General features: G+C 68.8%; 48 protein-coding genes (1 of these 48 only partly in view). 31 read left to right on the top strand and 17 right to left on the bottom strand.

Annotated features, from left to right (window positions below):
* The 4 genes from V7Z98_RS16245 to mgtA all read left to right on the top strand — a co-directional run.
* A protein-coding gene (locus V7Z98_RS16245) for an efflux RND transporter periplasmic adaptor subunit (protein ID WP_334159111.1) crosses the window boundary here: on the top strand, positions 1-856 show its 3' portion. It extends 263 nt beyond the left edge of the window; 856 of the gene's 1,119 nt are visible here — the last part of the coding sequence; the start codon falls outside the window, past its left edge; the stop codon is at positions 854-856.
* Positions 849-3,962: an efflux RND transporter permease subunit gene (locus tag V7Z98_RS16240; protein ID WP_334159110.1), complete on the top strand. Its 3,114-nt coding sequence runs from the start codon at positions 849-851 to the stop codon at positions 3,960-3,962. Before V7Z98_RS16245 ends, V7Z98_RS16240 begins: the two co-directional genes overlap by 8 nt.
* 12 nt (positions 3,963-3,974) lie before the next feature.
* Complete coding sequence (locus V7Z98_RS16235) at positions 3,975-5,315, top strand: TolC family protein (protein WP_334159109.1); 1,341 nt, start codon at positions 3,975-3,977, stop codon at positions 5,313-5,315.
* Positions 5,316-5,479: 164 nt separating this feature from the next.
* Positions 5,480-8,245: a magnesium-translocating P-type ATPase gene (gene mgtA, locus V7Z98_RS16230; protein ID WP_334159108.1), complete on the top strand. Its 2,766-nt coding sequence runs from the start codon at positions 5,480-5,482 to the stop codon at positions 8,243-8,245.
* Positions 8,246-8,460: 215 nt separating this feature from the next.
* Here mgtA and V7Z98_RS16225 read toward each other — a convergent pair whose 3' ends face one another.
* Genes V7Z98_RS16225 through V7Z98_RS16215 form a run of 3 tightly spaced genes read right to left on the bottom strand, consistent with a single transcriptional unit; the run spans position 8,461 to position 14,059 of the window.
* Complete coding sequence (locus V7Z98_RS16225) at positions 8,461-11,535, bottom strand: efflux RND transporter permease subunit (RefSeq protein WP_334159107.1); 3,075 nt, start codon at positions 11,533-11,535, stop codon at positions 8,461-8,463.
* 22 nt (positions 11,536-11,557) lie between these two features.
* Positions 11,558-12,712 carry an efflux RND transporter periplasmic adaptor subunit gene (locus V7Z98_RS16220; RefSeq protein WP_334159106.1) on the bottom strand — a complete coding sequence of 385 codons (1,155 nt, stop codon included), beginning with the start codon at positions 12,710-12,712 and terminating at the stop codon, positions 11,558-11,560.
* 24 nt (positions 12,713-12,736) lie between these two features.
* Positions 12,737-14,059, bottom strand: a complete 1,323-nt coding sequence (locus V7Z98_RS16215) for a TolC family protein (RefSeq protein WP_334159105.1) — start codon at positions 14,057-14,059, stop codon at positions 12,737-12,739.
* 199 nt (positions 14,060-14,258) lie between these two features.
* On the opposite strand from V7Z98_RS16215, the gene V7Z98_RS16210 reads away from it, so the two are divergent.
* The 9 genes from V7Z98_RS16210 (at position 14,259) to V7Z98_RS16170 (ending at position 23,295) form a co-directional block, all read left to right on the top strand.
* Positions 14,259-14,933 carry a response regulator gene (locus V7Z98_RS16210; protein ID WP_293265617.1) on the top strand — a complete coding sequence of 225 codons (675 nt, stop codon included), beginning with the start codon at positions 14,259-14,261 and terminating at the stop codon, positions 14,931-14,933.
* Positions 14,934-14,937: 4 nt separating this feature from the next.
* A complete protein-coding gene (locus V7Z98_RS16205) occupies positions 14,938-16,335 on the top strand; it encodes a sensor histidine kinase (RefSeq protein ID WP_293265615.1) in 1,398 nt (465 codons plus the stop codon).
* 176 nt (positions 16,336-16,511) lie between these two features.
* Positions 16,512-17,519, top strand: a complete 1,008-nt coding sequence (locus V7Z98_RS16200) for an MBL fold metallo-hydrolase (RefSeq protein ID WP_334159104.1) — start codon at positions 16,512-16,514, stop codon at positions 17,517-17,519.
* A 286-nt stretch (positions 17,520-17,805) separates the two neighbouring features.
* Entirely contained in the window at positions 17,806-18,960 is a 1,155-nt protein-coding gene (locus V7Z98_RS16195; protein ID WP_334159102.1) for an acyl-CoA dehydrogenase family protein, read from the top strand.
* A 9-nt stretch (positions 18,961-18,969) separates the two neighbouring features.
* Complete coding sequence (locus V7Z98_RS16190) at positions 18,970-19,824, top strand: phosphate/phosphite/phosphonate ABC transporter substrate-binding protein (protein WP_334159101.1); 855 nt, start codon at positions 18,970-18,972, stop codon at positions 19,822-19,824.
* Positions 19,802-21,007 (top strand): ferritin-like domain-containing protein, encoded by a 1,206-nt coding sequence (locus V7Z98_RS16185; protein WP_334159099.1) that lies wholly within the window; start codon positions 19,802-19,804, stop codon positions 21,005-21,007. Before V7Z98_RS16190 ends, V7Z98_RS16185 begins: the two co-directional genes overlap by 23 nt.
* Before the next feature lie 243 nt (positions 21,008-21,250).
* Positions 21,251-21,928 carry a hypothetical protein gene (locus tag V7Z98_RS16180; protein WP_334159098.1) on the top strand — a complete coding sequence of 226 codons (678 nt, stop codon included), beginning with the start codon at positions 21,251-21,253 and terminating at the stop codon, positions 21,926-21,928.
* A 50-nt stretch (positions 21,929-21,978) separates the two neighbouring features.
* Positions 21,979-22,983, top strand: a complete 1,005-nt coding sequence (locus V7Z98_RS16175; protein WP_334159097.1) for a helix-turn-helix domain-containing protein — start codon at positions 21,979-21,981, stop codon at positions 22,981-22,983.
* A gap of 9 nt (positions 22,984-22,992) precedes the next feature.
* Complete coding sequence (locus V7Z98_RS16170; protein WP_334159096.1) at positions 22,993-23,295, top strand: putative quinol monooxygenase; 303 nt, start codon at positions 22,993-22,995, stop codon at positions 23,293-23,295.
* A 97-nt stretch (positions 23,296-23,392) separates the two neighbouring features.
* On the opposite strand, the gene V7Z98_RS16165 is transcribed toward V7Z98_RS16170, so the two are convergent.
* A complete protein-coding gene (locus V7Z98_RS16165; protein WP_334159095.1) occupies positions 23,393-24,226 on the bottom strand; it encodes an IclR family transcriptional regulator domain-containing protein in 834 nt (277 codons plus the stop codon).
* Between the two features lie 403 nt (positions 24,227-24,629).
* Here V7Z98_RS16165 and V7Z98_RS16160 point away from each other — a divergent pair, with 403 nt between their 5' ends.
* The 7 genes from V7Z98_RS16160 (at position 24,630) to pcaD (ending at position 30,222) form a co-directional block, all read left to right on the top strand.
* Positions 24,630-25,310 (top strand): 3-oxoacid CoA-transferase subunit A, encoded by a 681-nt coding sequence (locus tag V7Z98_RS16160; RefSeq protein ID WP_334159094.1) that lies wholly within the window; start codon positions 24,630-24,632, stop codon positions 25,308-25,310.
* Between the two features lie 14 nt (positions 25,311-25,324).
* Positions 25,325-25,969, top strand: a complete 645-nt coding sequence (locus V7Z98_RS16155) for a 3-oxoacid CoA-transferase subunit B (protein WP_334159093.1) — start codon at positions 25,325-25,327, stop codon at positions 25,967-25,969.
* Positions 25,970-26,007: 38 nt separating this feature from the next.
* On the top strand, positions 26,008-27,213 hold the full coding sequence (gene pcaF / locus V7Z98_RS16150) for a 3-oxoadipyl-CoA thiolase (RefSeq protein WP_334159092.1): 1,206 nt from the start codon (positions 26,008-26,010) through the stop codon (positions 27,211-27,213).
* 139 nt (positions 27,214-27,352) lie between these two features.
* Positions 27,353-28,696 (top strand): short-chain fatty acid transporter, encoded by a 1,344-nt coding sequence (locus tag V7Z98_RS16145; protein ID WP_054622478.1) that lies wholly within the window; start codon positions 27,353-27,355, stop codon positions 28,694-28,696.
* Between the two features lie 135 nt (positions 28,697-28,831).
* Positions 28,832-29,107, top strand: a complete 276-nt coding sequence (catC, locus tag V7Z98_RS16140; protein ID WP_293265587.1) for a muconolactone Delta-isomerase — start codon at positions 28,832-28,834, stop codon at positions 29,105-29,107.
* A 22-nt stretch (positions 29,108-29,129) separates the two neighbouring features.
* Positions 29,130-29,426 (top strand): YciI family protein, encoded by a 297-nt coding sequence (locus V7Z98_RS16135; RefSeq protein ID WP_334159091.1) that lies wholly within the window; start codon positions 29,130-29,132, stop codon positions 29,424-29,426.
* A 16-nt stretch (positions 29,427-29,442) separates the two neighbouring features.
* The gene (gene pcaD, locus V7Z98_RS16130) at positions 29,443-30,222 is read left to right on the top strand and encodes a 3-oxoadipate enol-lactonase (RefSeq protein WP_334159089.1); all 780 of its coding nucleotides are present in this window, start codon (positions 29,443-29,445) and stop codon (positions 30,220-30,222) included.
* A 131-nt stretch (positions 30,223-30,353) separates the two neighbouring features.
* Here the strand turns inward: pcaD and V7Z98_RS16125 are convergent, their stop codons facing one another.
* Together V7Z98_RS16125 and V7Z98_RS16120 are read right to left on the bottom strand one after the other, a co-directional pair.
* The gene (locus tag V7Z98_RS16125; protein ID WP_334159088.1) at positions 30,354-30,770 is read right to left on the bottom strand and encodes a DoxX family protein; all 417 of its coding nucleotides are present in this window, start codon (positions 30,768-30,770) and stop codon (positions 30,354-30,356) included.
* 131 nt (positions 30,771-30,901) lie between these two features.
* Entirely contained in the window at positions 30,902-31,828 is a 927-nt protein-coding gene (locus V7Z98_RS16120; RefSeq protein WP_334159087.1) for a branched-chain amino acid transaminase, read from the bottom strand.
* Between the two features lie 774 nt (positions 31,829-32,602).
* Here V7Z98_RS16120 and V7Z98_RS16115 point away from each other — a divergent pair.
* Entirely contained in the window at positions 32,603-34,072 is a 1,470-nt protein-coding gene (locus V7Z98_RS16115) for a hypothetical protein (RefSeq protein ID WP_334159086.1), read from the top strand.
* 80 nt (positions 34,073-34,152) lie between these two features.
* The gene (locus V7Z98_RS16110; protein ID WP_293265574.1) at positions 34,153-34,791 is read left to right on the top strand and encodes a c-type cytochrome; all 639 of its coding nucleotides are present in this window, start codon (positions 34,153-34,155) and stop codon (positions 34,789-34,791) included.
* 55 nt (positions 34,792-34,846) lie between these two features.
* Here V7Z98_RS16110 and V7Z98_RS16105 read toward each other — a convergent pair whose 3' ends face one another.
* Positions 34,847-35,275 carry an acyl-CoA thioesterase gene (locus V7Z98_RS16105; protein WP_334159084.1) on the bottom strand — a complete coding sequence of 143 codons (429 nt, stop codon included), beginning with the start codon at positions 35,273-35,275 and terminating at the stop codon, positions 34,847-34,849.
* 546 nt (positions 35,276-35,821) lie between these two features.
* Between V7Z98_RS16105 and V7Z98_RS16100 the strand changes: the two genes are divergently transcribed.
* Positions 35,822-36,559, top strand: a complete 738-nt coding sequence (locus tag V7Z98_RS16100) for a hypothetical protein (protein ID WP_334159083.1) — start codon at positions 35,822-35,824, stop codon at positions 36,557-36,559.
* A gap of 61 nt (positions 36,560-36,620) precedes the next feature.
* On the opposite strand, the gene V7Z98_RS16095 is transcribed toward V7Z98_RS16100, so the two are convergent.
* Positions 36,621-37,520 carry a LysR substrate-binding domain-containing protein gene (locus V7Z98_RS16095; RefSeq protein WP_334159081.1) on the bottom strand — a complete coding sequence of 300 codons (900 nt, stop codon included), beginning with the start codon at positions 37,518-37,520 and terminating at the stop codon, positions 36,621-36,623.
* 153 nt (positions 37,521-37,673) lie between these two features.
* Here V7Z98_RS16095 and V7Z98_RS16090 point away from each other — a divergent pair, with 153 nt between their 5' ends.
* Positions 37,674-38,540, top strand: a complete 867-nt coding sequence (locus V7Z98_RS16090; RefSeq protein ID WP_334159080.1) for an AraC family transcriptional regulator — start codon at positions 37,674-37,676, stop codon at positions 38,538-38,540.
* Positions 38,541-38,747: 207 nt separating this feature from the next.
* Here V7Z98_RS16090 and V7Z98_RS16085 read toward each other — a convergent pair whose 3' ends face one another.
* On the bottom strand, positions 38,748-39,689 hold the full coding sequence (locus tag V7Z98_RS16085; RefSeq protein WP_334159079.1) for a LysR substrate-binding domain-containing protein: 942 nt from the start codon (positions 39,687-39,689) through the stop codon (positions 38,748-38,750).
* Between the two features lie 451 nt (positions 39,690-40,140).
* Between V7Z98_RS16085 and V7Z98_RS16080 the strand changes: the two genes are divergently transcribed.
* Both V7Z98_RS16080 and V7Z98_RS16075 read left to right on the top strand, forming a co-directional pair.
* Complete coding sequence (locus V7Z98_RS16080) at positions 40,141-40,614, top strand: DUF2917 domain-containing protein (RefSeq protein ID WP_334159078.1); 474 nt, start codon at positions 40,141-40,143, stop codon at positions 40,612-40,614.
* On the top strand, positions 40,611-41,636 hold the full coding sequence (locus tag V7Z98_RS16075; protein ID WP_334159077.1) for an alpha/beta hydrolase family protein: 1,026 nt from the start codon (positions 40,611-40,613) through the stop codon (positions 41,634-41,636). The genes V7Z98_RS16080 and V7Z98_RS16075 overlap by 4 nt, the downstream gene beginning before the upstream one ends.
* 118 nt (positions 41,637-41,754) lie before the next feature.
* On the opposite strand, the gene V7Z98_RS16070 is transcribed toward V7Z98_RS16075, so the two are convergent.
* On the bottom strand, positions 41,755-43,047 hold the full coding sequence (locus V7Z98_RS16070; RefSeq protein ID WP_334159076.1) for an O-acetylhomoserine aminocarboxypropyltransferase/cysteine synthase family protein: 1,293 nt from the start codon (positions 43,045-43,047) through the stop codon (positions 41,755-41,757).
* A gap of 39 nt (positions 43,048-43,086) precedes the next feature.
* Positions 43,087-43,563 (bottom strand): CoA-binding protein, encoded by a 477-nt coding sequence (locus tag V7Z98_RS16065; RefSeq protein WP_334159075.1) that lies wholly within the window; start codon positions 43,561-43,563, stop codon positions 43,087-43,089.
* Positions 43,564-43,884: 321 nt separating this feature from the next.
* Between V7Z98_RS16065 and V7Z98_RS16060 the strand changes: the two genes are divergently transcribed.
* Positions 43,885-44,481, top strand: a complete 597-nt coding sequence (locus tag V7Z98_RS16060) for a hypothetical protein (RefSeq protein ID WP_334159074.1) — start codon at positions 43,885-43,887, stop codon at positions 44,479-44,481.
* Between the two features lie 122 nt (positions 44,482-44,603).
* Here V7Z98_RS16060 and V7Z98_RS16055 read toward each other — a convergent pair whose 3' ends face one another.
* Genes V7Z98_RS16055 through V7Z98_RS16040 form a run of 4 tightly spaced genes read right to left on the bottom strand, consistent with a single transcriptional unit; the run spans position 44,604 to position 48,766 of the window.
* On the bottom strand, positions 44,604-45,962 hold the full coding sequence (locus tag V7Z98_RS16055) for an SCO family protein (protein WP_334159072.1): 1,359 nt from the start codon (positions 45,960-45,962) through the stop codon (positions 44,604-44,606).
* Positions 45,963-45,969: 7 nt separating this feature from the next.
* The gene (locus V7Z98_RS16050) at positions 45,970-46,836 is read right to left on the bottom strand and encodes an ABC transporter permease (protein ID WP_334159071.1); all 867 of its coding nucleotides are present in this window, start codon (positions 46,834-46,836) and stop codon (positions 45,970-45,972) included.
* Between the two features lie 56 nt (positions 46,837-46,892).
* Complete coding sequence (locus V7Z98_RS16045) at positions 46,893-47,696, bottom strand: ABC transporter ATP-binding protein (RefSeq protein WP_293265548.1); 804 nt, start codon at positions 47,694-47,696, stop codon at positions 46,893-46,895.
* 23 nt (positions 47,697-47,719) lie between these two features.
* On the bottom strand, positions 47,720-48,766 hold the full coding sequence (locus V7Z98_RS16040) for an ABC transporter substrate-binding protein (RefSeq protein ID WP_334159070.1): 1,047 nt from the start codon (positions 48,764-48,766) through the stop codon (positions 47,720-47,722).
* A gap of 216 nt (positions 48,767-48,982) precedes the next feature.
* Here V7Z98_RS16040 and V7Z98_RS16035 point away from each other — a divergent pair, with 216 nt between their 5' ends.
* Together V7Z98_RS16035 and V7Z98_RS16030 are read left to right on the top strand one after the other, a co-directional pair.
* The gene (locus tag V7Z98_RS16035; RefSeq protein WP_334159069.1) at positions 48,983-49,645 is read left to right on the top strand and encodes an RBBP9/YdeN family alpha/beta hydrolase; all 663 of its coding nucleotides are present in this window, start codon (positions 48,983-48,985) and stop codon (positions 49,643-49,645) included.
* Positions 49,646-50,203: 558 nt separating this feature from the next.
* Positions 50,204-51,400: an amino acid aminotransferase gene (locus V7Z98_RS16030; RefSeq protein WP_334159067.1), complete on the top strand. Its 1,197-nt coding sequence runs from the start codon at positions 50,204-50,206 to the stop codon at positions 51,398-51,400.
* Positions 51,401-51,515: 115 nt separating this feature from the next.
* Here V7Z98_RS16030 and V7Z98_RS16025 read toward each other — a convergent pair whose 3' ends face one another.
* Positions 51,516-52,541 carry an LLM class flavin-dependent oxidoreductase gene (locus V7Z98_RS16025; RefSeq protein ID WP_334159066.1) on the bottom strand — a complete coding sequence of 342 codons (1,026 nt, stop codon included), beginning with the start codon at positions 52,539-52,541 and terminating at the stop codon, positions 51,516-51,518.
* Between the two features lie 252 nt (positions 52,542-52,793).
* Between V7Z98_RS16025 and V7Z98_RS16020 the strand changes: the two genes are divergently transcribed.
* A complete protein-coding gene (locus V7Z98_RS16020) occupies positions 52,794-52,994 on the top strand; it encodes a hypothetical protein (RefSeq protein WP_334159065.1) in 201 nt (66 codons plus the stop codon).
* Between the two features lie 383 nt (positions 52,995-53,377).
* Here V7Z98_RS16020 and V7Z98_RS16015 read toward each other — a convergent pair whose 3' ends face one another.
* The gene (locus tag V7Z98_RS16015) at positions 53,378-55,054 is read right to left on the bottom strand and encodes a cation:proton antiporter (protein ID WP_293265536.1); all 1,677 of its coding nucleotides are present in this window, start codon (positions 55,052-55,054) and stop codon (positions 53,378-53,380) included.
* Positions 55,055-55,470: 416 nt separating this feature from the next.
* On the opposite strand from V7Z98_RS16015, the gene V7Z98_RS16010 reads away from it, so the two are divergent.
* Positions 55,471-56,838, top strand: a complete 1,368-nt coding sequence (locus tag V7Z98_RS16010; RefSeq protein ID WP_334159064.1) for a phenylacetate--CoA ligase family protein — start codon at positions 55,471-55,473, stop codon at positions 56,836-56,838.
* Positions 56,839-57,036: the final 198 nt, after the last annotated feature.

Below are 57,036 nucleotides of genomic sequence, written 5' to 3'. Positions count from 1 at the left end.
CCTGGCCGGCCGCATCACCCGCCTGAACAAGGTGCTGGGCGACGGCGTCAAGGTGGGCGACGTGCTGTTCACCCTGGATTCGTCCGACCTCAGCTCGGCCCGCAACGACGCCAGCAAGGCCCAGCTGGCCCTGATCCAGGCCCGCCGCGACTTTGAGCGCCAGAAGGAACTGTTCGACGCCGACATCATCTCGCGCAAGGACTACGAGACGGCCGAAACCGGCCTGCGCCAGGCCGAGAGCGACGCCCAGGCCACCCACGCCCGCCTGACCCAGCTGGGGGCCGTGGCTTCCTCTCCCGCCGGCCGCGAATACGCCATGCGCTCGCCCATCGCCGGTCGGGTGGTGGAACTGAACGGCGCCCAGGGCGGTTACTGGAACGACACCAACGCCTCGATCATGACCGTGGCCGACCTGTCCACGGTGTGGCTGGTGGCCAACGTCTCCGAGCGCGACCTGGGCGGCGTGTTCGTCGGCCAGCCGGTGGAGATCCGCCTCAACGCCTTCGACGAGCTGACCCTGCGCGGCCGGGTGCGCTACGTGGGCGAGCTGCTCGACCCGGACACCCGCACCGTGAAGGTCCGCGTCGCCATCGACAACCAGGACGGCCGGCTGCGTCCGGGCATGTTCGCCAAGGTCACCCTGTCCGGCGAGAAGCGCCGCGCCACCGTCATTCCGGCCACCGCCCTGGTGCAGAGCGGCCTGTACACCCGAGTGTTCGTGGAAACCGCCCCCTTCGTCTACCGGGCCCGCAACGTCACCGTGGGCGCCACCCTGGGCGACCAGGTGGAAGTGACCGGCGGCCTCAAGGCCGGCGAGCGCATCGTCGTGAAGGAAGGAGTGCTTCTCAATGATTGAGCGCCTCGTTTCCCTCTGCTTCCAGCGCCGCGGCATCCTCTGGCTGGTGTTCGTGCTGGTGGCCCTGTACGGCTGGCACAGCTGGAAGAGCCTGCCGGTGGAAGCCTATCCGGACATCGCCGACGTCACCTCCCAGATCATCACGCAGGTGCCTGGCCTAGCCGCCGAAGAGGTGGAGCAGCAGATCACCATCCCCCTGGAGCGCGCCCTGCTCGGCACTCCCGGGATGCACGTGCTGCGCTCCCGCAGCACCTTCGGCCTGTCGATCATCACCGTGGTGTTCCAGGACGGCGTCGAAGGCTACTGGTCCCGCCAGCGCCTTCAGGAACGCATGCAGGAGGTGGCCCTGCCCTATGGCGCCCAGCCCGGCCTGGACCCCTACACCTCGCCCATCGGCGAGATTTTCCGCTACACCCTGGAATCCCCCACCCGCGATCTGCGCGAGCTGTCCGAGCTTCAATTCTGGACCGTGATCCCGCGGCTCAAGAAGGTGAACGGCATCGTCGACGTCACCAACTTCGGCGGTCTCACCACCCAGTTCATGCTCGAACTCAACCCGGCCCGCCTGGTGCAGTACAACCTGACCCTGGGCCAGGTGAAGGACGCCATCAACGCCAACAACGCCAACGCCGGCGGCAGCCTGATGAACCGGGGCGAACAGGGCTACGTGATCCGTGGCGTGGGCCTGATCCGCTCCCTGGACGACATGGGCAACGTGGTGGTCACCGCCAAGAACGGCACCCCGGTGCTGGTCAAGGACCTGGGCACGGTGCGCTACGGCAACGTGGAGCGGCGCGGCATCCTGGGCAAGGACGACGTGCCCGACACCCTCTCGGGCATCGTCCTGCTGCTCAAGGACACCAACGCCTCCATGGCCCTGGACGGCATCCATGAGGCGGTACGCGACCTCAACGACAACCTGCTGCCCAAGGATGTGAAGCTGGTCCCCTACCTGGACCGCACCACCCTGATCGACGCCACCATGCACACTGTGAGCATGACCCTCACCGAGGGCATGATCCTGGTGACCGTGGTGCTGCTGCTGTTCCTCGGCAGCCCCCGGGCGGCCCTGATCGTGGCGCTGACCATCCCCCTGTCGCTGCTGATCGCCTTCATCTTCATGCACCACTTCAAGATTCCGGCGAACCTGCTGTCCCTGGGGGCCATCGACTTCGGCATCCTGGTGGACGGGGCCGTGGTGCTGGTGGAAAACATCCTGCGCCGGCGCGAGGAGGAGGAAGGCCGGGCGCTCACGCCCCGGGACGCCATCGACGCCACCCTCCAGGTGGCCCGGCCGATCTTCTTCGGCATGCTGGTGATCATCGCCGCCTACCTGCCCCTGTTCGCCTTCCAGCGCATCGAGTACAAGCTGTTCTCGCCCATGGCCTATGCGGTCGGCGCGGCCCTGATCGGCGCCCTGATCACCGCCCTGACGCTGATTCCGGGCCTGGCCTACCTGGCCTTCCGCAAGCCCCGGCGCATCTTCCACAACAAGGCCCTGGAATGGCTGGCCGTCCGCTACAACCACTGGCTCAACCACATGGTCACCCATGCCCGGCTGGCCATCGCCGTGGCCCTGGTGGCCCTGGCGGGCGTGGTGGGGCTGGGGGCGACCATCGGCCGCGACTTCCTGCCTTATCTGGATGAAGGCTCGATCTGGCTCCAGGTGACCCTGCCCCCGGGCATCACCCTGGACAAAGCCAGCGAAATGGCCAGCGAACTGCGCTCCGCCACCCGGGAGTTCCCCGAAGTCTCCTACATCGTCACCCAGCTCGGCCGCAACGACGACGGCACCGACCCGTGGACGCCGTCCCACATCGAGGTCAGCGTCGGGCTCCACCCCTACCGTACCTGGAAGTCGGGCATGACCAAGCAGGAGCTGATCGCCAAGCTCGACGCCCGCTACCGCCAGCTGCCCGGTTTCATGGTGGGCTTCATGCAGCCCATGATCGACGGGGTGCAGGACAAGCTTTCCGGCGCCCACAGCGACCTGGTGGTGAAGATCTTCGGCGACGACTTCAACGAAATGCGGCGCATCGCCGGCGACGTGGTGGCCACCCTGGACAAGGTCCCGGGTTCCGCCGACGTGGCCATCGACCAGGAACCGCCCCTGCCCAACCTGCGCGTGGACCTGGACCGGGCCGCCGCCGCCCGCTACGGCCTCAACGCCGGCGACGTGGCCGACCTGATCTCCACCGGCATCGGCGGCACCCCCATCGGCCAGGTGTTCGTCGGCGAGAAGAGCTACGACCTCGCCATCCGCTTCCCCGAATCCGTGCGCAACAGCCCGGAAGCGGTGGCCGGATTGATGCTCACCAGCCCCACCGGCGCCAAGATCCCCCTCTCCGAGGTGGCCCGGGTCCAGACCAGCAGCGGCGAGAGCACCATCACCCGGGAAAGCGCCCGGCGCCACCTGACGGTCAAGCTCAACACCCGGGGCCGGGACCTGTCCTCCTTCCTGGCGGACGCCCAGAAGGCCATCGAGCGGGACGTGAAGTACGACCACCTGCGCTACCAGATCAGCTGGGGCGGCCAGTTCGAGAACCTGGAACGGGCCGAGGCGCGCCTGGCGGTGATCCTGCCCATGACCCTGGCCATCATGTTCGTGCTGCTCTTCGCCGAGTTCCGCAACATGCGCCAGCCCGCCCTGGTGCTGCTGGTGGTGCCCCTGGCCACCCTGGGGGGCCTGGCCGCCCTGCACCTGCGCGGCATGACCCTGTCGGTGTCCAGCGCCGTGGGCTTCATCGCCCTGTTCGGCGTGGCGGTGCTCAACGGCGTGCTGATGCTGGCCCAGATCAACCGGCTGCGTTCGGAAGAAGGCAAACCCCTGCGCGAGGCCGTGCTCGAAGGCGCCCGCAGCCGGATGCGGCCGGTGCTGATGACCGCCACCGTGGCCGCCCTGGGCCTCACCCCGGCCATGCTCGCCACCGGCCTGGGCAGCGACGTGCAGCGCCCCCTGGCCACCGTGGTGGTGGGCGGCCTGATCACCGCCACCGCCCTGACCCTGCTGCTGCTGCCCGCCCTCTACCGGGTCATCGAAGAATTCGCCGAACGCCGCGCCCAGCGCCTTGCCGCCAAGCAGGCCGCCCCGGACATGGCGCTATAGGAGAACAACAACATGAAGATGCTGTACGACATCGCGGGCGCCGCTCCCCGCCTGGCCGCCCTGGCCCTGCTGGTGCCCCTGGCCTTCGGGCCGGGGGTGGCCGGCGCCCAGACCGCCGCCGCCCGCACCCCCTTCGGCCGCTACCTGGAAGCGGTGGAAACCCATAGCCTGGACCTGGCGGCCCAGCGCGAAACCATCACCAGTGCCCAGGCCGGCGTATCCATCGCCGGCGTGCGTCCGGACCCCCAGCTCACCTACGGCCTGGCCTCCAAGGAGCTGTACACCCCGAACAAGCCCAACACCGCCAACTCCATGACCGCGGGCCTGGCCCTGACCGTGGAAACCGGCGGCAAGCGCGACCGGCGTATCCGCGCCGCCCAGAGCAACGTGCGGCTCACCGAGGCCACGGTGGAAAGCTTCCGCCGCCAGCTGTTCAACGACGCCGCCTCGTCCTTCGCCGAGGCCTGCCGAGCCAACCAGGCCCTGGTCCGCCAGGAGGATTCGCTCCAGGCCCTGTCCGACGTGGTGCGCATGAACGAGCGGCGCAAGAAAGCCGGCGACATCGGCGGGCTGGAACTGGCCCAGTCCCGGGTCGAGCGGGACCGCTTCACCGCCGACGTGACCTCGGCCCGGGCCGCCGCCCAGACGGCCCTGATCAACCTGTCGGTGCCCCTGGGCCGGCGCTACGCCGACCTCTTCCCCGAGGCGTCCCTGGACTGCGAATTCAAGGCCTACACGCCTGCCGGCGACCCGGAAGCCCTGGTGGCCCAAGCCCTCAAGCAGCGCGACGACGTGCTGGTGGCCCAGGCCGCCCTGGAGAACGCCCGGGACCAGGCCCAGCTGGCCCACGCCAACCGCTGGGTGGACCCGACCTTCAACGTCGGCATTTCGCAGACGCCCCGGGTCAATCCCATCTACGGTCCCGAGGGCGATGTGATCAACTCGCCGGCGGAAAAGTCCAAGACCCTGTCCCTGACCGTCACGCTGCCCATCCCGGTGTCGCGCCTGCAAAAAGGCGAATTGATCCAGGCCGAATCGGCGGTGACCCAGGCCATGCTCACCTTGCGCTCGGTGGAGCTCAAGGCCGAGAGCGACGTGCGCGCCACCTACGGCCAGTTCGTCGCCGCCCGGGAAAACGTGCGCCGCTACCGGGAATCGGTGCTGCTGGACGCGGACCGGGTGCTGGACGGCATGCGCCAGGCCTACCGGCGCGGCGCCGCGTCCCTGCTCGAACTGCTGAACGCCCAGCGCGACGCCGACGACACCTACCTGGCCTACCTGCAAGCCAACGCCGACCTGGCCACCGCCACGGTACAACTGCAACTTAGCCTGGGCCTGCGCCCGACGCTGTAAATACCGCCGGGGGCGGGACCCACCAGTTCTGTCCCCGGCCAACCGTACGTTCCATCCGCACCGGATTCACCCGTTTCCGCGTTATGCCCGACAATCCATCGTCATCCATGCCCCCGGCGTAGCGCATCCCGCCGGCGCCGGGGGCTGGCCCAGGAGATCCCCCGATGAATCTCTCCATCGTCAAAGAATTCTTCGCCGGCTTCGTGCGCACCCGCGCCATCACCCGCCACTTCCGCCGCCAGGCGCTACTGGAGGGTCTCGCCGGCACCGGCATCAGCCGGGAAATGCCCCCGTCCCTGGCCCAGGACCTGGTGGCCGCCGCCCGCAAGGCGGTGCCCGAGTTGCTGGCCCAGCTCGATTCCCACACCGACGGCCTGACCGAGAGCCAGGCCGAAGCGATCCGCGAGCGGGTCGGCCCCAACGAGGTCGAGCACGAAAAGCCCCTGCCCTGGTGGCACCACCTGTGGCACTGCTACAAGAACCCCTTCAACCTGCTGCTCACCCTGCTGGCCGGCATTTCCTATGTCACCGAGGACATGAAGGCGGCGGTGGTGATCGCCGCCATGGTGGCCCTCTCCACCCTCATCCGCTTCTGGCAGGAAGGCAAGTCCAACCGGGCCGCCGACAAGCTCAAGGAGATGGTGAGCAACACGGCCACGGTGATTCGCCGCGACATCAGCGAGGAGGCCGCTCCCCTCTTCCGCCGCTACTACGGGGTGGAAATCCACACCCGCCCGGCCTGGCGCCGGGAGATTCCCCTGAGCGAGCTGGTGCCCGGCGACCTGGTGCTGCTCTCGGCCGGCGACATGATCCCCGCCGACCTGCGCATTCTCACCGCCAAGGACCTGTTCGTCAGCCAGTCGGCCATGACCGGCGAATCCCTGCCGGTGGAAAAGTTCGCTCAGCTGCGCGATGAAAGCCAGGCCAACCCCCTGGAGCTGGACAACATCCTGTTCATGGGCACCAACGTGGTGAGCGGGGTGGCCACCGCCGTGGTGGTGTCCACCGGCGGCAAGACCTACTTCGGCGCCCTGGCCCAGCGGGTCACCGGCGGCGACCGGGTGACCACCGCCTTCCAGGCCGGGGTCAACAAGGTGAGCTGGCTGCTGATCCGCTTCATGTTCGTGATGGCGCCCCTGGTGCTGTTCATCAACGGCCTGACCAAGGGCGACTGGCTGGAAGCCTTCCTCTTCGCCCTGTCCATCGCCGTGGGGCTGACCCCGGAAATGCTGCCGATGATCGTCACCTCGACCCTGGCCAAGGGGGCGGTGGTGCTGTCGCGCAAGAAGGTGATCGTCAAGCGCCTCGACGCCATCCAGAACTTCGGCGCCATGGACGTGCTGTGCACCGACAAGACCGGCACCCTGACCCAGGACAAGATCTTCCTCGAACGCCACACCGACGTCTTCGGCGAGCCCTCCGACGACGTGCTGGAGCTGGCCTACCTGAATAGCTACTACCAGACCGGCCTGAAGAACCTGCTCGACGTGGCGGTACTGGAGCACGCCGAGGTGCACCGGAACCTGCAGGTGGCCACCGCCTTCCGCAAGGTGGACGAGATTCCCTTCGATTTCACCCGGCGGCGCATGTCGGTGGTGGTGGCCGAACAGGAGCAGCACCACCTGCTGATCTGCAAGGGTGCCGTGGAGGAAATCCTTTCGGTGTGCAGCCACGTGCGCCAGGGCGAGACCGAGGCGCCCTTGGGGGACGCCCTGCTGGCCGAAATCCGCGACGTGACCGCAGCCCTCAACCGGGAAGGCCTGCGCGTGGTGGCGGTGGCCTGCCGCGAGCTGCCGCCGACCCAGGACACCTACGGCGTGGCCGACGAGAAGGAACTGACCCTGGTGGGCTACGTGGCCTTCCTGGACCCCCCCAAGGAAACCTCGGCCCCGGCCATCCAGGCCCTCAACGACCACGGCGTGGCGGTGAAGATCCTCACCGGCGACAACGAGCTGGTCACCACCAAGATCTGCCGCGAGGTGGGCCTGGACATGAGCGGCGTGGTGCTGGGCACCCAGATCGAGACCATGAGCGACGCTACCCTGGCCGAGACGGTGGAGCGCAACAATGTCTTCGCCAAGCTGACCCCGGCCCACAAGGACCGCATCGTCCGTCAGCTCAAGGCCAACGGCCACGTGGTGGGCTTCATGGGCGACGGCATCAACGACGCGGCGGCGCTGCGCTCCGCCGACATCGGCATCTCGGTGGACACGGCGGTGGACATCGCCAAGGAAGCCGCCGACATCATCCTGCTGGAAAAGAGCCTGATGGTGCTCGAAGAGGGGGTGCAGGAAGGGCGGCGCACCTTCGCCAACATGCTCAAGTACATCAAGATGACCGCCAGCTCCAACTTCGGCAACGTCTTCTCGGTGCTGGTGGCGAGCGCCTTCCTGCCCTTTTTGCCCATGCTGCCGATGCAGCTGCTGGTGCAGAACCTGCTCTACGACATCTCCCAGATCGCCATCCCCTTCGACAACGTGGACGACGACATGCTGCGCTCGCCCCAGCGCTGGCAGGCCGGGGACCTGGGCCGCTTCATGCTGTTCTTCGGCCCGATCAGCTCGATCTTCGACATCACCACCTTCGCCGTCATGTGGTACGTCTTCAAGGCCGACACGGTGGCCGCCCAGAGCCTGTTCCAGTCCGGCTGGTTCGTAGTCGGCCTGCTCACCCAGACCCTGATCGTGCACATGATCCGCACCCCGCGCATCCCCTTCCTGCAAAGCCGCGCCTCCTGGCCCCTGATGAGCGCCACGATCCTCATCATGGCCGTCGGCCTGTTCATTCCGATGGGGCCCCTGGCCGACTACTTCAAGTTCCAGCCCCTGCCCGCCGGCTACTTCCCCTTCCTGCTGGCGATCCTGCTCGGCTACATGGTGCTGACCCAGGCCATGAAGGGCTTCTACACCCGCCGCTACGGCTGGCAGTGACCTGGTAGGCGATCCCACGGCGGCCCGCCCCCTCCACCGCCCCACCCCCGACGCCCTCCCCTGCCCGAGGGCGTCGGCCTTTGCAGAGCCCCGCAACGCTCCCGCCCCAACCTTCCAGTCTCCCGGCCACGACGAAACGGAAGCTGCAAACGAAACGCCCTCCGAAGAGGGCGTTTCGTTTGCTCGGACAGAGTCCGGGCCGCAGCCCGCCGGGATCAATCCCGGGGTTTGGCACGCCGTTCGTGGGTGCGGTAGAACACCACCGGCAGCACCAGCAGGGTGAGCAGGGTGGTGGTGATCATGCCGCCGACGATGACCAGGGCCAGGGGCCGCTGGGCCTGGGAGCCGATGGCGTGGGACAGGGCCGCCGGCAGCAAGCCCAGGCCCGCCAGCAGCGCCGTCATCAGCACCGGCCGCAGCCGCAGGGAGGCGCCCTGGATCACCGCGTCGCGCAGGGTGCCGGCCTTCTCATCGTAGAGCTTCTTGACGTAGGAGATGAGGATCACCCCGTCCTGGATGGCGATACCGAACAGGGACAGGAAGCCGATGCCGGCCGAGATCGACAGGTCCTCCCCGGCCAGATGCAGGGCGGCGATGCCGCCGATGGCCGCGAACGGCACGTTGAGCAGCACCAGGCCGGCGTCCCGGGCATTGCCGAAGGTGGTGTAGAGCAGCAGGAAGATGGTCAGCAGGGTGAGCGGGATGATCACCGCCAGCTTCTGCTGGGCTTCCTTCATCTGGTTGAACTGGCCGTCCCATTTGACCCGGTAGCCCCGGGGCAGCTCGACCTCGGCGTTCACCCGCTGCTGGGCCTCCGCCACCGCCGAGCCCAGGTCGCGCTCGCGCACGCCGAACTTGATGGCGATGTAGCGTAGGGCGCCTTCACGGTAGATGAAGAAGGGGCCGTCGGCGATCTCCACCTTGGCCACCATGGACAGGGGAATGCGCTGGCTGTCCGGGGTATCCACCAGCATGTTGCCGATCTTGTCCACCGTGTTCCGGTTCACTTCGGGGAAGCGCACCGCCAGGTCGAAGCTGCGCTCACCTTCCAGGATGGAGGTGGCGGGCGCCCCGCCGATGGCGTTAGTCACCAGGGCCTCGATGTCGGCCACGTTGAGGCCGAAGCGGGCTGCCGCCGCCCGGTCCACCGCCACGTTCAGGGTGGGCTGGCCCAGCTCGCGGAAGATGCCCACGTCGGCCACGCCCTGGATGCTGCGCAGGATGCCCTGGACCTGGATGGCCTTCTGCTCCAGTTGCACCAGGTCGTCGCCGAAGATCTTCACCGAGTTCTCGCCCTTCACCCCGGAAATGGCCTCGGCCACGTTGTCCTGGATGTACTGGGAGAAGTTGTACTCGATGCCCGGGATGCGCTTCAGCTCGCTTTCGAGGCGCTTGATGATGTCCTCCCGGGTTTCGCCGGCGGGCCAGGTGTCCGGATGCTTGAAGAAGGTGGCGAACTCCAAGTTGAACACGCCGGTGGAATCGGTGCCGTCGTCGGGCCGGCCGATCTGCACGGTGACGTTCTGCACCTCGGGCTGCTGGTAGATGAACGAACGGATGTTCTTGGCCACCTGGGACGAGTAGCTCAGGTCCACCGTGTTGGGCAGGGTCACCCGGATCCACAGGTTGTTCTCTTCCAGGGTCGGCAGGAAGCTGGTACCCAGCTTGATGGCGCTCAGCACCGCCAGGGCGAAGGCCACCAGGGCCACCGACAGGACGGTCTTGGGCCGGTCGAGCAGCTTCACCAGGAGCGGTTCGTAGACCTTGAGGATCCAGCCGACGAAGCGGGGGGCATGGGGCTTGACCCCGCCCTTGAACATGAACGAGCCGGCCGCCGGGATGAAGGTCAGGGACAGCACGATGGAGGCCATCAGCGCCAGGCCCATGGTCATGGCCATGGGATGGAAGATCTTGCCTTCCACCCCCCCCATGATGAACAGGGGCGAGTAGGCGGTGATGATGATGCCGGTGGAGAAGATCATGGCCCGCTGCACTTCGGCGGTGGCGGTGATGATCGCCGGCCACAGGTGGGTCTCGCCCTCCTCCAGCTTGCGCATGATGTTCTCGATCACGATCACCGCCGCATCCACGATCAGGCCGAAGTCGATGGCTCCCAGGGAGATCAGGTTGGCCGGCACCTTGAACAGGTGCATGCCGACGAAGGACACGCACAGGGCCAGGGGAATCACCGCCGCCACCAGAATCGCCGCGCGGAAGTTGCCGAGGAAGGTGTACAGCACCACCAGCACCAGGGTGATGCCGAAGAACAGGGCGTGCTTGACCGTGTGGGTGGTCAGGTCGAGCAGGTTCTGCCGGTCGTAGAACGGCACCATCTTCATGCCTTCGGGCAACTGGCCGCTCTGGTTGATCTCGCTGATGCGGGTGCGCACCTTGTCGAGCATCTCGGTGGCATTGCCGCCGCGGCGCATCAGGACGATGCCTTCCACCGTCTCGTCCCGGTCGTTGTACTGCACCTGGCCGAGTCGGGGCGCGTAGCCCAGGGTGACGTTGGAGACGTCGCCAACCCGCACCGGCACCCCCTGGTTCACCGCTACCACGATGTTGCGGATGTCCTCCAGGGAACGGATCAGGCCGACGCCGCGCACCACGTAGCGCTGCTCGCCGGCGGCCAGGGTGTCGCCGCCCACGTTGGCGTTGGCGTTGGTCAGGGCGGTCACCAGCTGGGGCAGGGACACATCGTAGGCCAGCAGCTTGGCCGGAATCGGCTGGACCTGGTACTGCTTGACCATGCCGCCGAAGCCGGTGATGTCGGCCACGCCGGGCACGGTCTTGAGCAGCTTGTAGATTTCCCAGTCCTGGTAGGCCTTGATGGTGATCAGGTCGTGCCGGTCGCTCTCCACCCGGTAGCGCATCACCTCGCCCAGGGCGTCGGCGTCCGGGCTCAGGGACGGCTGCACGTTCTGCGGCAGGTTGGCGTTGGTCAGGTAGAGCTGGACGTCGTGGCGCGCCTTGAAGGCGTCGGCCCCCTCGCGGAACTGCAAGGTCACCACCGACAGGCCGAACAGGGATACGGAGCGGAACGACTTGACCTCCGGCACCCCGGCCAGGGCCGTTTCGATGGGGATGGTCAGCTGGCGCTCCACCTCCAGGGTGCTGCGCCCGGCCCACTGGGAAATGATCTGGACGTTGAGGGGCGAGATGTTCGGGTAGGGTTCGATCGGCAGCTGCTTGAACGAGAAGGCGCCCAGCAGCAATAGGCCCAGGGACAGGGCGAGGATGATCGCACGGCGCTTGAGGACGCCGTGGATGAAGGAGCTGGCAGAACTCATCGGACGGGTTCCGTTGCGGCGCTCACTGGCGCGCCATGATTTCGTTGATCAGGGTCGCCCCTTCCACCACCACCTGCTCGTCGCCCTTGAGGCCGCTGGCGACGGCCATGCGGCCGTCCGGCAAGGGCGAGGCGGTCACCGCCACGCGGCGGAAGCGTCCCTGGGTTTCCTCGACGAACACGTAGGACGCCTGGCGGGCGGTCACCACCGCCGCCTTGGGCACCACCACCACGTCCTTCTCGCCGGTCACCAGGGTGGCCGAGACGAACAGCTCGGGCCGCAGGGCGCCGTCCCCGTTGGGCACGGTGCAGCGGATCGGCAGGGTATGGGTCACCGGGTCCAGGTTGGTGCCGATGAAGTTGACCGTGCCGCGGAAGGTGCGGCCCGGCAGCGCCGGCGCCTGCAATTCCAGGGTCTGGCCGATCTTGATGCGGGCGTAGTCCTGCTCGTAGATGTTGCCGACGAACCAGACGTGGCTGGTGTCGGAAACGGTCATGAAGTTGTCGCCCACGTTGAGGAAGGCGCCCGGGTCCATGTTGCGCTTGGTCACGGTACCGGCGATCGGCGCCCGCAGGGTCAGGTAGTTGCTCACCACCCCGGTCTTGGCCACCTGGGCGATGTCGCCGTCGGAAGCCCCCAGCACCTTCATGCGGTTGCGTGCCGACTGCTCGGTGGCCTTGGCGTCTTCCAGCAGGTCGGGCTGGCCGGCGGAGGCCAGGGTGCGCAGGGTGTTGCGGGCGAGCAGCAGCTCGTTCTGGGCCGAAATCCAGTCCGGGCTGTACAGCTCGGCCAGGGGCTGGCCGGCCCCCACCTTGGCGCCTTCGAACACCAGGATGCGATCGAGCCGGCCCGCCACGCGGGACGACACCAGGTGCAGGTGCTCGGCGTCGAAGGCCAGCTTACCGGAGATGGGGGTGCCGTCCGGCACCCGGGCCTTCGTCGCGGCGGCCACCTTGACGAAGGCCGGGTCGAAGCCGCCCTTGGGCGCTTCGACGATGTCGCGGGATGCAGCGGGGCGGGCGCCGGCCGGATTGGCGGCCTTCGCGGTGTTGGCGGCGGCAGCCGGGGCGCCGGCGGCAGGAGCGGCGGGGGCCTCGTCGCGCTGGGCCAGCATCCAGCCGGCGGCGGAGCCGACGCCGAGGAATACGAGGGGAACCAGGATCTGAGCGGGTTTCACGGGATTCGTCCTAATCAGGTTTTTTTAGTGCGAGACAAGCTCGAAACTGTCGGCTTCGGCGCCCACGGCCGCTACCAGGCTGGCCCAGGATTGCACGGCGGTGCTCTCGGCCTGGAGCAGGCCGAGTTCGGCGCTGCGCAGGTTCACCTGGGCGAGCAGCAGGTCGGAAAAGGCCTGGCCGTTATTGGCGTAGTTCTGGATGGCCAGCCGCCAGGCCGCCTGGGCCTGGGGCAGTTGGCGGTCGCGCAGGAACGCCACCTGCTGGCGCGCCTGCTCCAGGGTGTTGTAGGCCGAAGCCACGCCGAGCAGGATCTGCTGGCGGTTGGCGGTGTCGTTGGCGCGGGAGGCGATCAGGTTGGCCCGGGCCTGGTCCACCCCGGCCTTTTCCTTCTGGAAGAACCAGGTGGGCAGGATCACGTCGAATTCCATGCCGTAGGTATCGGTGGAAGCCCCCCAGGGCGGCTTGTTGCTGATCGCCGTGGCAATGATCTGGAAGTCGGGCAGGTAGGCCTTCTTGGCGTATTCCACGCCCTTCTCCGCCGCCTTGATCTGTAGTTCGGAACCGCGCAATTGGGGATTGAGGCGCAAGGCCAGGTCGTTGAACTCACCCAGGGTCCGGATGCTGGAAGCCAGGGCGGGAATCTCGCCGCGCACTTCCAGGGGCGTGGCCGGGTCGCGGCCCACCAGGGCGTTGAGGGTCTGGCGGGTGGTCTCGATCTGGCGGCGCAGGGCGAACAGGTCGTTCTCGGCGCTGCTCTGGGCCACCTGGGCGTTCAAATAATCGACGTAGGCTGCGGCGTTGTTGGCGTAGCGGATCTTGCTGATCTTCTTGATCTGCTCCAGGCGCTGGATGTTCTCGGCGTTGATGCGTTCCTGGTGGCGCAGGGCGAGCAATTGATAGAAGGTGGCGCGCAGCTGGCCGATCAGCTGGACGCGCAGGGTATCCACCTGGGTGCCGGCGATGTCCGCCTGGTCCTGGGCGATGTCGGCGGCCAGACGCTTCTTGCCCGGAAACTGGAAGGGCTGGGTCAGGGTGTAGCTGAAGCCTTCCGAGGCACCGAAGCGGAACGGGCTGGAGGGAATGGGGTTCTGGATGAAGCCGACCTGCGGGTTGGCGCTGGCCAGGGCCTGGGGCACGGCGGCCTGGGCGGCCACCTGGAGCTGGCGCAGTTGCTCGATCTGGGGGTTCTGCTGGCGCAGGACGTCGATCAGGTCGTCCAGGGTGACCGGGGCGGGGGCGGCCGCCAGGGCCGGGCCCGCCGCCAGGGCAAGCAGGGCGAAGCGCCGCGAGAAGCGCCCCGCCGCAGCCAGGGCGGGAGAAGCGAACAGGGATGCGAGGGAGGGCATGGCGACCTCGAAACGGAAACGACCTGCATTCTAGGTAGGGGAACCTTGCGGAAACCTGTCGCCTGGCCAAAAACGCACCACGATGGTGCTGTTTTTCCATAATTGCGCGGCAAACGTCGGCGAAACGTCAGTCAATCGTCAGGTTAATGGAAAATGGCGTGGTCTAATGTCCCCCCGCCAACAAGAAGGAAATCGAGCGATGCGCGTTCTGGTGGTGGAAGACGACCCCCTGGTGGCCGAGGGCATCCGGCAGGGCCTGTCCCACATCAACATGACGGTGGATCACGTGACGACGGGCGAACAGGCCGAGCTGTCCCTGGCCGAGGAAGCCTTCGACCTGGCCATCGTGGACCTGGGCCTGCCGCGCATGGATGGCCTGACCCTGATCCGCCGCCTGCGCCAGCGCGGCCTCGGCCTGCCCCTGCTGATCCTCACCGCCCGGGATACCCTGACCGACTGCGTGGACGGCCTGGACGTGGGCGCCGACGACTACATGACCAAGCCCTTCCGCCTGCCCGAGCTGATCGCCCGGGTGCGCGCCCTGGTGCGGCGCAGCCATTCCCTGTCCAGCGCCGTGCTCGCCTGGGGCGGGCTCCAGCTCGACACGGCGCGGCACACCGCCCTGCTCCTGGGTGCCCCCCTGGACCTGCCCGGGCGCGAATGGTCGATCCTCGAAGCCTTGCTGCTGCAAGCCCCCAACGTGGTCAGCAAGGACCGGCTGATCCAGTCCATCGGTGGCTGGGAGGGGGACCTGACGCCCAACGCCATCGAGGTCTACATCTCCCGGCTGCGCACCAAGCTCGCCCCGGGCAACCTCCAGATCCGCACCGTACGCGGCATCGGCTACCGCCTCGACGAACCCGCCCTCGGCTGACCGGATGAAGCTCTTTTTCGATCCCTCCCACGGCATCCGGCAACGCCTGCTGCTCTGGCTGATGCCGCCCCTCACCGCCATCTTCCTGGTCAGCGTCGCCAGCGACTACCGCTTCATCCTCTCCCCCGCCACCGACGCCTACGACCAGGCCCTGCTCGACGCGGCCCTGGCGGTGTCCGGCCACCTGCGACTGGAGGAAGGGCGCTTCAGCCTGCAACTTTCGCCCCAGGCCGACTCGATCATCCGCACCGACGGCTTCGACCAGATCTATTATGCCGTCCACACCAAGGACGGCGGGCTGATCGCCGGCGACCCCAACCTGGAGCCGGTAGAGCCGGACCACCAGGGCCCCCTCTTCTACGACGGCGTGGTGCACGGCGAGCCGATCCGGGGGGTGGTGTACGTGGCGCCTTCCGCCGCCGGCGACGTCACCGTGCAGGTGGCCGAGACCACCAAGAAGCGGGAACGGCTGCGCCGCCGGGTGCTCACCGCCCTGATCGGACCGGCGGTGCTGCTCAGCCTGGCCATCGTCACCCTGGTGCTGCTGGCGGTGCGGGCCGGCCTGGGCCCCCTCACCCGCCTGCGCGAAGAGGTGGAACAGCGCAGCCCCCAAGACCTGCGGCCCATCGACCTGGCCAACGTGCCCGGCGAAGTGCGCCCCCTGGTGGAAGCCCTGAACCGGCTGTTCTCGGTGTTGAGCGAATCCTCGGCGGCCCAGCAGCGCTTTCTCGCCGATGCCGCCCACCAGTTGCGCACCCCCCTGTCCGCCCTGCAAACCCAACTCGAACTGGCCATCCTGGACCAGGACGACGCCCAGCGCCGCGCCCGCCTGCAACAGATCGAGGAAGCCACCCGCCGCGTCACCCACCTGGTCCACCAGCTCCTCGCCCTGGCCCGCTCCGAGCCCGCCGCCGCCGGCGCCGTGTCCCTGCAACGGGTGGACCTGTCCCAGATCGCCGAGCAGATCGCCTCGTCCCACCTGGACCGGGCCATCACCCGCAACATCGACCTGGGCTTCGAGCTGAAGCCGGTCCAGGTGGACGGCGTTTCCTGGCTGCTGCACGAGGCCCTGGCCAACCTGGTGGACAACGCCATCGCCTACGCCGAGCCCGGCGGGTGGGTCACGGTGCGCTGCGGCCTGTACCGGGGCGCCCCCTTCCTCGAAGTGGAGGACAACGGCCCGGGCATTCCCCCCGAGGAGCGCGACAAGGTGCTGCAACGCTTCTACCGGCTGGCCGGCAGCCCCAGCGGCGGCTGCGGCCTGGGCCTGGCCATCGTCGCCGAGATCGCCCGCCTGCATAACGCCACGGTGCACGTCGAAGCCGGCAGCAAGGGCCAGGGCACCCGCATCGCCCTGCGCTTCCGCGCCGCCGCTGCCGTTGCAGCCGCGGCGGCGGCCTGATCCGGATTGATCGAGGCCGACTCAGGTAGGGCCCGCCGGTTTCAGCCCGGTCCGGCTCTGCATCCGGTTTTACGTCAGCCTCCGGTCCGAAATCCCACCGGAATGTGCCACACTATGGCCCTACGCCGCGCCCGGCGCGGCCCTCCCCGTGCAACGACCCAACGCGAGGCCAGTCCATGACCCCACGCCACTCCGCTCTCCTCCCCCGTCTCGCCCGCACCCGGCGTCTGCTGCGCGGCGCCGCCCTGTGCCTGGCCGCCGCCATCGCCGCTCCCTTGGCCGTTCCTGCCCATGCCGAGGCGCCCCAGGTGAAGACCCAGGTCCCCGGTTTCTACCGCTACCAGCACGGTGCCTTCGAAGTCACCGCCCTCTACGACGGCTTCATCGACCTGGACCCGGCCCTGCTCAAGAACACCAGCCAGGCCGAGATCCAGCGCCTGCTGGCCCGGGAATTCCTCGCCGCGCCGAAGATGCAGACCGCGGTGAACGCCTACCTGGTCAACACCGGCAGCAAGCTGGTGCTGGTGGATGCCGGCGCCGCCAAACTGTTCGGCCCGACCCTGGGCTTCATCGTGGACAACCTGCGGGCCGCCGGTTACACCCCGGCCCAGGTGGACGTGGTGCTGCTCACCCACCTGCACGGCGACCACGCCAACGGCCTGGTCGGCCCCGACGGCAAGGCCGTGTTCCCCAACGCCGAGGTGCGCCTGGCCCAGGAGGAAAGCGACTTCTGGCTGAGCCAGGCCAACGCCGACAAGGCGCCGGAGGACTTCAAGCCCTTCTTCAAGATGGCCCGGGACGCCGCTGCCCCCTACCAGGCCGCCGGCAAGTGGAAGCCCTTCGCCGGCGAAACCGAGCTGCTGCCCGGCGTGCGCGCCGTGGCCGCCCGGGGCCACACCCCGGGCCACGGCGGCTACCTGTTCACCTCCAACGGCGAAAAGCTGCTGATCTGGGGCGACTTGGTGCACAACGCCGCGGTGCAGTTCGCCCGCCCGACGGTGGCCATCGAGTTCGATACCGACAAGACCCAGGCAGTGCGCACCCGGCAGAAGATCTTCGCCTACGCCGCCAAGGAAAAGCTGCTGGTGGCCGGCATGCACCTGCCCTTCCCCGGCATCGGCCACGTCCGCCAGGACGGCAAGCGCTACAGCTGGGTGCCGGTGGAATTCGGCCCGCTGCGCTGACTTCCAGTCCCGGTCCCCTCTCCGCTTCGACACGCCCCGCCCTGTGCGGGGCGTGTCCGTTTTTGCGCCTCGGCCGCGCTCGATGCAGGGGCTGCATCCCGCGGCGCGGACGCACGAAACCCGCTCGGGATAGCGCCCGTTGCGGCAAAATCCCCCCCTGGCCTGAATCCTTGAATCCCGTTCAGCAACGGCGGTCTGCGTACCGCCTGCCGATTTTGCCGTGGCCCCAGGCCGCGATTAAGCCCGGGCAACTCCGTGCCCGGGCGGCTATGTGAATGGAGACCCCATGACCCACGACAACCGTCCCGTGGCGGATGCGCTCGCCGCCAACCTGACCAAGATCGACGACGTGGTGGCCCGCGTCGTCGCCCCCGCCGCCGCCGACGTCGACGCCAACGGCACCTATCCCCGCGCCGCCCTCGACGCCCTGGGCCAGGCCGGCCTGCTCGGACTGATCAGCAGCCCCGAGGCGGGCGGCCTGGGCCTGGGCCACCGCGCCGCCGCCCTGGCGGTGGAAAAGGTGGCCCAGAGCTGTACCTCCACCGCCATGGTGCTGTGCATGCACTACTGCGCCACGGCGGTGATCGAGGCCCACGGCAGCCTGGAGGTGCGCCGCGCCGTCGCCGCCGGCCGCCACGTTTCCACCCTGGCCTTCTCCGAAACCGGCTCCCGCAGCCATTTCTGGGCCCCCGTCGGCACCGCCGCGGCCGCCGATGGCGCGATCCGCCTGGATGGCAAGAAGAGCATGATCACTTCCGCCGGCGAGGCCGATTCCTACGTCTGGTCGAGCCGCCCCGTGGCGGCCGAAGGCGCCAGCACCCTGTGGCTGGTGCCGGGCGACGCCCCGGGCCTGACCGTGGTCGGCAAGTTCGAAGGGCTGGGCCTGCGCGGCAACGCCTCATCCCCGATCACCGCCGAAAATGTGCGACTCGGCGCCGACGCTCGCCTGGGCGCCGACGGTGGCGGCTTCGACATCATGATGGGCACCGTGGTCCCCTACTTCAACCTGATGACCGCCGCCGTCTCCCTGGGCAACATGGAGGCGGCCCTGACCAAGGCCATCGCCCACGTCAGCGCCACCCGCTTCGAGCACCTGGGCCAATCCATCGCCGACCTGCCCACGGTGCGCGCCTACCTGGGCCGCGCCCGCATCAAGGTGGATCTGGTGCGCACCCTGCTCCTCGACACCCTGGACGCCGTCGAGCAAGGCCGCCCCGACACCATGCTGCGTCTGCTCGAAGTGAAGGCCGCCGCCGCCGAGACCGGCACCGAGGTCACCGACCTGGCCATGCGCGTGTGCGGCGGTGCCGCCTTCCGCAAGGACCACGGCGTCGAACGCCACTTCCGCGACGCCCGGGCCGCCACCGTCATGGCCCCCACGGCGGACGTGCTCTACGACTTCATCGGCAAGGCCGTCTGCGGCATGCCGGTGTTCGGCTGAGGAGGCGCCATGACCCAACCCCTCGTAATGGGCGCCGTCGCCTACGCCCCCAAGGTCGTCACCATCTGGGAAGGCTTCAAGGCCTGGTTCCGGGACCAGGGCCTGGAGTTCGACTTCGTTCTCTATTCCAACTACGAGCGCCAGGTGGAAGCCCAGTTCGACGGCACCCTCCACCTCGCCTGGAACTCGCCCCTGGCCTGGGTGCGCGCCGAGCGCATGGCCCGGGCCCGGGGGCTGGAGGTCGCCGCCGTAGCCATGCGCGACACGGACCAGGACCTGTCCTCGGTGCTGGTGGTGCGCCAGGACGGCCCCGCCGACCGGACCGCCCTGGTCGGCAAGCGGGTGGGCTTCGGCGCCATCGACTCGCCCCAGGCCACCCTCATTCCCCTCGACCACCTGCGCCAGGCCGACCTCATCGCCGGCCGCGACTACACCGCCCGCCGCTTCGACGTGCTCGGCGGCAAGCACGGCGACCACATCGGCGGCGAGCGCGACGCCGCCCAGGCCCTGATGGCCGGCGAGATCGACGCGGCCTGGATGATCGACGGCAACTACCTGGCCTTCGCCAACGAGGGCGTGCTGCCCAGCGGCGCAACCCGCATCCTGGCCCGCACCGGCCTCTACGACCACTGCAACTTCACCGTCAGCCCCGGCGCCCCGGCCGAGCTGATCGGACGCTTCACCGAGTTGCTGCTGGGCATGTCCTGGGACGATCCGGCGGTGCGCCCCCTGCTCGAACTGGAAGGCCTGCGCGCCTGGCGCCCCGGCCGCACCAGCGGCTACGCGGCCCTGGAGCGGGCGGTGGACGACGAAGCCTTCTACGATGCCGAAGGAAAGATCCTTGCCGCCGACTATCGATATTGAGGCCCTCGGCTTCGACGCCGGTGCCCACCTGGTGGTGAAGCTGGCCCTGGGCCGGGTGCCCGTCGGCGAGGTGCTGGAAGTGCGCGGCCAGGGCGAGGGCTGGCAAGGCCCCCTGGCCGCCTGGTGCCGCAGCCAGGGGCACCCCGTGGCCTTCGAGGATGGCGGCGACGGCCGCCCCTGCGCCCGCATCACCCGGGGCGCGGTCCAGGCCGGCCGCTGGCGCGGCGCTGCGGCCACCGGGGCGATCGACCCCGGCGCGGACGGCGCCGTGCGGGCGGAGGTCGATACCCGCTGGGGCCTGGCCGCCCGGGGCGCCACCGTGGAGGCGGGCAGCCCCGCCTTCGCTTTCCGCCTCACCCGGCGCGAGGACGTCTGGGCCGACAGCGCCGCCACCCTCTACGCCGAGGCCGTGGCCGCCCAGTGGAACGCCGACACCGCCATCGACTGGCAGGCCCCTTGCGATCTGCCCGACGAGGTGGAGGACGCGGTAGTCCAGGTGATGACCTACATGGTGGAAAACGAGAACGCCGCCCTGGTGGTGCCGGCCCGCTTTCTCGGCCAGCTCCACCCCCACTTCCGCGAGGTGCAAGCGCTGCTGGCCATCCAGGTGGCCGACGAGGCCCGGCACATCGACGTGTTCACCCGCCGCATCGCCCTCAAGGGCCGCCAGCCCGGGCTGTCCACCGCCGGCGGGCAGGCGTCGCTGAAGACCCTGGTGGACGAGCCGGATTTTTCCACCGCCCAGTTCCTGCTAGCGGTGCTCGGCGAGGGTACTTTCGTCAGCCTGCTCAACTTCCTGCACCACCACGCCCCGGACTCGGTGACCCGGCAGATCGCCCGCCTGGCCGCCCGGGACGAGGCGCGGCACGTGGCCTTCGGCATGGCCCACCTGGGCCAGCACATCGCCCAGGAACCGGCCCTGCTGACCCGCCTGGGCAACGCCGTGGAAGCCCGCTACGAGCACCTGGCCGGCACCTCTGGCCTGAACGAGGAAGTGTTCGACGCCCTGATCCTGCTGGCCGCCGGCAGCAGCGCCCCGGCAGCCATCGCCGCCGGCTACGCCCGGGTCCAGGAGCTGTTGCAGGACATGGCCCGGGGCCGGGAAGCACGCCTGGCCAAGCTCGGCTTCCAGGGAGAATCGGCCCGGCGGCTGGCCTCCCTGCACACCCGCAACTTCATGTAGCACCGCGTCGGCGGCCTTCGCCCGGTTCTCCGGCGAAGGGCCGCCCGAGCAATGCGCTCGCCACCCGCACCGCCCTCCCCGCCACCCCTTCCAACCCCTTCCGGCCCGCATGGGGAACCACGCGCGCCACGCCACTGTCCTCAGTCGACAAGCCGTTCCCGGTCGCGGGACAAGCGGGTAGCGCTCCGGGGCGCTGCGTTACAATTCCGGCCCGCTTTCACCAGACCTTCCGGACTGCGCCCCATGACGTTCTGTCAAAAGATCATCGGCCTCCTGTTCATCGCCTTGTTCTCGTGCAACGGCGTCGTTGCCGCCGACGACGACTCGTCCGGACGCCCCGCTGCCTCTGAAACCAGGAAAGCGGCCAAGCCGAAGGAAGCCGCGAAAAAGAACGCCGCCACCGCCCAGGGCGACCGGAAGAACGCGGCCCCGGACAGCGCCAAGGCCGCCGGGGCAGAATCGAACGGCGCCTGGAGCCGCGCCAAGAAGGTCGGCCTGTGGGTCGCCGGCATCGCCGGAGTGATCCTGTTCTTCACCTCCCTGCAACACACCCTGGGCCTCAGCATCGCCCTGGGCCTGGCCGCCGGCATCGCCGGCTACGTGTTCGACAACACATTCGCCGCCTGGGGCCTTCTGGGCGCCATCGCCGGCTTCGCCATCGGCCTCGTCTGGTATTTCGTCGACCTGATCCGCGCCCGGACCCGGCGCACCCTGGTCATCGCCAGCGGCAACAACCCGGTCTATCTCGATGCACCCGCCATCAATCCCACCACCGGCCTGCCGATGACCGGCGGCCCGGGAGGCGTCGACGCCAGGGGCAATCCCTACGGTGCCCCCGGCATCAACCCGGCCTCGGGCCTGCCCATGGCCGGCGGCGTGGATGTGGGCGGCAACCCCTACGGTACGAACCACCATCCCTGATTACGGTATCCGTCCCACGGCTGCCGGCCCCTGCCCCCTCACTCTCGCCGATGCGCACCTTCCACCTGCGCCCTGCCCCGGAACTGCGGCCCTTCATCGACCGCTTCTGGGGCTGGCAATCGCCGGAGTTTCCCGCGTCGGCGCGGAATCCGGGCCAGGGGGCCATTCCCCTACCCCTGCTGCTGCCGGGCACCGGTGCCGAGGTCTATTTCCACCGGGAAGTGCCCTTCCATGCCCTGGCGTCCGTAGCGGCCAATGGAGAGGCCTGCAACGCCCCGGAGGAAATCCCGCCCCCGGCTCAGGCCCTACCCGACGCCCATCTGCTGGCCCTGCGCCGCCGCGTCCTGCACTTGCTGCCGGCGCCCCGGGTCGATTTCATCGCCGTGCGCTTTCGCGCCGGCATGATCCACCGCTTCACCCCCATCCCCGGCGCCGAACTGGCCGATGCGCCGCTGACGCCCCGGGACCTCTGGGGGCCGGCCGGCGCGACGCTGGCGGCGCGGCTCGCCGAGACTCCTTCCCTGCCCGCCCGGGCCGCCCTGCTGCACGCCTTCCTGCGCGCCCGGCTGCGCCCCGAGGCCCCCGACGCCCTGGCCGAAGCCGCCGTGGACCGGCTCTACCGCCAGTCTCCGGCCGGAGCGCCGTGGGGCTGTGATGCGGCGGAAAAAAACGGGAAGTCCGCGCTGGACGAGACCCCTGATCGGGATATGGCCGACGCCGGCATCGACCGCCTGGCCGCTGGCCTGGGCCTGGGGCGGCGCCAGCTGGAGCGGCGCGTCGGCGCCCTAACCGGCCTCGCACCGGTGGCCTGGAAGCGTCTGGTGCGGCTGCAAAAGACCGCCCGCCGCTTGGCCCTGGCACCCGACGCCTCCCTCACCGACACGGCCCTGGCCCTGGGCTACTACGACCAGGCCCACTGCATCCGCGACTTCCGCGCCCTGGCCGGCCTGACGCCGGGCCAGTACCGGGCGCTGCTGGCCGGGAGGACGCATTTTTACAATCCGCCCGGCTCGTCGGCGGGCATCCTGACAACTCATTCCCCCACCTCACGCTAAGGAGCCCCCATGCTGCTGCTCGCCGAACTGACCGCCCGCCCCGACAGCGACGCCGCCGTCGAAGCCATCCTGCGCGACCTGGTGCGCAGCACCGCCCAGGAACCGGGCAACCGGGCCTACGCGGTGCACCGCCGCCGCGACGTGCCCCACGGCTTCATCGTCTACGAGCTGTACCGGGACGACGCAGCCTGTTCCGCCCACCTGGCCTCGCCGCCGCTCCAGGCGGCCCTGGCCCGCTTCGAGACCCTGCTCGCCGTGCCCCCCAAGCTGATCCAGGGCGACCTGCTGGCGGCTAGCGGGCTGGCCGACTGAGCCGGCCGCGCCCGCTATCGGCGCCACCACAATGCAAAAGCGCCGGGGAAATCCCCGGCGCTTTTGCTTGGTGCGTCCCGTCAGGCCAGGGTGCTTGTCAGGCGAGCAAGAGGGCCAACTCGGCGGCCGCATCGCGCAGCACCGGCAGGATGTGCGCCTCCATTTCCACCACCGACACCCGGGCCGCCTGGAGGCCCACGTTGATGGCCGCCACCACCTTGCCGTCCGGCGCGGCGATCGGCACGGCGATGGAGCGCAGGCCGAGTTCCAGCTCCTGGTCGATGACGGCGTAGCCCTGGGCCCGCACCCGAGCCAGCTCGGCACGCAGGGCCTCCACGGTCATCAGGGTGTGGGCGGTGTACTGGATCAGCTTGGCCCGGCCCAGGCAGGCTTCGCGCTCGTCCTCGGGCAGGTGGGCGAGCAGTACCCGGCCCATGGAGGTATAGACCGCCGGCAGGCGGCTGCCGATGTCCAGGTCGATGGTCATGATCCGGGAGGTGGACGCCCGGGCGATGTAGAGAATCTCATCCCCGTCCAGGATGGCGATGGAGCTGGACTCATGCAGCCGGTTGCTGACGTCGCGCAGCACCGGCTGGGCCGCCTTGGCCAGGGGGGTAGAGGCCAGGTAGGCATGGCCCAGGGACAGGATGCGCGGGCGCAGGGCGAAGTTGCGCCCATCCTCGGCGCTGACGAAGCCGAGCTTGGCCAGGGTGTACAGGCAGCGGCGCACGGCAGCCCGAGGAATGCCGGTCTTCTGGCTGATCTGGGAAATGGACATCTGCCGCCGCTGCGGCGAGAAGGCCTCGATCACCGCCAGCCCCCGGGCCAGGGACGCCATGAAGTTGGGATCGCCGGCCTGGGCCGAGATGTCGTCGGCCGGCGTGGCGGCGGCGTCGGGCAGGTCGTCGGAGGCGGGGGGAGTGTTGTTCATGGGGCTCGGTTCCAGTGGCTCGCGCGGCCGCCCGGGTTTCGGCGCCGGAAGCCGGCGGGCGCCCGGAGCAGCCATCAAGCGACCAGCATAACCAACTATCCGAATATCGCACAAGCCAACGATTATCGCGCACGCGCTGCGCAGAGCTGAGCAGCGCATCACCCCTTACTTCTCCCTTATTCCAGGCGCCAAGGCATATCGCCCATGGTGCAGTGCACCGTTCTCGTACGTTCGATAATCGAACAATATTTCGATTATCGCCATTGACGCTGCCGCATTTGCCCTCCTAGACTTTGTGCGAAATACGAATCTACGTGCGGTTATCGCACAAAAGATCGTCGCACGTTCGTCCTTCATCACCCATAGGAGGTCTCCCCGCAGGGGAGAACCAGCAAGCGAGACCATGATCGACAAGATCGTTTCATCCCTGGATGCGGCCGTGGCCGGCATCCATGACGGCGCCACCGTCATGATCGGCGGCTTCGGTACGGCCGGGATGCCGAACCACCTGATCGACGCCCTGATCGCCCAGGGCGCCCGCGACCTGACCATCGTCAACAACAACGCCGGCAACGGCGAAACCGGCCTGGCCGCCCTGCTCAAGGCCAAGCGGGTGAAAAAGATCATCTGCTCCTTCCCCCGCCAGGCCGATTCCCAGGTATTCGACGCCCTCTACCAGGCCGGAGAGATCGAGCTGGAACTGGTGCCCCAGGGCAACCTGGCGGCCCGCATCCAGGCCGCCGGCGCCGGCCTGGGCGCCATCTTCACCCCAACCGGCTACGGCACCCTGCTCACCGAGGGCAAGGAAACCCGCCGCATCGGCGAGCGCAACTACGTGCTGGAGTACCCGATCCGCGCCGACTTCGCCCTGATCAAGGCCCACCGTGGCGACCGCTGGGGCAACCTGGTGTACCGCAAGGCGGCGCGCAACTTCGGCCCGATCATGGCCACCGCGGCGGCCTGCACCATCGCCCAGGTCGACGAACTGGCCGAGCTGGGCGACCTGGACCCGGAAGGCGTGATCACCCCGGGCATCTTCGTCCAGCGCGTGGTGGCCACCGCCACCGCTACCGCCGCCTGCTGACCCGGAGCCACGCCATGAATCGACTCAACCGCAACGAAATGGCCGCCCGGGTGGCCCGCGACATTCCCGAAGGGGCCTACGTCAACCTGGGCATCGGCCTGCCCACCAAGGTGGCCAACTACCTGCCCGCCGACCGGGACATCTTCCTGCACAGCGAGAACGGCCTGCTCGGCATGGGTCCGGCCCCGGCTCCCGGCCAGGAAGACCCGGAGCTGATCAACGCCGGCAAGGAGCCGGTGACCCTGCTTCAGGGCGGCTGCTTTTTCCACCACGGCGACTCCTTCGCCATGATGCGCGGCGGCCACCTGGACATCTGCGTCCTGGGCGCCTTCCAGGTCTCGGCCACGGGCGACCTGGCCAACTGGCACACCGGCGCCCCGGACGCCATCCCCGCCGTGGGCGGGGCCATGGACCTGGCCATCGGCGCCAAGCAGGTGTTCGTGATGATGGAACTGCTGACCAAGACCGGCCAAAGCAAGCTGGTCGAGCACTGCACCTACCCCCTCACCGGCATCGGCTGCGTCAACCGCCTGTACACCGACGTGGCGGTGATCGACATCACCCGCGACGGGCTGCTGGTGCGCGAGCGGGTGGACGGCCTGAGCTTCGCCGACCTGCAGGCCCTGGTGCCCGTGCCCCTGGTGGATGCCAGCGCCTGACCCTTCCCCACCCCCAGAGAACAACGACAAGGAGACCTATGGAAAACGCCTACATCTGTGCCGCCCTGCGTACGCCCTTCGGCAAGTACGGCGGTGCCCTGGCCGGCCTGCGCGCCGACGACCTGGCGGCCCTGCCGATCCGCGCCCTGATGGAACGCCACCCCGGCGTGGACTGGAGCGCCGTGGACGACGTGATCTACGGCTGCGCCAACCAGGCCGGCGAGGACAACCGCAACGTGGCGCGCATGGCCGCCCTGCTGGCCGGCCTGCCGGTGGAAGTGCCGGGCACCACCCTCAACCGCCTGTGCGGTTCCAGCCTCGATGCCGTCGCCACCGCCGCCCGCGCCATCAAGAGCGGCGAGGCCGACCTGCTCATCGCCGGTGGGGTGGAAAGCATGTCCCGCGCCCCCTTCGTCATGGGCAAGGCCGACCAGGCCTATTCGCGCAGCATGAAGATCGAGGACACCACCATCGGCTGGCGCTTCGTCAATCCGGAGATGAAGGCCCGCCACGGTGTTGACTCCATGCCCGAGACGGCGGAAAACGTCGCCGCCGACTTCGCCATCGCCCGGGCCGACCAGGACGCTTTCGCCCTGCGCAGCCAGCAGCGCGCCGCCGCCGCCCAGGCCGAAGGCCGCCTGGCCGCAGAGATCGTGCCGGTGCTGATCCCGCAGAAGAAGGGCGAGCCCCTGCGCGTCGAGCACGACGAGCACCTGCGCCCCGGCACCACCCTGGAATCCCTGGCCAAGCTCAAGGGCGTGGTACGCCCCGACGGCACAGTCACCGCCGGCAACGCCTCGGGGGTGAACGACGGCGCCTGCGCCCTGCTGCTGGCCTCGCCAGCCGGCGTCGCCCGCCACGGCCTGACGCCCCGGGCCCGGGTGGTGGCGGCCGCCGCCGCCGGGGTGGCGCCGCGCATCATGGGCTTCGGCCCGGCCCCGGCGATGCGCAAGGTGCTGGCCAAGGCCGGCCTGAGCCTGGACCAGATGGACGTGATCGAGCTCAACGAAGCCTTCGCCGCCCAGGCCCTGGCCGTTACCCGGGACCACGGGCTGGCCGACGACGATCCTCGGGTCAATCCCAACGGCGGCGCCATCGCCCTGGGCCATCCCCTGGGCGCCAGCGGCGCCCGCCTGGTGACCACCGCCCTGCACGAACTGGAACGCCGCAACGGCCGCTACGCCCTGTGCACCATGTGCATCGGCGTGGGCCAGGGTCTGGCCCTGATCATCGAAAGGGTCTGACCGCCAGCGATCGAACACGCACCGTTTTTTTCAGCCAAGCACCCGTCAGAGGTGACGCATTTCCCGGCGCCGGGAGCCAATTCCCGGCCGTGGAATCACACCCCTAGGGTTGGATAGTTAAAAGTAAATTGGAGACTGTATGAACAAGCTGGCCTCGTTTTTCACCGAGCTGATGCGCAAGTACCTGCCCGACCCCTTCGTCTTCGCCATCGGCCTCACCCTGCTCACCGCGGTGATGGCCATGACCATCGAGGGCCAGGGCCTGGAAGCCCTCACCATCGCCTGGGGCAAGGGCTTCTGGAGCCTGCTCGCCTTCACCACCCAGATGGCGGTGATCCTGGCCATGGGCTATGTGCTGGCCACCGCGCCGCTCACCGACCGCCTGCTCAACCGCATCGTCGGCAAGGTGCACAACCCGCGCACCGCCATCATCGTCGCCACCCTGGTGGGGGGCATCGGCAGCTACCTGAACTGGGGCTTCGGCCTGGTCATCGGCGGCATCGTCGCCAAGAAGCTGGCCCTCAAGGTCAAGGGCGTGCATTACCCCCTGATCATCGCCTCGGCCTACAGCGGCTTCACCCTGTACGGCCTGGGCCTGTCCGCCAGTATCCCGGTGCTGATCTCCACCGCCGGCCACCCGATGGAAAAGCAGATGGGCCTGATCCCCCTGAGCCAGACCATCTTCACCCTGCCCATGCTGCTCACCAGCCTGGCCGTGATCGTCACCCTGCCCCTGCTCAACGCCTGGCTGCACCCCAAGGCCGGCGACGCCGTGGTGGAGGTCAATCCGGACATCGACAAGGCCCAGGAAAGCCATGAAGGCGGCGGCGACGGCCTGCTGGCCGAGAACACCCTGGCGAGCAAGCTCAACAACAGCCGCCTGCTCAGCCTCTTGATCGGCCTGTTCGGCCTGGGCTACATCGGCCTGCACTTCAGCAAGGGCGGCAACCTGGACCTGAACATGATCAACTTTACGATCCTGTTCGTCGGCATCCTGCTGCTGGGCACCCCCGCCGCCTACATGGCGCGCCTCAACGAGGGGGTCAAGACCATCTCCGGCATCATCCTGCAATTCCCCTTCTACGCCGGCATCATGGCGATCATGGCCGGCTCCGGGCTGGTCACCACCATCTCCCAGGTGTTCGTCGACATTTCCACCCCCCAGAGCCTGCCCTTCTGGGGCCTGATCAGCTCGTTCCTGATCAACTTCTTCGCCCCGTCCGGCGGCGGCCACTGGATGCTTCAGGGCCCGTTCATGATCGACGCCGCCAAGGAGATCGGCAGCTCCCTCAACCAGACCGCCATGTCGGTGATGCTGGGCAACGCCTGGAACGACCTGGTGCAGCCCTTCTGGATCCTGCCGGCCCTGGCCCTGTCCAAGCTCAAGCTGCGCGACATCATGGGTTACACCGTGATCATGATGCTGTGGGTGGGCGCCATCTACATCGTCGCCGTGCTCGCCTGGGGTTTCCTCGGCCACTGATGCGCTACCCGGCGCCGGCTACGGCCGGCGCCCGTGTTTTTCCCTTCCCCGATTTCCTGTCTGCCGCCGCCCCCGCCGGGGCGTAAAGTCCCCGGCCCGGGCCCCGGCGCCCTTCCCTCCCCGAAAGGACCTCCCATGCTGTACATGGTGCACATGCAAGTGAATCTGCCGACCGACATGGACCCGGCCGAAGCCGCCCGGATCAAGGCCGAGGAAAAGGCCTACTCACAGTCCCTGCAACGCGACGGCCGCTGGGCCCACATCTGGCGCGTGGTCGGCGAATACGCCAACGTCAGCATCTTCGACGTGGCCAGCAACGACGAGCTGCACGACCTGCTCTCGGCCCTGCCCCTGTTCCCCTACATGGAGATCAAGGTCACCCCCCTGGCCCGCCACCCCTCGGCCATCTGACCTGCTGCCGGAGACGTCCGCCATGCCCTACATCATCGAAACCTGGGACAAACCGGGCCACGCCCAGGTGCGCCAGCAGCACCGCCCGGCCCACCTGGAGTTCCTCGACCGCCACAAGCACCTGCTGCTGTCCTGTGGCGCCAAGCTCAACGACGACGGCAGCGATGCCGGCGGCGGCCTGTACGTGGTCGATGTGGACAGCCGGGAAGCGGCGGAACGGCTGATTGCCGCCGACCCCTTCTCGGCGACGGACCTGTTCGCCCGGGTGACCATCACCCGGTGGCGCAAGGCCTACGTCGACGGCCGCTGCTACCTCTGACCCGCCAAGGAATTCCATGCCCTACGCAGACCTCGGCGCAACGCGCCTCTACTACATGGAGGACGGCCCGGCCGACGCCCCCGCCCTCGTCCTGTCCAATTCTCTGGGCACCAACGCCGACATGTGGGCACCCCAGCTGCCGGCCCTGGCCGAACGCTTCCGGGTGGTGCGCTACGACACCCGGGGCCACGGCAAGTCGTCGATCCCTGCCGGCGAGTACACCTTCGCCCAGTTGGCCGACGACGTGGCCGGCCTGCTCGACCACCTGAAGATCGAACGGGCTCACTTCTGCGGCCTGTCCATGGGCGGCCCTACCGGCATGCAACTGGCCCTGGCCCACCCGCAGCGAGTGAACAAGCTGGTGCTGTGCAACACCGCCGCCCGCATCGGCTCCGCCGACGGCTGGGCGACCCGCATCGCCGCAGTGAGCGAAAACGGCCTGGACGCCATGGCCCCGGCCCTGGTGGAACGCTGGCTCACCGCCGATTTCCGCGCCCGGGCGCCGGTGCAGACCCGCCAGCTGGTGGACATGCTGCGCCGTACCCCGGAAGCCGGCTACAACAGCAACTGCGCCGCCCTGCGCGACACCGACCTGCGCGACCAGGTGGGCCGCATCGCCGCCCCCACCCTGGTCATCGCCGGCACCCACGACCTGGCGGCCACGCCGCAGCAAGGCCAGGAACTGGCAGCCGCCATCCCGGGCGCCCGCTATGTGGAACTGAACGCTTCCCACATTTCCAACTGGGAGCAGGCCGAGGCCTTCACCCAAGCCCTGGTGGATTTCCTCGCCGCCTGAGCCGCCCAGCTTCCTCCGGCAACGACAACGGCCTCCCGCGGGAGGCCGTTGTCGTTACGGTGGAGGGATTAAATGGCGCGGTGAAGCGCGCTTGCCCGGCCACGTCCCGTCACTCGCTGGCGGCGGCTCCTTCAGCACCGGCCCTGCCCTTCCCCATCGACACTCCACGGTCCGGGGCCGTAGGCCACCACGTAGAGCAGGCCGCCGACCATGGCGATGTTCTTCATGAAGTGGATCATTTGGTTCTGGGCCATGTCGGCGGGCACCGCCCAGAAGTTGTGGAAGAAGAACGCCGCCGCCAGGGAAAACAGGGCGATGGCCGCCGCGGCCCAGCGGGTCTTCCAGCCGACGATCAGCAGCACCCCGCCCCCCAGCTCCACCGCCGCCGCCAGGGCGGCGGCCACCTCGGGCAGGGGCAGGCCCTTGCTGGCGATGTAACCCACCGTGCCCGCGAAGCCGGCGAACTTGCCGTAGCCGGACCAGACGAAAATCAGGGCCAGCAGGATGCGCCCCACCAGGGGCAACGCACGGCAACAACACGCATTCATGATGAGCGTCCTTTCCTGTCCGGGCCACGCCGGCCCATGGGCATAGACAAAAAAACCGCGCCGGAGTGCGGCAAGGCGCTCCGGCGCGGTTTTCGTCGTTTCCCGCAAGAGCAGCGGGGCGGAGGCCCGAATCAGCCCCGGGCCAGGCGCAACCAGTCGGCGTGGTTGCCATCCTCGCCGCGCACGCAGGCGAAGTAGCGCCGTTGCAGCTCCCGGGCCACCGGCCCCGGTGTGCCGGCACCGATGCGCCGGGCATCCACGGCCACCACCGGGGTGATCTCGGCGGCGGTGCCGGTAAGAAACACCTCGTCGGCGCAGTACAGCTCGTCCCGGGTGATGCGCTTGGGGGTCACGGTCAGGCCCATTTCCCGGGCCAGCACGTGCACCGTGCGGCGGGTCACCCCGTCCAGGGCGGCGGTGGTTTCCGGCTCGAACAACTGGCCGTCGCGCACCATGAACACGTTCTCCCCCGAGCCTTCGGCGATGAAGCCGTCGGTGTCGAGCAGCAGGGCCTCGTCGTAGCCGTCGCGGCGCGCCTCGCGCACCGCCAGGATGGAGTTGCTGTAGGTGGAGATGGCCTTGGCCCGGCACATCTGCACGTTGGGGTGGTGGCGGGCGTAGCTGGAGACGCGCACCTTGATGCCCCGCTCCAGGGCGCCCTCGCCCAGGTAGGCGCCCCAGGGCCAGGCGGCCACCATGACGTGGGTGGAGGCGCCGGCCGGGTCCACCCCGGCCTTTTCGGCGCCGAGAAACACCAGGGGGCGGATGTAGGCCGATTCCAGGTTGTTGCGCGCCACCGCCTGGCAGCAGATATCGGCCAGGGCCTCGCTGTCCCAGGGCAGGTCCAGGGCCAGGATGTGGGCCGAATCCTTGAGCCGGCGCAGGTGTTCGGGCAGGCGGAACAGGGCCGGGCCCTTGGGGGTGGCGTAGGCGCGGATGCCTTCGAAGCAGCCGTAGCCGTAATGCAGGGTGTGGGTGAGCACGTGCACCTTGGCGTCGCGCCAGGGCAGCCATTGGCCGTCGAACCAGATCAGGCCGTCGCGGTTTTCCATGGACATGATGTCCTCCTCAATCGCAGCGTTCGCAATGTCGCAATGTCAAAAGCGCCGGAGGGGCCGCAACGCACAGGCGCCACGCGGACCGGCCCCGGCAGACAAAAGGGGGCGGAGGCCCGCCAGAGGTGGCGGCGGGCGCACGCATCCGAGCGTGGGTGGAACGGGCGGGGGCGGCGCGCACCCGAGAGGCCCGGTGGGGCCAGGTGGCAAGCCGCAGGAGGCGGTGCACACAGCATGGAAGCGCCGGGGCCGGCGCTCAAACGAATCCGCAGGAGGTGAGGTGAAAATAATTCATCCGAACCGATCGGATGAACCGGACCAGGGTAGCCGGCCAACAGCGCAGGCGTCGCCGAGGGGCAAGCATGCGCACGATATTCCCCCTCCCCTCGGTACGCACCATCGACTCACCGCTTCGCCCCCAATCCAGCTGGCACAAAAACCATCGTGAACATTGGCCATGGCGCCAGCTCCGCCACCCGATCCTCAACAGGGTAAAAAACATGAAAAACGACACGGCCTCGACCATGACGAACGATGTCGCATCGCCTTGAGCGGGTGCCGATTCCTCACTCTTTGCCCCAAGGCAGTGTCAATTTCGTCAGCTTGGCGTCAATAAAAACAAATAATTCATATAAAACAATACATTGCAAAGACAAAAAAGCTAAATATGAGTCGAAATCGTTCCCAATACTGTTTTTTCGTCATTTTTGAATAATCGAACGCCATGACCTAAGGTGGAATCTGGCGATTCGGCAGTCCCAACCGGGGAGAGCGGTCATGGAACACGGCACGGCATCGGCATATTCATGGGTACGTCCGGGCACGCCCCGGTTTTTCTTCCATCTCGCCGCCTGGCTCATCGCCGCGGCCAGCCTTTTTGCCGGCGAAGCCCAGGCCCTTCCCCTGTTCGCCCGCCAGACCGGGCAGAACTGCGTGGCCTGCCATGCCGGCGGCCAGTTTCCCGCCCTCACCCCTTATGGCCGCATCTTCAAGCTCACCGGCTACACCATCGGGGTGCGCAATCCGATCCCCCTGTCGGTGATGATCCAGGCGGGCATGACCAAGGTGGCCAACAAGACCAACGGCTCCCTGCTCGACCCCAACGGCAGCGGCGGCAACGGCGCCATGCCGAACGACAACTACCCCCGGGACGGCCTGTTCACGGTTTCCCAGGCCAGCCTCTTCGCCGGCGGCAAGATCACCGACAACCTGGGCCTGTTCGCCCAGTGGACCCTCGACCCCTATTCCCAGCAGAACGGCCAGGGCAAATGGGTCAGCCACACCGCCTCCGACCAGTTCGACCTGCGCTACGCCGACCGCCTCATCAACCCGGGGCGCGACCTGATCGTCGGCGTCAGCCTGAACAACAACATCGGCACCACCGACGTGTGGAACACCTTCAACAACCCGTTCCAGATGGTGCCCTCCCCCATCGGCCCCGCCTCCTTGCAGGCCAACGTGTTCACCGGCCCCCAGTACTCGCCGATGCTGACCCAGGGCAACCTGAACGCCGGCCTCAACGCCTATGCCTTCTGGAACAACACGGTGTACGCCGAGGTGGGCCTCTACCGCAACGCCAACGGCATCTACTCGATCATGAGCCAGGGGGTGAGCAGCGACAACACCACCACCCTCAAGGGTTACAACCCCTACTGGCGGCTGGCCCTGAACCACGACTGGGGCGCCAATAGCGCCATGATCGGGCTGCACGGCCTGAACGCCCGGGTCTATTCCGACCCGACCAACGCCAGCTCGCCCCTGATCCGCAACGACGACGTGGGCATCGACGGCCAGTTCCAGCACATCCTGGACCCCCACACCTTCTCGGCCCAGTTCTCCTACACCCGGGAGCGGCAGCGCTACGACAACGCCCTGTGGGACCCCAACAACCCGGCCTACACGGGGAGCTACGCCAACTCGTCGAACACCATCGACCTGCTCAAGCTCAACGCCACCTACATCTACCTGGCCAAGTACGGCGCCAGCCTGTCCTACGTGAGCTCCCAGGGGTCGAAGGACGCCATCCTCTACGCCGCCAACCCGATCACCGGCTCGGCCAACAACCGGCCCGGCACCCGGGTGTGGATTCCCGAGGTCTTCTGGACCCCCATCCAGTACGTGCGCATCGGCTTCCAGTACTACAAGTACACCCAGTTCATGGGCGGCAGCACCGCCTACGACGGCGTTTCCAGCCGCAGCGCCAAGGACAACGACCTGACCTTCCTCTACCTCTGGGCGGCCTACTGAGCGCACCGACCCGCAGCCTCCAGCCTCATTACCCGCCGGCCCCACGCCGGATAAAACCCCCAGACGCCAGGAGCCCCGCCATGAACGCCCGTCCCGCCCTCGCCACCGCCGCCCTCCTGCTGGCTGCGGGGGGCTGCGTCAATCTCGAACGCTCCCGCGATCTGGGGAATCCGGACGTCCCGGCCGCCACCCTGGCGGCCCAGGTCTGTTCCAACTGCCACGGGCTGGACGGCAACGCCCCCTCGCCCAACTTCCCCAGCCTGGCCGGCCAGCAGAAGGATTACCTGGAAGCCCAGTTGCGCCAGTTCCGCGGCCACAACCGCCTCGATCCGGCCGGTTTCGAATACATGTGGGGCCTGAGCCGCAAGCTCACCGACGCCCAGATCGCCGGGCTGGCCGACTATTTCGCCGCCCAGCGCCCCCGCTCGCCCGGTCCGGCGGCCCCGGCCCTGGCCGAGGCGGGCCGGCGCATCTTCAAGGACGGCCTGCCGGACGGCAACATCCCGGCTTGCGCCACCTGCCACGGCGAGCACGGCGAAGGCAACGCCACCTTCCCGCGCCTGGCCTACCAGCACGCCGACTACCTCTACAAGCAACTGGTGGTGTTCCAACGCACCGACGAGCGCCCCGAGGGCAGCGTCATGAAGACCATCGCCCACGGCCTGAGCGGCGCCGACATGCGGGCGGTGGCCGCCTACCTGCAAGCCTTCCCCGACTAGCCGCGCCGGGGCGCAAGCCCCGTTCTTCCGGCGGCCGCCCTGGCCATGGGGCGGCTTACGCCAGCCCCAGCCTGGCGCGGAACGCCTCCGGCATACGCGCGATCTTGCGCGGGCCGTAATCGAAGAAGATCACCCCGGTCTTGCCCCGGGCCACTTCCCGGCCGCTGGCCCGGTCGCTCATGCGCCACACCAGGTCGAAGCCGTACTTGTGCGCATCGGCGGCGCCCATCTCCACCACCATGGTCTCGCCATGGAACGCCTCGGACTTGTACTGCACCGCCGCGTCGGCCACCACGGTGCCCACGCCTTCCACGTCCAGCTCGGAATAGCCCAGGTGCTTGTAGAAGCGCACCCGGGCCTCGGACACCAGGGTGAGCAGCAGGCCGTTGTCCAGGTGGCCGCCGTAGTTGATGTGGCCGATGTAGAGGGGCAGCTCGGTGGAAAAGAGGTAGTGCTCGGGAAGGGTGATTTCGATGCGCGCCATGATCGGATGCAATCAAATAGAAGTCAGATTAAAGTCAAAATTGAAAAACCCGGCGATGATACAAAAAAACCGACCCGCCGGTAAATGAATTCGCACCGTATTGGTGCATTTATTTTTACAGCGTAAAAACAGCGCGGCAGATATTGCCGCCACCTGCGGCAATATCCTTTTGTATTTGTAAAAATCAAAAATAAACAGCGATCTACACAAAAACAAAACAAGGAAAATATTGCCACGCAGAAGCGCCGAAACGGTATCAAAATTGATACAAAATGCCAATATAATCAATGGAAAAACAACGATCTACAAACAGGGACGACTCCACCCGATTTCCTTAACATTTGATTACAGCCATTTGCAAAACGGTAACTCCAGTTATTTTCTTTCAGGCCGAAATATTGCCTAGGCAATCCCCTGGAGGCAGGGGAATCCTGACGCAGAGCCGCCAAGGTTTTTTCTGTCTCGCTCCGTCTCGAATTGCCGCCCCGGAAACGGGGGAGGATTTATCACCCAAGTCAGTCCCATGACAAAAGAAGGAGTACCAAAATGAGCATTTCCGGCGTCGATACCAGCTCGCTTTACACCAGCCAAGTGGCCTCGACCAGTAGCGTCAGCGCTGCCGGCTCCAGCCCCGCCTCGTCCACCCAGGAAACGGAAGGGCATCACCATCACCGCGGCGGTGGCGGCGGCGAGTTCATGAACGCGGTGCAGCAGGCCTTCAGCCAGCTGGGCATTTCCCTGCCCGGCGGTCCGGGCGGCGCCGGCCAAGGGACTCCCGGGTCCCAGGGCGGCCAAGGCGGCGACGGCGATGGGGACGACGGCGCCAATTCCGCCAGCGCCGCATCCGGCAACCAGTCCGTGGGCCAGGACATGCACAAGCTGATGCACGACCTGTTCACCGCCCTGCACCAGTCCCAGGGGAGCGGCAGTTCCTCCAGCGGCGACGGCGACAGCGACAATGGCGGCAGCTCCGGCAGCAATTCCGCCTCCGGCGTGCATTCCGGCTATGCCAACTTCGCCAGCGGGCTGCAAAGCCTGATCTCGCAACTGGGCAGCAGCGGCAGCACTTCCGGCAACAGCGCCATTTCCGCCCTGCAAAGCGACTTCCAGAACCTGATGAACGCCACCCAGGGGCAGTCGTCCTCGGGCAGCGCGTCGAGCAGCGCTTCGGCCGCCAGCCAGCCGGACCTGCAATCCTTCCTCCAGGCCTTGCAGCAGAACCTGCAAAACCACGGTTCCTCCGCGGCTGCCGCCGTGGGCGGCCTGGTCAGCACCACCAGCTGATCCGGCAGCGCTCCGGCGTACAAACGTTGCAACGCCAACCCCGCCCTCGGGCGGGGTTTTTTCATTCCGGCCGGACTTCGGTGCCGGCGCCGGCGCCATCGTTCCGCGCCGAGCGCACCAGCCAGCGGATGAAATCCATGGCGCCGCGCCGCTCCTCGATGTTGGGCGGGGCGACCACGTAGAAGCTGCGGTCCGGGCAATCCTGGGGAAAAGGCCGCACCAGCCGGCCTTCGGCCAGGTAAGGGGCGGCCAGGGTATCCACCATCAGGGCCACGCCATGCCCGGCCACGGCGGCTTCGAGCATGAGCAGAGCGTCCTCGTAGCGCGGCCCCTCGGCGGGCTCCGGGTGGGTCACTCCGGCGGCGGCGAACCAGCGCTGCCAGGAAAGCAGCGGGTGGCGCAGCAGCCGGGCCCGGTCCAGGTCCGCCGGGGTTTTCAGCCCCGCGGCCAGGGCCGGGCTGCACACGGGGAAGAGCCGTTCCTCGAACAGCTTCCAGGCCAGCAGGCCGGGCCATTCCTCCTCGCCGTAGCGCAGCCCCAGGTCGGCCTCGCCGGCCAATAGCGGCGCCAGGCTGGTGGCGGTGCCCAAGCTGAATTCGGTGTCCGGGTGGGTCTCCTGGTACTCGGCCACCCGGGCCACCAGCCACTTGCTGCCCAGGGCCGGGGCCACGGAAATGCGCAACCGGGAGCGGGCCGGGACGCGCAGGGCGGCGCTGGCTTCGTCCAGGCGCAGCAGGGCCTCCCGGGCCACCGCCAGGTAGCGCTGGCCGGCAGCGGTGAGGGCGATGGCGCGGTGGCGGCGCTCGAACAGGGGCTGGCCCAGGTGGTCTTCGAGCAGGCGGATGCGGTGGCTGACCGCCGATGGCGTCAGGCTCAGGGCCTCGGCCGCGGCCTGGAAGCTGCCCAGGCGGGCGGCGGCCTCGAAGGCCGGCAGGGTGTGGAGCGGCGGCAGGTCGCGCATGGCGGTCGGGAAGGGAATCCAGCCTGCATTGTCGCCTGCCGGGCCGCCGGGTTGCCAGCGCTCGCCGCGGCAAGGAGGGCTGTGTTGCGCAATTCCGGTCAAGATTTAAGCTGCCGCGTCCCCCATAGTGCGAGCCGCGAACCGGGAAACACCATGAACGACACCAGACTCAGAACCTACGCCGCGCGCTTCGACAAGGTGCTGGCCTACATCGAGGCCCACCTCCAGGAGCCGTTGCCGGTGGAGCGCCTGAGCCGGGTGGCGAACTTTTCCCGCTTCCACTTCCATCGGCAATTCGCCGATTACCTCGGCACCAGCGTGGCGCGGTACATCCTGCTGTTGCGGCTGCGGCGCGCCTCGTACCTGCTCGCCTTCGACCGCAAGACCAAGATCATCGACATCGCCCTGGAGGCCGGTTTTGAAAACCCGGAATCCTTTTCCCGCGCCTTCCGCCACACCTTCGGCCTGTCGCCCTCCGCCTTCCGGCGGCGCCAGGACTGGGAAAGCTGGCACGAGCGCTACCGGTTCCGGCTCCCTGAAAGGAATATCGCCGTGCAGGTCGAAATCGTCACGTTTGCCACCACCCAGATCGCCATGCTGGAGCACCGGGGTCCCGCCGAAACGGTGAACGACTCGGTGGGCCGCTTCATCGAATGGCGCCAACAGACCGGGCTGTCGCCCAAGGCGAGCAGCCGCACCTTCGGCATCGCCTACGACAACCCGGACACCACCGAGCCCGCCCTGTTCCGCTTCGGCATTGCCGGCGAAGTGGCCGCCGCCGTGCCGCCCAATCCCCAGGGCGTGGTGACTCAGCGCATTCCTGGCGGCCGCTGCGCCCGGGTGCGCCACCTGGGTTCCCACTCCCGCATCGGCGAGAGCATCTACCCGCTCTACCGCAACTGGCTGCCCGGCAGCGGCGAGGAGCTGCGGGATTTCCCCCTGTTCTTCCACTATCTCAACCTGCTGCCGGAAACGCAGGAAAACGAACTGGTGACGGATATTTATCTGCCGCTGAAGTAGGCGAAGGGATTCGGCGGAGGCCGGGCAGCGCTCGACCAGCCCCTGGCAGGCCCGGGGACTGGGACGTGGCTGCCGAGCGCCAGGCGCACCGTCCCTAGTTGGGATGGCGGTGTCCAGCGTTACCGGCAAGCGCCCTTCCCCATCGAGCAAACCGGCACGGGCCGGCCAGGATTGCAGCGCATCCCGGCCGGCCCGTTTTTCATTCGGTCATTCAGTCATTCCAGCCTCGGCCCCGCTCCCCTGCCCCACCAGCCAATCGGCGAAGGCGTCCACTTCGGGCCGCTGGCTGTGGCGGCCGCGCAGCAGGTAGAAGCCCCGCTCCCCCGGGGTGGGCCGGGGCGGCAGCAGGGCTTGCAGGCGGCCGTCGGCCAGGGCGTCGGCGATCAGGGGCAGGCGGCCCAGGGCCACGCCCTGGCCGGCCTGGGCGGCGTAGAGGCACTGGTCGTAGTGGTTGAACTGCAACAGGCCCCGGGCGGCGGAGGGCGCGCCGCCCAGTTCGCCCTGCCAGCCGTCCCAGCGCAGCCAGGGATGGTCCCGCCCGTCCTCGAAGGCGAGCAGGGTGAGGTGGGGCAGGTTGGCGGCGGACAGCCGGGGGCCGTCCGGCAGGGCGGCGGCCACGGCCGGGCTGGCCACCGGCGCCAGCCGCTCGCCGAACAGGCGCCGGCTGCCGGCGGGGGCGGCCCCCGGCGTGGTGTAGCGCAGGGCCACGTCCACATCCTCCGCCTCCAGATCCACGTTGCGGTTGTCGGCGGAAACCCGCACCCCGACCTCCGGATACCGGACCTGGAAGGCGGACAGGCGCGGCACCAGCCACAGGGCGGCGACGCCGATGGAGGCGGACACGGTGACCTTGGGCCGGCGCCGGCTGGCGGCCAGGTCGGCCACCGCCGCGCCGAGGCGATCCAGCACGTCGCTGGCGCAGCGGAACAGGCGCTCCCCTTCCGGCGTCAGGTGCAGGGCCCGGGTACTGCGCTGGAACAGGGCCACGCCCAACTGCGCCTCCAGGGTCTGCACCTGGCGGCTCACCGCCGACTGGGACAGGCACAACTCCTCCGCCGCCCGGGTGAAGGACAGATGGCGGGCGGCGGCGACGAAGCCCTTGAGAGGGTCCAGGGAGGGCAGCTGGCGTAGCGGATAGGGCAGGCTCATGGCGGCTTTATTTCTGCGTTTTACGCATGAATGTGATACGGATTTTCCGTTTGTCCATGGTCAAGCTCGTTTCCATACTTTGCGTATGGAGGCATGCCCCCCGGTAAGCCATGGCAAAAACGCATGAATGAAGGATAGGAAAATGCCGTTCCGTCCGCAATCGCCCCACGGCGCCACCGGTTTACGGCCGGTGGTTGCTCCGGCCGCTCCGGCCGATTCAACCTCCCCGCCTAGTGCGTTGCCCCCGGCCACTCCGTCCGGGGCAGGCATGGCGCCCGGCGCATCCCCAATCTCCACCCCGGTAGCCGTGCATGGGCGAAGCGCCGGCCTTACGTCCCACTCATCCCACTCATCCCACTCATCCCACTCATCCCACTCATCCCACTCATCCCACTCGGCCTCATCGCCTCCGGCCTCGGCCCATGCACCGGCGCAGGGCGGCGTTCAGCGCGTGGCGGATGCGCCTCGCTGCTGGGACGCTGCTTCGCTCCCGGCCGCTTCCCTGCCCCACCCCACCGTTCTGTCCGGCGACCACGCCGCTGCCCTGCACCTGGAACGCCGCCAGGTGGCGGTGCTGGCCGGGCACCCCGGGCAAATCCTGGCCTGCCAGGCCGGGGAAGTGTGGATTACCGAAGACGGCGACCGGCGCGACCGCATCCTCGCCGCCGGCCAGGCCATCGCCCTGACCCGGCGCGGCCCCCTGGTGGTGTCCGCCTGCCGCGCCGCCCGGTTCGTCCTGGCGCCACCGCCAGGTCGCGGCCTGCACCCCATCCCCCATACCGCAACGCTGGGCCGAACCGTCGGGGTCATGATGGAAGGCGGCACCCGGGGAGCGGCACAACTGGCAGCGCAACTGACAATGCGGCTGGCCGCCCTCGGGCAACGGCTGCACCTGGGCCACGGCGGCCCGGGAGGCGGCCGATGAACGCCCCCCGGCACGCCCCGCCGCCGTTATCCTCCATCCATCCCCACCGCATCGGACCCGCCATGCCGCCCCAGCCCCTCACCCTCACCGCCCGGGACGGCTACCCCCTGGCCGCCCATCATTGGCGCCCCGACGGCGAGGCCCAGGGCGTGGTGGTGATCAACCCGGCCACGGCGGTAAAGGCCGACTACTACCACCGCTACGCCCGCTACCTGGCCGAGCACGGCCTGGCGGCACTGACCTACGACTACCGGGGCATCGGCGCCTCGCGCCAGGGCAGCCTGCGCCGCTGGCGGCACATCACCAAGCTCGACTGGGGCCGCTTCGACTGCGACGCCGCCCTGGCCTGGGCCAGCGCCGCCTATCCGGACGTGCCGGTATATCTGGTGGGCCACAGCATCGGCGGTCTGCTGCTCGGGCTGGCGCCCCACGCCGGCGTCGTCGCCCGGGCCTTCACCGTCGGCGCCCAATACGCCTACTGGCCCGACTACGGCCCGGGCAAGGCGCGCATGTGGCTGCGCTGGCACCTGCTGATGCCGGCGCTCACCGCCCTGCTCGGCTACTTTCCTGCCCGCCGCCTGGGCTGGCACGAAGACCTGCCGGCCGGCGCCGCCTACGAATGGGCCTTCCGCCCCGCCACCCTGGAAGCCGCCTACCGCCACCTGCGCCGCCACGGCGACGATCCCCTGGCCCATTTCGCCGCCATGAAAGGCGACCTACTGGCCGTCAGCCTTAGCGACGCCCCCTTCGGCACCCCGGCAGCCATCGAGCGCCTGCTCGGTTATTACCGCAACAGCCGGTGCCACCATGTGCACCTCAACCCAGCCGATGTCGGCGTGCCGGGGATCGGCCACTTCGCCTGGTTCAACGACCGTTTCCGCGCCACCCTGTGGCCGGATTCCCTGGCCTGGCTGGTGGAGGGCCGGCTGAACCGGACGCCGGTGGCGCCCCTGGCGCCGGACGATGCGGCATCTGGAAGCGCATCCCATCCAGTGCCGCATCCGGCCCGGCGAATCGCCTGAAGCGTAAAAAAAACCGCCCCGCCGGAAATCCAGGCGGGGCGGTTTTTCATGGGGCGGCGCCATCCGGCGGCAAACGACAGACCGGCGCGGGTGTCCCCTCTGGCCTCAGGTGCCGATTTCAGGCGCAGGCTTTGGCCAACGCCTGATCGATGTCCCACAGGATGTCGTCCAGAGTCTCCAGCCCCACCGAAAGGCGGATCAGGTCCGGGGGCACGCCGGCGGCGCGCTGCTGTTCCTCGCTCATCTGGCGGTGGGTGGTGGAGGCTGGGTGGATGACCAGGGTCTTGGCGTCGCCGATGTTGGCCAGGTGGGAGAGGAATTCGACGCTGTCGATGAAGCGGGCACCGGCGGCGGCGCCGCCCTTGATACCGAAGCTAAGCACAGCCCCGGCGCCCTTGGGCAGGTACTTTTGCGCCAGGTCGTGGTAGCGGCTGGAGGCCAGACCCGGGTAATTGACCCATTCCACCTGGGAGTGGGCCTCCAGGTGGCGGGCCACGGCCAGGGCGTTGGCGCAGTGGCGCTCCATGCGCAGGGACAGGGTTTCCACCCCTTGCAGGAGCAAGAAAGCCGACAAGGGCGAGAGGGCCGGGCCGAAGGTGCGCAGCCCTTCCATGCGGCACTTCATGGTGAAGCCGAAGTTGCCGAAGGTCTCGAAGAAGCGCACGCCGTGGTAGCCGTCCGACGGCTCGGTCATGGTGGCGAAGCGGCCGTCGCCCACGGACCAGTCGAACTTGCCCGATTCGACGATCACCCCGCCCATGGTGGTGCCGTGGCCGCCCAAGAACTTGGTGGCGGAGTGCATCACCACCTCCGCCCCCCACTCGCCGGGGCGGCACAGGTAGGGGCTGGCGAAGGTGTTGTCGATGAACAGGGGCAGGCCGGCCTGGGCGGCGATCTTGCCGACCTTTTCCAGGTCGAGCACGTTGAGGGACGGGTTGCCCAGGGTCTCGGCGTAGAGCAGCTTGGTCTTGGGGGTGATGGCCCGAGCGAAGTTTTCCGGGTCGTCCGGGTCCACGAACACGGTGTCGATGCCCAGCTTGCGGAAGTTCACGTCGAGCTGGGTGTGGGTGCCGCCGTACAGGGTGCGGGCCGCCACGATCTGGTCGCCGGCCTGGCACAGGTTGAGGATGGCGATCATCTGGGCGGCCATGCCGGAGGCCACCGCCACCGCCGCCCGGCCGCCTTCCAGGGCTGCCACCCGTTCCTCGAACACCGCCACGGTGGGGTTGGAGAGGCGCGAGTAGACGTTGCCGAAGGTCTGTAGATTGAACAGGCTGGCGGCGTGCTCGGGGGAATCGAACACGTAGGAGGTGGTCTGGTAGATCGGCGCGGCGCGGCTGCCGGTCTCGGCGTCGGGAATCTGGCCGGCGTGGAGCGCCAGGGTGTCGAAGCCGAAGGTGCGGTCGGTCATGGAATCTGTCTCGATGTCGTTATGGCGGTGGCGGCCAGTTCAGCCCTGATGCGGCAGCACTGTGGGGCGGCGGGCGGAAATCACCTTGGTGTTCACGCCGAACCAGTGCAGGCCACCGAACAGGCGGGCGTACTCGATCTTGACGCAGCGGTCCTGCACCACCGTCAGGCCGGCGTCGGCGGCGATGCGCGCCGCCTCCTCGTTGACCACCCCCAGTTGCAGCCACAGGGTCTTGGCGCCGATGGCCACCGCCTGCTCGGCGATGGGCACGCAGTCGGCGGGCTTGCGGAACACGTCCACCATATCCACCGGCTCGGGAATCGAGGCCAGGTCCGGGTAGCACTTCTGGCCCAGGATTTCGTCGTAGCGCGGATTGACCGGAACGATGCGGTAGCCGTGCTCCAGCATGTATTTGGCGGCGAAGTTGGAGGGGCGCGACCAGTCGGCGGAAAGGCCGACCACGGCGATGCTGCGGGTCTGCTGCAACACCCGGCGCAGGGTGGCGATGTCGCTCATGCACGATTCCTTGGCTGGCTCCCCGGCCCAGGCCGGAGAGCAAAAACACGAGGCCGCGCCGGGGTCGCCCGGTACGGCGGCTTGCGGGCCGATTTTACGCGGCAAAGGCACCCTGCCCCGCTCAACCACGGCGAAGGCGGCCCCCGGGCCGCCGGCGGAAAGCGGCGCTACCGCGGCGGCATGGCCCGGTGCCGACGCGACCTGGCGCCGATCGTGAGCCGATCCGCGCCGATTACGCCGGCATCCAAAGACGAGCAAGGTCGTGACAAGGGGCCGCCAATGTTCTAAGTTTATGGGCTTCCCGGGATCTTGAAACACGCCATGCCTGCCCTGCCCCCCGGCGCCCGCTGCCCGGCGCCGCGCTCGCTCTTGTCGCCGCCTTCCCCTTTCCCCTTCCCCCGCCTGGCCGCGGTGACGCTGGCCGCGCTGGTCGTCCTGACCGGCTGCCAGACCCTGCCCGACCCGGCTGCGGACGCGTCCCCGGCCAAGCCGGGAGCAAACGCCCCCCGCGCCGCCGACCCGAAGGCCCGGAGCCCCGGCAGCCAGGCCCGCGCGGCCCGCAACGCGCCGGCGGCACCGGTCCGGGCGCCGGACGAAACCATCCGCATCGCCCCGGGCGATACCGCCCTTTCCCCCGAGATGGACGCCCGCCTCGACCGCGTTCTGGCCCGGGCCCGGGGCAACGACCAGGTGCGCGTACGCCTGGAAGCCTATTCCCCCGACCGGGGCAGCAACGCCTGGGAAATCGCCATGGCCGAACAGAGCCTTCAGGTGGTGCGCAGCCGGGTGATCGCCCAGGGCATCCGCCCCTACCGCATTGAGGCCACCATGGTCGGCGACCGGGACGGCACGGACGGCGCCCGGGACCGCAACGGGGTGCGCCTGTACCTCATCGACCCCTCCATTCCCACGCCCTGATCGCCGTTCCCCTCGGACACGGGGGGCCCACTCATCCGCGAGTGGCGGCTCGCCTGCCCCCCTTGGTGCATGTGGTTCCGCATGACACGGCGCCTGATTCACCGCCTCTGAACAGCCACGGATCAGCCGCCCCCGTCACGCCGGGTGGACGCGCCGGCCAGGGGCTGGGCGCCCCGCGCCCACCCCTCCTTGACCAGAGCCGCCAGGTCGGCGGCGAGCAGCTCCACCGGCTGGCCGTAGGGCGACAGGCCACGCACCCGGCCCTGGCGATCGATGAGGAAGATGCCGGCGGTGTGGTCCAGGGTGTAGCCCAGGGCCTCGGACGGCTGGCGCTCGGCCACCAGGCCGAAGTCGCGGATGAAGGCGGCGGTCCGCCGGGCATCGCCGCGCAGGGCGGCAAAACGCTTGTCGAAGGCGTGGACGTACTCGCCGAGCAGGGCCGGGGTATCCCGCTCCGGGTCCAGGGTGGCGAACAGCACCTTAACGTCCTGGGCCGCCGCCCCCAACCCTGACAATCCGGGCAACGCGGCCAGGGCCGCCTTCAACTCGGCCAGGGTGGTGGGGCACACGTCCGGGCACTGGGTGTAGCCCACCGCCAGAGCCACCACCTTGCCCCGGTAGTCGGCCAGGCGGCGCAGCGGCGCCCCCGCAATGCCCACCTCGCGCAGGGCAAAGCCATAGGCCGCCTCGGGCGCCGGGGCGGCGTTGAGCACCGCCGTGGGCGGCGGCAGGCCCGCCTTGCCGAGGTCCGCCAGGAGCCTGGGGCGCTGCTTCGCCCGGTACTCGGCGAAGGGTTCCCGCTCGTAGGCGGCGGTAGCGACGAAACGGCCCAGGGCGCGGAAATCCGTGGCATCCAGGGGCCCCACGTGGCGGTAGAGGAAGTCCGCTCCGTCGAAGAAGACGAAGGCCGGGGTGCCCAGCACCCGGTAGCGGTCGGCCAGCTGGCTGGCGCTCCCAGGCTGTCCCTGGGGATCGGTCAGGGTCGCCCCGGGGGCACCCGGCTCGCCGGGCAGCGCCACCCGCACGGTGCGGTAGCGCCGGCCGAAGTTGGCCCGCACCCGGGGATCGGGGAAGGTCTCCCGCTTCATGCGGGCACAGCCGGGGCAGTCCGGCAGCTCAAAGTAGAGGACCAGGCGCTTGCCCTCGGCCCGGGCGGTAGCGGCTTCCCGGGCCAGATCCAGGGGAACGCCGGCCTCGGGTTCAAGGACGAACAGGCTCGGGGGAACGGCACCGGCGTCGGCCTTTTCATGGGCAGGCGCCGCGTGGGCCGGCCCCTGCCAAGCCAGGGCGCCCAGGGCCAGGCTGGCGGCAAACAGACCGCCGGACAGCCACTTCGGCCAGGATAGCCCGGGCGGCCGGCGGGCAGCGGCATCCCGACTGCCTTGATTTTCGGCCTCGCCCGCCGCCCCGGACGCGGGGTGCGGCAAGAGGCCGAAGCCGCCGATGCTGCCCGGCGGCGGGGCGCGTCTTGCTCCGGCCATGGCAACCTCAGCGCAACCAGAAGAGCGCCCGGTGGCGCAGCTTGTCCAGGCCAGTCATGGCCAGCCAGGTGATGAAGCCGGTGTAGAGGATGCCAGCCACCATGCGCGGATAGTCGGCGAAGTCGGCGTAGTACTGGACGAAGCGTCCCAGGCCGGCGTTGGCACCGAACAGCTCGGCCACGGTGAGCAGGATGAAGGAGAAGCCCAGGCCCACCGCCATGCCGGAGAAGATGTGCGGCAGGCTGGCGGGAAAGATCACCCGTACCAGGGTTTCCAGGCGCGAAAAGCCGAGCACCCGGGCGTTGTCCCGATAGCGCTTTTCCACGGCGTGGGCACCGGCGGCGGCGTTCTGGAACACCGGCCAGAAGGCGCCGATGAAGACCACGAAGGTGGCCGACAGGTGAAAGGTGGGCAGCACGGCGATGGCGTAGGGGATGTACACCGTGGGCGGCACCGGGGCCACCACCTTGGCGAAGGGAAAGGCCGCCCGGCCCAGGCCCGGGATCAACCCGGCCAGGAGCCCGAGCAGCACGCCCAGGGCCACCGCCAGGGCGTAGCCCGGCGCCAGGATGAAGAAGGACGAGACGGTGCCCTTCCACAGTTCGGGCAGGGAATCCCACAGGGCATCCAGCACGATGCGCGGAGCCGGCAGCAGCGGGTTGGCGGTCTGGTCGATGAAGTAGCTGGAGATCTGCCAGGCGGCGATCAGCACTGCCCACAGCAGCAGGGATTCCCAGGCCGGCAGGAAGCGGGTGAAGGATGGGGCGAAGGAGCGGACGGAGGCCGCAGCAGACGGGGCGGAGGCCGACGCATGCACATCGGCGGCCACGGCGGCGTCGGGCGCTTCCGCCGCCAGGGTGATGAATTGGGACATGGCGTTTCCTTTACAGCGACTGCGGTGACTGCGGTGACTGCGGCGGCGATACCGGATCAGGCCGCCTGGCCGGACAGGCCCTGGAGCACGTCGGCATCGAGCAGTTCGGCGATTTCCTCGCGGCGGGCGTGGAATTCGGCGGAGGCGAACAACTGGGCGCGCTGGCGCGGCCGGGGGAACGGCACCGCCACCTGGGCCAGCAACCGCCCCGGCGAGGCACCCAGCACCGCCACCCGGTCGCCCAGGTAGAGGGCCTCGTCCACGTCGTGGGTGACGAAGACGATGGTGCGGCGCGGGCTGGTGGACTGCCACACGTCGAGCAGCAGGTCCTGCAACTTGCCCCGGTTGATCGGGTCCAGGGCGCCGAAGGGCTCGTCCATGAGCAGCACCGGCGCTTCCAGGGCCAGGGCCCGGGCAATGGCGGCGCGCTGCTGCATGCCGCCGGACAACTGGAACGGGTACTTGCCGGCGGCGTCGCCCAGGCCGACCTTGGCCAGGTACTCCCGGGCACGCTCCCGGCGCTCGGCGCGGCGGGCCTGGGGATGGGCCTTGGCCACGGCCTGAGCGACGTTGTCCACTACGGTGAACCAGGGGAACAGGGCATAGTTCTGGAAGACCACGGCCCGGTCAATGCCGGGACCGTCGATGGTCACGCCGTTCCAGGCCAGACGCCCGCCGCTGGGCGCTTCCAGCCCGGCGATCAGGCGCAGCAGGGTCGATTTGCCCGAGCCGCTCGGCCCGAGCAGGGTGAGGAAGGTGCCTTCCGGCACCTCCAGGCTCACCCGTCGCAGGGTGGTTTCCCCGGCGGCGTAGGCGAACGAGACGTCGGCGATGGACAGGCCGGCGGTCGCAGCGCTCACGGCACTCACATCGCTCACCGTGTTCACAACACGTCCCTTTCCTTGAACTCCTTCAGGCGGGCCTGCCAGAACGGGTCCTTGGGGCTTTCCTTGGCCAGGGAGTCGAGAGCCTTCTTGTAGGGGCCGACTTCGAAGATCGGGTCCAGGGCGCGCTTGCCCTCGATGAACTCGGACCCGACCATGGTCAGCCAGAACTTCTGCACGCCCTTCACGTTGGGGTCGGAACCCTGTTCCAGGTTGGGCGAGTAGTAGCCCTTTTCCAGCAGGGCGCGGTCGAGCTTGATGTACTTGGCGATGGCGTCGATGGTTTCCTTGCGGTTCTCGGCGGCGAACTTTTCGGCCTTGAGGATGGCGCGCAGGAAACCCTGGACCACGGCTTCGTCCTTGAGCTTGGCCGAGGTCACCACCAGGCGGCAGCAGGGGTGACCCGGGGACAGGTCGCCGGAGCGCACCACCACCTTGAGGCCCTGCTGCTCGGCGCGCAGGTCGTGGGGGCCCCACACCAGGCCGGCGTCCACCTGCCCGGACTTGACCGCTTCGATCACCGCCGGCGGGTTCTTCAGCTCGAAGATGTGCAGGTCGTTCTTCCAGTTGATCTTGGCGTCCTTGAGGGCGCCGCGCAGCACCGCATCGCCGGAGGCCATGCGCACCGTGGCCACCTTCTTGCCCTTGAGGTCGTTGATGCTACGAATGGTGCCGGCCAGTTCGGGCTTGACCACCAGGGCCGCGTCCTGGCCCATGATGCCGCCGATGATCTTCAGGTCGGAGCCCTTGGAGTAGAACACCAGGGGCGCCGTGGTGCCGAAGGCGCCCACGTCCAGCTTGCCCGCCACCACGGCGTTGATGCCGTCGGCAGAGTTCTGGAACTCCACCAGGTCCACGTCCAGGCCTTCCTTCTTGAAGAAACCCTGTTCCTTGGCGACGAAGAACTTGGCGTGGCCGGTCACCGGCAGGTAGCCCACCTTGACGGCGGTATCGGCCAGGGCGGCCAGGGGCGCCAGTGCGGCGGCGCCGAAGGCGGCGGCCAGGGAAAGCCGGGAGAGCCGGCGGCGGTTACGGGCAACAGTCATGGAGCATCCTTTCGAGTCGCGGAAGCGGAAATTCACGGCCCGGACTGTAAGGAGCCCCCTTCATAACGCATACGAATAAATATCGATTTGTTTATAACCACAACCCAGGCCGCCGCGCCTGCCGCGGCGGCATTTGCTTATGCGCAAAGACGATTTGGCCTGCCGCCCCGGCCTGCTACGCTCCAGGATCGATACCTTCCCAACAAGGGCCTCCCCATGAGCGACATTTCCCCACTGCCGGTGCTGATCGTGCCCGGCAAGGGCGGCAGCGAACCCGCCCACTGGCAAAGCTGGCTTGAAACCCAGGTCGCCGGTTGCCGCCGTGTGGAGCAGGCCAACTGGGACAACCCGGAACTGCTGCCCTGGGCCCGCCGCGTCGCCCATCAGGCCCAGGCCCTGGCCGACGAATACGGTACTGCCCCGCTGCTGGTAGCCCACAGCTTCGGTTGCCTGGCGGGGGCCTACGCCGCCCTGCATCTGGGCGCACCGGTAGCCGCCGGGCTGTACGTGGCCCCGGCCAACCCGGCCCGCTTCGGCATCCCCCGTTCGGCCCTGGCCTGGCCCCTACCCCGCCACGGCCAGCAGAACGACCTGATCGCCAGCACCAACGACCCATGGATGAAGAGTGCCGACGCCACCTGGTTGGCCGAGGCCTGGGGCGCCCGTTTCCAACTGCTGGAAGGCGCCGGCCACATCAACGTGGCCGCCGGCTTCGGCCCCTGGGCGCTGCCCGTGGAGTGGATCGCCCAGGCCCGACAGAAAGCCGCCCGGGCCGTCGCCGCCCCCCGGGCGCCGGGCCGCACCGCCCCCTCTATGCTTATCGAAAATAGTGATTTCCCCCGGGGGATCATCCCGTCCTACCCTGGCGGTGCTGTCTAGGGACTCAGCCCCCCGGGCCGCGGACGGATTCCAGATTTCGGCCGTTTCGGTTTTGGGTCCGGGTTCGTCGCGTTGTTGGACGTCTGTTCTCTTCCTCTTGGCCGCACCTTCACCGGTCGGCCCCTACGGAAACGGCGCTACCGCGTCCTCTTCCACCCGCCGCACGGCCCTGCGCCGTGCGGTTTTTTTTCGTTCCCCCCGGACCGGCCCTGGAGCGTTGGTCGCCACCATCGGTTGGCTATGGGTTGGCTATGGTGAAACAAGGTGGGGCCGACACCTCCGCCGAGATCGCCAAGGCAGGGGATGCGGCCCGCAAGGTCAAGGACGTGAAGAACGACATCCGGCTCAAGTAGCCCAAGGGCGGGCCCCGCCGCCCGTTCCAGCCGCCTCGACCTCGGGGCGGTGCCGCCGCCGGCGCGGCGGGAGTGGTACCCTTTAGCCCTTGCCGCCGGCCCGCCATGCCCACCCATCCCCTGGGTGCGTGGCCGTGAGTCGCATGCCGGCAGGCCGGCGCACTGCGCCGCAAGCCACGACCACAGCCCGAGGATTTGCCCCTTCATGTTCGAACACGTCGACGCCTACCCTGGCGACCCCATTCTTTCCCTGGTCGAAACCTACCTCCAGGACCCCCGCCCGCAAAAAGTGAACCTGGGCATCGGCCTCTATTACGACGAACAGGGCCGCATCCCGCTGCTGGCCTCCGTGCAGCAGGCCGAGGCCGCCATCGCCGCCGAATCCGGCCCCCGCTCCTACCTGCCCATGGAAGGCGCCGCCGACTACCGGGCGGTGGTGCAGAAGCTGCTCTTCGGCGAAAACAACGAGGCCCTGAAGGCCGGCCGCATCGCCACCATCCAGACCCTGGGCGGCTCCGGGGCGCTGAAGGTGGGCGCCGACCTGCTCAAGCGCTACTTCCCCAAGAGCGAAGCCTGGGTCAGCAACCCCACCTGGGACAACCACCGCTCCATCTTCGAAGGCGCCGGCATCCCGGTGCATGACTACCCCTACTACGACGCCAAGACCGGCGGCGTGGACTTCGCCGGCATGGTCGCCTGCCTCAAGGGCCTGCCCGCCCAGAGCATCGTCCTGCTGCACCCCTGCTGCCACAACCCGACGGGCGTGGATCTCTCCCGGGAGCAATGGCAGCAGGTCATCGCCATCGTCGCCGAGCGCAACCTGATTCCCTTCCTCGACATCGCCTACCAAGGCTTCGGCGACGGCCTGGAAGAGGACGCCTACGCCATCCGCGCCCTGGCCGAGGCCAAGCTCCCCTTCCTGGTGAGCAACTCCTTCTCCAAGAACCTCTCCTTCTACGGCGAGCGGGTGGGCGGCCTTTCGGTGGTGTGCAAGGACGCCGAGGAAGCCGGCCGCATCCTGGGCCAGCTGAAGTTCACCGTGCGCCGCAACTACTCCAGCCCCCCGATCCACGGCGAGAAGGTCACCACCCGGGTGATGAGCGACGCCGCCCTGCACGCCCAGTGGGTGAAGGAAGTGGGCGAAATGCGGGTGCGCATCCAGGCCATGCGCCAGAAGTTGTATGAAGTGCTGACCGCCCGGGTGCCGGGCAAGGACTTCTCCTACTTCATCAAGCAGCGCGGCATGTTCAGCTACACCGGCCTCTCCCCCGCCCAGGTGGACCGCCTGCGCGAGGAGTTCGCGGTGTACCTGGTCGCCTCCGGCCGCATGTGCGTGGCCGGCCTCAACGGCGGCAACGTGGACTACGTGGCCGAGGCCATGGCGGCGGTGCTGCACGGCTGACCGGCCTTCTCGCCAACACGACGCACCGGCGGGCGCGGTGGACGGGGACATCCCCGTTCCCCGCGCCCGCCGTGCTTTTGGCGCGCCCGCAGGGGGTGCGGGGCCACGCCGGCCGTTATGCCGCCAAGCCCCCGGCCCGGGCGACGATCTCGAAGGAACGCAGCCGCGCCTGGTGGTCGTAGATCTGGGCGGTGACCATCACCTCGTCGGCCCCGGTCTGGGCGATCAGGTCGTCCAGGCCGGCGCGCACCGTGGCCGGGCCACCCACCACCGAGCAGGACAGGGATTCGGTGGCGAAGGCCAGCTCCCCCGGGGTCCAGCGCGATTCGTCGAAATCGCCAGGGGGCTCCAGCAGCCCGCGCACGCCCCGGGCCATGTTGGCGAAGCGGGTGCGCAGGGAACTGAACAGGAAGTGGGCCTCCTCGTCCGTGTCGGCGGCGATGGCATTGGCCCCCACCATCACGTAGGGCTTTGCCAGGGCTTCCGAGGGCTGGAACTGCTCCCGGTAGAGGTCGATGGCGCGCAGCAAGAAGCGCGGCGCAAAGTGGGAGGCGAAGGCGAAGGGCAGGCCCAGCCGCGCCGCCAGCCCGGCACTGTAGAGGCTGGAGCCGAGCAGCCAGATCGGCACGTTCAGCCCGGCCCCGGGCACGGCGCGCACCGCCTGGTCCGGGGCGGCGGGGCGGAAGTAGCCCTGCAACTCGGCCACGTCCTGGGGAAAGGTGTCGTCGCTGTTGCCCATATTGCGGCGCAGGGCCCGGGCGGTGAGCTGGTCGGTGCCCGGCGCCCGCCCCAGGCCCAGGTCGATGCGGCCCGGGTAGAGGGATTCCAGGGTGCCGAATTGCTCGGCGATGACCAGGGGGGCGTGGTTGGGCAGCATGACGCCGCCGGCCCCCACCCGCAGGGTGGTGGTGGCCGCCGCCACGTAGCCGATCGCCACCGCCGTGGCGGCGCTGGCGATGCCCGCCATGTTGTGGTGCTCGGCCAGCCAATAGCGCCGGTAGCCCCACGCCTCGGCATGCCGGGCCAGATCGCCGGTGTTGCGCAACGCCTGGGCCGGTGTGCTACCGGCCACCACCGGGGCGAGATCGAGGATGGACAGGTTGAGAGGCTGGGGCGATGAAACGGGAACGTCGTGGGTCATGGTCGAAAGGCTCGTAAGAGGCGCCGTGCCGACGGCGCGACATCAGGCATGTGGCCAACAACGGGCATGGCGAAGATTATTCCGGACTCCCTGGGATGCGAACAGTTCCATGGCCGGAGGGCGGCAGCGGCGCCAATCCGGCACCGCTGCCCGAAGCTTCCCGGCAAACGCCGGGGCATCCTGGGGTAGGATGCGCCCCGTGCCGGACCATTCTTCAGCCGGATTCACCCAGCGATTTCAGGAAAAACAGCAATGCGCGTACAGACCAACCCCACCGACTTCGGCCGCTGCGGCTGCGGCCGCCGGGAATATTGCGATGGCAGCCACGGCCTGAGCGAAGCCCAGTGGCAGGCCGTCCAGGCCAAGGAGCGGGCAGCCGCCGGGCTGGCCCAACCGCAGGAAAGCGGCGTGACGAACGGGAGCGGCGGGACCGGCGGCACCGACGCTGCCTGAAGCGTACCGCCCATTTACCGTTCCCAGGCGGCACACCGTTGCCGCCACCATTTTCCGCCCTCCCCTTGGCGCGCCACAGCGGGCGCTCCACCACCGGCACCCCGCTCCCCCTATCCTCGACCTGCACGGCGACCATGCCGGGTTGCCGGACGGCCAGCGGCAGGAGGCACCGGGTTGTGGACGATCAGGACGACGCCCACGGCCACGGTGAGGACCGGCAGCGGCCGGATCAGCAATAGGAAGCGGGGGGGACGTTGTAGCCCAGGGCTGCGACGTCGGTCAGCCAGAAGACCATCTCGAACAGCGTGCCGCAGCACCGGGTGATGCAGGTCATGCGCCGGGTTTCGGCAACCGGAGCGGCCCGCCCCCCAGTTGCCGGCAGGTTACAGGCTGCCGCGCACCGAGCGCAGCAGGGCCTCGCTCATTTCGTCGAACAGGTCGCACACCGAGGTAGCGCCGAATTCCTGCAGCCAGCCCCGCTCCGCCGGGGTGTTGGCGGTGGCGACGATGGCGATGCGCGGGTTGATGGCCCGGGCGGTCATGCAGATGCGCATCTTGTCCGGCAGGGCGGTGTTGGTCACCACCAGTACCCGGGCCTCGGCCACGCCGGCAGCGGCCAGCACGTCCTCCCGGCCGGCGTCGCCATAGACGGCGCTGATGTCCGGGTTGCCCAGTTCACGCACCTCCTGGACCCGCTCCACCGCCTGGTCGATGGCGCTCAACGACAGGCCGGCCTCGGCGCAGCGGCGCACGAAGCGACCGCCCACCTTGCCCAAACCGGTGACGATGACCATGGGCCCCTCGCCGTGGGGTTCGGTGGACACCGGCGGCGGCGCGACCATCGCTGCTGCCACGTCCGCCGGAGCAAGACCCCGGGCGGCGCGGCGGGCATCGAGGCGCGCCTCGATCCAGGGCGTCATGCGGAACAGCAGGGGGTTGAGGGCGATCGACAGGATCGCCGCCACCACCAGGATGCCCAGCCCCTCGTCGGGCAGCACGCCCAGGGCGCGGCCCAGGGAGGCGAGGATGAAGGAGAATTCGCCGATCTGGGACAGGCCCACGGCCACGGTCAGGGCCGTGCGCCGGGTGTCGCGCAGCAGGGCGACGATGGCCAGGGCCGCCAGGGGCTTGGCGATCAGCACGATGCCCAGGGAGGCGAGCAGAATCCACGGCTGCTCCAGCACCACCCTGGGGTCGAACAGCATGCCGATGGAGACGAAGAACAGGGCCGAGAAGACGTCGCGGAACGGCGCCATGTCGGCGGTGGCCTGGGGGCCGAAGCGGGACTGCCCCACCACCAGGCCGGCGAAGAAGGCGCCCAGGGCCACCGAGACGTGGAACACCTCGGCGGCCAGCATGGCCACGCCCAGGGCGATGACGAACACGCTGAGGGTGAACAGCTCGGTGGAACGGGAGCGGGCGATGCGCTCCATGATCGGCGAGACGAAGCGGTTGCCCACCAGCCAGACCAGGGCGGCGAACAGGGCGGCCTTGCCCAGGGCCAGGCCCAGGGACGCGAACACGGCGCCGGCCGAGGCCTGCTCCACCGCCAGGGCGGGCAGCACCACCAGGGCCACCACGGTGAACAGGTCCTCCACGATCAGCCAGCCCACGGCCACGTGGCCGTCGTGGCTGGACAGGCGGTTCTGGTCCACCAGCATGCGCATCAGCACCACCGTGCTGGCCACCGACAGGGCCATGCCGAACACCAGACCGGCGCTGTGCTCCCAGCCGAAGGCCCGGGCCAGGCCCCAGCCGGCCACGGTGGCCACGGTGCTCTGCACCACCGCCCCGGGCACGGCGATGCGCCACACCCGGATCAGCTCCTGGGGATGGAAGTGCATGCCGACGCCGAACATGAGCAAGATCACGCCGATTTCCGCCATCTCGGTAGCCAGCTTGGTATCGGCCACGAACCCCGGGGTATGAGGACCGGCGATGATGCCGGCGATCATGTAGCCCACCAGGGTGGAAAGCCCCAGGCGCTGGGTGATCCAGCCGAAAACGAGGGCCAGGGCGAGACCGCCGGATAGCGTGATGAGTATCGGAAAGTCGTGCATCGCTCGAATTGTGTGAAAAGCGGGAAGGGCGGGGATGCTGCGGCTGACGCAGGTACGGCGGCGGTGCGGGTGCTGCGGGGGGACGGTCTGGCGACGGCTGCCGTCCGCCATGAAAGAACCGCGCGGGCACAAGCTTGCCCGCCGCTTTCCCGAGAACGGGAGCGCGCGGGCGGCGCGGCGATCATGACGACTGAAGAATAAATCACGGCGCCGGCCCCCGCTGTAACAAAGCGTAGGCCGGCCCTTATTCCCGATGTTCATATGCTAGGAGATAAATCTTCGTTGGCCCTCCCGGCCCCGCTCCCCATACTCCCTGGCCTTGCCGGCGCTCCGGCCGGGGGATCGCCCCGCCACGCTGGGCGCGGCCCCGGAATCACGGAGCCACAGAATCACAGAATCACAGGAGCCTTGCCGCCATGGGCCACGCCGACCGCCATCTTTCCCCCTCGTCCGTCCCTGCCTCCGACGCCCCCTACTGGGACGCCGCCCTGGAAACCCAGCCCCGGGCCGACTGGGACGCCCTCAAGCTCGACCTGTTGCAGCGCCACCTGCGCCACGCCTACGCCAGCTCGCCCTACTACCGGGCCGCCTGGGACGCCGCCGGGGTGCATCCCGACCAGGTGAAACGCCTGGACGACATCCGCCGCTTTCCCTTCATCACCAAGCAGACCCTGCGCGAGCGCCAGCTCGCCGCCCCGCCCTTCGGCGATCTGGTGGCGGTGCCCGAGCGCGACATCGTGTACATCTCCGCCTCCAGCGGTTCCACCGGCATCCCCACCGCCTCGCCGTTCACCGCCCGGGACTTCGACGACTGGATGGACTACGAGGCACGCCAGTTCTGGTCCTCAGGCCTGCGCCCGGAAGACCGCTACTGCCACTCGCTCAATTTTTCGCTGTTCGTCGGCGGCCCCTGCGTGCTCGGCGCCCAGAAGCTCGGCGCCCTCTCCATCCACGCCGGCACCGTGCCGAGCGAGCGGCTGTTGACCATCGCCCGCCAGTTCCAGGCCACCGCCATCTGGACCACCCCGTCCTACGCCTGGTACCTGGGCGAGACGGCCAAGAAGGAAGGCATCGACCCGAAGCAGGATCTGGCGATCAAACGCATCTTCGTCGCCGGCGAGCCCGGCGGCTCGATCCCGGAAACCCGCAACCGCATCGAAGAACTGTGGGGCGCTTCGGTGTACGACTACTACGGCCTCTCGGACATCTTCGGCTCCTGCGCCGGCATGTGCGAAGAGAAGCACGGCCTGCACTGGGCCGAGGACCACATCCTGGCCGAAGTGCTCGACCCGGAAACCGGCGAGCCGGTGGCCGAGGGCGAACGGGGCGAGCTGGTGCTCACCACCCTGAAGAAGAGCGCCCGCCCCATGGTCCGCTTCCGCAGCGGCGACATCGTCTCCTTCACCAGCGAACCCTGCGCCTGCGGCCGCACCTCCCAGCGCCTGCTCGGCGTCCACGGCCGGCTCGACGACATGCTCATCATCAAGGGCGTGAACCTCTTCCCCAGCGACGTGGAAGCCGTCGCCCGCAAGGACCACGACCTCACCGGAGAATACAAGCTGGTGGTGGAGCGTATCGACCACCTGGACCACCTGACCGTGGAAGTGGAGCGGGCCGCCAGCTACAAAGGCAGCGACACGGAACTGGCCGAGCGCTTCGCCAAGCACCTCAAATCGGTCACCGGCGTACTGCCGGCGGTCACCATCCTCCCGCCGGACACCCTGCCCCGGGCAACCCACAAGGCCAAGCGGGTGGAGGATCGGCGCAGCGGGGTGTGGGCCTAAAGCGTCAGCACGCCTTTTGAGCCGCTGGCGCCGCTTTCGGGCAGCCGCCAGCCCTCCACCGCCCTTAACGCAAAACGCTCCCACCACATCGGCGGCACTGCGCCCTCCCCCCTTCACCCCCGCCGAGCAGCGCAGCCGGCCCGGGGAGGTGTCGGCGAGGACTGTTTGAGGCCGCAGGCCGAGTTCCGCAGCCGCCCC

The organism is Oryzomicrobium sp., from assembly GCF_036820405.1.
Classification (GTDB): domain Bacteria; phylum Pseudomonadota; class Gammaproteobacteria; order Burkholderiales; family Rhodocyclaceae; genus Oryzomicrobium.
Note: the sequence above shows the minus strand (reverse complement) of the source record. Positions and strands in the feature narration are given on the sequence as shown.

Bases quoted from the DNA above. Each gene is read 5' to 3' on its own strand.
- V7Z98_RS16200 (WP_334159104.1), top strand. From the start codon at position 16,512: ATGACCCCACGCCACTCCGCTCTCCTCCCCCGTCTCGCCCGCACCCGG.
- V7Z98_RS16075 (WP_334159077.1), top strand. From the start codon at position 40,611: ATGAACGCCCCCCGGCACGCCCCGCCGCCGTTATCCTCCATCCATCCC.
- V7Z98_RS16020 (WP_334159065.1), top strand. From the start codon at position 52,794: ATGCGCGTACAGACCAACCCCACCGACTTCGGCCGCTGCGGCTGCGGC.
- V7Z98_RS16235 (WP_334159109.1), top strand. From the start codon at position 3,975: ATGAAGATGCTGTACGACATCGCGGGCGCCGCTCCCCGCCTGGCCGCC.
- V7Z98_RS16055 (WP_334159072.1), bottom strand. From the start codon at position 45,962: ATGGCCGGAGCAAGACGCGCCCCGCCGCCGGGCAGCATCGGCGGCTTC.
- V7Z98_RS16105 (WP_334159084.1), bottom strand. From the start codon at position 35,275: ATGGCGCGCATCGAAATCACCCTTCCCGAGCACTACCTCTTTTCCACC.
- V7Z98_RS16190 (WP_334159101.1), top strand. From the start codon at position 18,970: ATGACCCAACCCCTCGTAATGGGCGCCGTCGCCTACGCCCCCAAGGTC.
- V7Z98_RS16205 (WP_293265615.1), top strand. From the start codon at position 14,938: ATGAAGCTCTTTTTCGATCCCTCCCACGGCATCCGGCAACGCCTGCTG.
- V7Z98_RS16060 (WP_334159074.1), top strand. From the start codon at position 43,885: ATGCCTGCCCTGCCCCCCGGCGCCCGCTGCCCGGCGCCGCGCTCGCTC.
- V7Z98_RS16025 (WP_334159066.1), bottom strand. From the start codon at position 52,541: ATGACCCACGACGTTCCCGTTTCATCGCCCCAGCCTCTCAACCTGTCC.
- V7Z98_RS16195 (WP_334159102.1), top strand. From the start codon at position 17,806: ATGACCCACGACAACCGTCCCGTGGCGGATGCGCTCGCCGCCAACCTG.
- V7Z98_RS16125 (WP_334159088.1), bottom strand. From the start codon at position 30,770: ATGAATGCGTGTTGTTGCCGTGCGTTGCCCCTGGTGGGGCGCATCCTG.
- V7Z98_RS16170 (WP_334159096.1), top strand. From the start codon at position 22,993: ATGCTGCTGCTCGCCGAACTGACCGCCCGCCCCGACAGCGACGCCGCC.
- V7Z98_RS16100 (WP_334159083.1), top strand. From the start codon at position 35,822: ATGAGCATTTCCGGCGTCGATACCAGCTCGCTTTACACCAGCCAAGTG.
- catC (WP_293265587.1), top strand. From the start codon at position 28,832: ATGCTGTACATGGTGCACATGCAAGTGAATCTGCCGACCGACATGGAC.
- mgtA (WP_334159108.1), top strand. From the start codon at position 5,480: ATGAATCTCTCCATCGTCAAAGAATTCTTCGCCGGCTTCGTGCGCACC.
- V7Z98_RS16215 (WP_334159105.1), bottom strand. From the start codon at position 14,059: ATGCCCTCCCTCGCATCCCTGTTCGCTTCTCCCGCCCTGGCTGCGGCG.
- V7Z98_RS16015 (WP_293265536.1), bottom strand. From the start codon at position 55,054: ATGCACGACTTTCCGATACTCATCACGCTATCCGGCGGTCTCGCCCTG.
- V7Z98_RS16240 (WP_334159110.1), top strand. From the start codon at position 849: ATGATTGAGCGCCTCGTTTCCCTCTGCTTCCAGCGCCGCGGCATCCTC.
- V7Z98_RS16035 (WP_334159069.1), top strand. From the start codon at position 48,983: ATGAGCGACATTTCCCCACTGCCGGTGCTGATCGTGCCCGGCAAGGGC.
- V7Z98_RS16090 (WP_334159080.1), top strand. From the start codon at position 37,674: ATGAACGACACCAGACTCAGAACCTACGCCGCGCGCTTCGACAAGGTG.
- V7Z98_RS16175 (WP_334159097.1), top strand. From the start codon at position 21,979: ATGCGCACCTTCCACCTGCGCCCTGCCCCGGAACTGCGGCCCTTCATC.
- V7Z98_RS16180 (WP_334159098.1), top strand. From the start codon at position 21,251: ATGACGTTCTGTCAAAAGATCATCGGCCTCCTGTTCATCGCCTTGTTC.
- V7Z98_RS16160 (WP_334159094.1), top strand. From the start codon at position 24,630: ATGATCGACAAGATCGTTTCATCCCTGGATGCGGCCGTGGCCGGCATC.
- V7Z98_RS16135 (WP_334159091.1), top strand. From the start codon at position 29,130: ATGCCCTACATCATCGAAACCTGGGACAAACCGGGCCACGCCCAGGTG.
- V7Z98_RS16165 (WP_334159095.1), bottom strand. From the start codon at position 24,226: ATGAACAACACTCCCCCCGCCTCCGACGACCTGCCCGACGCCGCCGCC.
- V7Z98_RS16210 (WP_293265617.1), top strand. From the start codon at position 14,259: ATGCGCGTTCTGGTGGTGGAAGACGACCCCCTGGTGGCCGAGGGCATC.
- V7Z98_RS16110 (WP_293265574.1), top strand. From the start codon at position 34,153: ATGAACGCCCGTCCCGCCCTCGCCACCGCCGCCCTCCTGCTGGCTGCG.
- V7Z98_RS16070 (WP_334159076.1), bottom strand. From the start codon at position 43,047: ATGACCGACCGCACCTTCGGCTTCGACACCCTGGCGCTCCACGCCGGC.
- V7Z98_RS16065 (WP_334159075.1), bottom strand. From the start codon at position 43,563: ATGAGCGACATCGCCACCCTGCGCCGGGTGTTGCAGCAGACCCGCAGC.
- V7Z98_RS16095 (WP_334159081.1), bottom strand. From the start codon at position 37,520: ATGCGCGACCTGCCGCCGCTCCACACCCTGCCGGCCTTCGAGGCCGCC.
- V7Z98_RS16030 (WP_334159067.1), top strand. From the start codon at position 50,204: ATGTTCGAACACGTCGACGCCTACCCTGGCGACCCCATTCTTTCCCTG.
- V7Z98_RS16155 (WP_334159093.1), top strand. From the start codon at position 25,325: ATGAATCGACTCAACCGCAACGAAATGGCCGCCCGGGTGGCCCGCGAC.
- pcaF (WP_334159092.1), top strand. From the start codon at position 26,008: ATGGAAAACGCCTACATCTGTGCCGCCCTGCGTACGCCCTTCGGCAAG.
- pcaD (WP_334159089.1), top strand. From the start codon at position 29,443: ATGCCCTACGCAGACCTCGGCGCAACGCGCCTCTACTACATGGAGGAC.
- V7Z98_RS16225 (WP_334159107.1), bottom strand. From the start codon at position 11,535: ATGAGTTCTGCCAGCTCCTTCATCCACGGCGTCCTCAAGCGCCGTGCG.
- V7Z98_RS16115 (WP_334159086.1), top strand. From the start codon at position 32,603: ATGGAACACGGCACGGCATCGGCATATTCATGGGTACGTCCGGGCACG.
- V7Z98_RS16050 (WP_334159071.1), bottom strand. From the start codon at position 46,836: ATGTCCCAATTCATCACCCTGGCGGCGGAAGCGCCCGACGCCGCCGTG.
- V7Z98_RS16010 (WP_334159064.1), top strand. From the start codon at position 55,471: ATGGGCCACGCCGACCGCCATCTTTCCCCCTCGTCCGTCCCTGCCTCC.
- V7Z98_RS16085 (WP_334159079.1), bottom strand. From the start codon at position 39,689: ATGAGCCTGCCCTATCCGCTACGCCAGCTGCCCTCCCTGGACCCTCTC.
- V7Z98_RS16040 (WP_334159070.1), bottom strand. From the start codon at position 48,766: ATGACTGTTGCCCGTAACCGCCGCCGGCTCTCCCGGCTTTCCCTGGCC.
- V7Z98_RS16145 (WP_054622478.1), top strand. From the start codon at position 27,353: ATGAACAAGCTGGCCTCGTTTTTCACCGAGCTGATGCGCAAGTACCTG.
- V7Z98_RS16120 (WP_334159087.1), bottom strand. From the start codon at position 31,828: ATGTCCATGGAAAACCGCGACGGCCTGATCTGGTTCGACGGCCAATGG.